Here is a 56,198-nt window from a genome sequence, read left to right on the forward strand (position 1 = left end):
CCCTGGTTCGTCTTCTTCGACGGCGACGCCGCCACGTACGCGAACGGCACCATCGACACCGCCTGGTACGCCCAGCGGAACTACTTCCTGCTGATGACCGACGCGCACAACGTGGCGCCCGCCATCGACGCCACCAGCCCCACCGAGCAGCAGGCCCGCGACCGGCTGGCACTGCTGGCGCAGCGCAACGCGAGCCTGATCTCGGCGGACTGGCACACGCTGCCCACCGTCCTCGCCTCGGTGGTCCCGCGCGGCACGACGGCCCCGTAGGCACACCGCTCCCGGAGCGGCGGGGCCTCTCAGCCCGGCCGCTCCGGGTCCCGGCCGTGGGCCGCCAGCACCGCGCCGATCGTGTCCGCCTCCTGGGCCGTCTTGTCCTCGCGGTAGCGCACCACCCGCGCGAAGCGCAGCGTCACCCCCGCCGGATAGCGGGACGACCGCTGAAGCCCGTCGTACGCGATCTCGACGACCAGTTCGGGACGTACGGTCACGGTGAACCCGTCGTCCCGCAGCGCCAGTTCCCGCAGCTTGCCCGTCTGCCACTCCAGCATCGCGTCCGTCAGCCCCTTGAACGTCTTGCCGAGCATCACGAACGAGCCGTCGTCCCGCCGCGCGCCCAGATGCAGGTTGGAGAGCCGGCCGGTCCGTCTGCCATGGCCCCACTCGGCGGCCAGCACCACGAGATCCAGGGTGTGCACCGGCTTCACCTTCAGCCAGCCCGCGCCCCTGCGGCCCGCGCTGTACGGCGTGTCGAGCGCCTTCACCACCACCCCCTCGTGCCCCCGGTCCAGGCACTCCCGGAGGAACGCCTCCCCGGCGTCGGCGGGGGCCCCGGAACCGCCCGGGACGACGAGGCGCCGTACCCGCATCGGCTCGGGCACCAGCCGCGCCAGCACCTCGTGCCGGTCCGCGCACGGCAGATCGAGCAGATCCTCGCCGTCGGCAGCGAGGACGTCGAAGAAGACCGGCGACAGCGGCACCGCCGTCGCGGCCGACGTGACGTCCGTACGCGACCCGACCCGGCCCGCGACCTCCTGGAACGGCCTCGGTCCGCCCCGCTCGTCCAGCGCGATCACCTCCCCGTCCAGCACGAACCGGTCCCCGTCCAGCCCCAGTGCCGCCGCGCTCACCTCCGGCAGCCGGTCGGTGATCTCGTCGAGCGTGCGCGTGAAGATCCGTACCGCGGACCCGCTCCGGTGCACCTGCACCCGGATCCCGTCCAGCTTCTCCTCCACCACGCACTCCCCGAGCCGCTCCACCGCCTCCGCCACACTCGTGGCGCTCTGCGCGAGCATCGGCAGCACGGGATGGCCCACCGTCAGCAGGAACTCCTCCAGCACATGCGGCCCCTCCGCCAGCAGCCGCTCGGCCACCGGCTGCAGCGAGCCCGCCAGCATCACCGCCCGCCGTACCGCCGCGGGCGAGGCGCCCGACGTCTGCGCGAGCGCCTCGACGGCGACCGCGTCCAGCGCGCCCTGCCGTACCTCGCCGGAGATCAGCCCCACCAGGAACCGCTGTTCCTCCGCGGTGGCCGCCCCCAGCAGCTCCCGCACCAGCCGCCGCCGCTCCCCCTGCGCGCCGGCCCCGGAGACCGCCGCGAGCGCGGTGAACACGGCGTCCGTGCCGTGCACGGTCAGCGTGGCCCGGTCCGCGGGCGGCGGCGGGTCCTTCAGCGCATTCCAGCCGACCCCGATCCGCCCCTGCGGCAGCCGCCCCGCCAGATAGGGGATGACGACGGGCACGTCCCGCGGCCCGGCCGTCCGGAAGACACCGGCCAGCAGGGAGATCTTCCGGGTCCGCGCCGCGCTCTCGGCGACCTCCCGGGAGACACGGGCGAGCGGTGCCAGCAGCATGCTGCCATCGTGCAACGCCCGACGCGGCTCCGCCCGTCAGGAGCGGTCCCGGCCCCGGCGGCCGTACGGCGTCCCCCCGCCGCCGGGGACGCCGGTGCGGCGTACGCCGGACCCCGGCCCGGCGATAGCCTGGGGCCACCGGCGGTGGACCACCGGGCGGCGGCACGGGCAGGGGAGGCAGGGACCATGAGGGGGACCGGCGCGGGGGCGACGGCGACGACGGATCCGGCAGCGGCGACCGGCCCCGGGCCGCTCGGCCCCGACACGTGTCCCGCCCCGTACACACTCCAGGCCAGGGCCGCCATACTGGACGGGCCGGGGAGGGCGCAGCGAGGGTGACGGGGGGACACGGCACGCGATGGCGGACAGCATGCTGATCCAGGGCCGTTACCGGCTGCTCGATCTCATCGGACGCGGCGGGATGGGCGAGGTCTGGCGGGCACGCGACGAGTCCCTCGGCCGGCAGGTCGCGGTCAAATGCCTCAAGCCGCTCGGCCCGCAGCGCGACGACTCCCTCACCCGGATCATGCGCGAGCGGTTCCGCCGCGAGGCCCGGGTCGCCGCGGCCCTCCAGCACCGCGGCGTCACCGTCGTCCACGACTTCGGCGAGTACGACGGGGTCCTCTACCTCGTCATGGAACTGCTGGAGGGCCGCAACCTCAGCCAGCTCCTGGAGGACCACGGGAACGTCCTGCCGGTGGCCGACGTCGTCGACATCGCCGAGCAGGTCGCCGACGCCCTCGCGTACACCCACGAACAGGGCATCGTCCACCGCGATCTGAAGCCCGCCAACATCATGCGGCTCACCAGCGGCGCGGTGAAGATCTGCGACTTCGGCATCGCGCGCCTCGGCCACGACATCGGCTTCACCTCGCGCCTCACCGGTACGGGCATCGCCATGGGGACCCCGCACTACATGTCGCCCGAACAGATCGGCGGCGGCCCGGTCGACCACCGCAGCGATCTCTACTCGCTCGGCTGCGTGCTGTACGAGATCGCCACCGGCGCCCCGCCCTTCGACCTGGAGGACGCCTGGTCGGTGCTGGTCGGCCACCGCGACACCATCCCCGAGGCGCCCAGCGGCCACCGCTCGGAGCTGCCCGCGTTCTTCGACGGGATCGTCCTCGACCTGCTGGCCAAGACCCCCGAGGAGCGCCCCGCCGACGCGGGCGACCTCCGGCGCCGGATCACCGCCGCCCGCGTCGGTACGGGACTCGGCGCCGGCCTCGGCACGGGCCTCGGCGGGTACGGCTACCCCGCGCTCGGCGGCCCCGGCGCGGGCACGGCCGCGTACTCCCTCGGCGGGTACGGGACGGGGCGCCCCGACGGCGCGCCCCTGCCGTCCTGGACCCGCTCCATGACCACCGGGCACAAGGCGATCGGCCCGGCCGACCTGCGGCCCACCCCGCCCGACCTCACCGCGGGGCTGACCGGCGAGTGGACCGCCCCCGCCGACCCGCGCGCCGGGCACCCCCGGCCGGCCGCCCCGGGGCGGCCCACCCCCTCGCCCGACCAGCTCGCCGTCCTGACCGGCAGACACAACGCCGGTCTCAGCCTTGGCCGGCTCGGCCGGTGGGAGGAGGCGGGCGAGGTGCACCGCGCGGTCGCCGCCGAGCGCGAGCACGCGCTCGGCCCGGACCACCCGGACACCCTCGGCAGCCGCTACGAGGTCGGCTTCACCCTCAGCAGGACCGGCCGTACGGCGGACGCGCTCCGCGAGTTCACCCGGGTCGCGGAGGGCCGCGAGCGGGTCTTCGGCCCGGACCACCCGGAGACGCTCGCCGCGCGCCAGGAGACGGCGTACGTACTCGGCCAGCTCGGTCGGCACTTCGAGGCCCACGAGGTGTTCGCGGCGGTCCTCGCCTCCCGTGAACGCACCATGGGCCCCGACCACGCCGACACCCTGCGCTGCCGCCACAACCTCGCCTACAACCTCGGCAGACTGGGCCGGCTCGACGACGCCCACCGGCTCGCCGGCGACGTGGCCGCCGCGCGCGCCAGGGTGCTCGGCCCCGGCCACCCGGACACCCTGATCAGCCGGTACGAGGTGGCGTACGCGCTGGGTCAGCTCGGCCGCTGGCCCGAGGCGCTGACCGCCTACCGCGAGGTCGCCGCCGGCCGCGCCGAATCCCTCGGCGCCGACCACCCCGACACCCTCGCCGCCCGCTACGAGGTCGGCATCAGCCTCGGCCGGCTCGGCGAGAGCACGGAGGCGCTGGAGCTCTACCGCGCGCTGGCGGAGGACCGTACCCGGATCCAGGGCGCGCACCACCCCGAGACCCTGCGCGCCCGGCACGGCTTCTGCGTCAACCTCGGACGTCTCTCCCGCTGGGAGGAGGCGCTCGCCGAGTCCCGTGACGTCTGCGCGATCCGCGAACGCGTCCTCGGCGCCGACCACCCCGACACCCTCGTCAGCCGCCGGGAGATCGCCGTCGGACTGGGCTGGCTCGGCCGCTGGTCCGACGCCCTCTCCGTCTACCGGCAGGTCGCCGACACCCGCGACCGGGTCCTCGGCGCCACCCACCCCGACGCGCTCGCCAGCCGCAACGACGAGGCCCACTGCCTGGAACAGCTCGGCAGGGGAGCGGAGGCGGTGCAGCTCTACCGGCAGGTGGCGGCGCTGCGCCAGCAGCACGGCGCGCGCGGATACTGACGGCGCGCGCCCCCCCCGTAACTCCCCCTCGGGCCCTTCGCGTACGTCGCCACCCCCGGGGCCCTTCGCGTACGTCGCTTCCGTGCCCGGTCTGGCCCCGAGATCATCCGCGTGTTACCAAGGGCCATGCCCGCACACGCCTCGTACGACGCCGTCATCGTGGGCGGCGGCCACAACGGCCTGGTCGCCGCCGCCTACCTCGCCCGCGCCGGACGCTCCGTCCTCGTCCTCGAACGGCTCGGCGCCACCGGAGGCGCCGCCGTCTCCAGCCGCCCCTTCCCCGGGGTGGACGCCCGGCTCTCCCGCTACTCGTACCTGGTCTCCCTGCTGCCCGACACCATCGTGCGGGACCTGGGGCTGCGCTTCGCCGTACGCAAACGCACCGTCTCCTCGTACACCCCCCTGGGCGACGGCGGACTGCTGGTCGGCGGGGACCGTACGCGGGACTCCTTCGCCGCGCTGACCGGCTCGGACACGGAGTACGCGGCGTGGCGGGAGTTCTACGCGACGACGGCGCGCGTCGCCGAACGGATCTTCCCCACCCTCACCGAACCGCTGCCCACGCGCGCCGCGCTGCGCGAGCGGATCGGCGACGAGACCGCCTGGCGGATGCTGTTCGAGGAGCCGATCGGCGCCGCGATCGAGGAGCGGTTCGACCACGACCTGGTCCGGGGCGTCGTCCTGACCGACGCCCTCATCGGCACCTTCGCCGACGCCCACGACCCGTCCCTCGTACAGAACCGCTGCTTCCTCTACCACGTGATCGGCGGCGGGACCGGCGACTGGGACGTCCCCGTGGGCGGCATGGGCGCGCTCACCGACGCCCTGGCCGACGCGGCGCGGGCGGCGGGCGCGGAGATCGCCACCGGGCACGAGGTGACCGCCGTCGCGACCGACGGGACGCACGCCGAGGTCACCTACCGGACGGGCGACACGGAAGGCGTGGTGGCGGGCCGCCGGATCCTCGTCAACGCCTCGCCCCAGGCCCTCGCCGCCCTCCTCGGCGAGGAGCCGCCCGAGGCGGCGGAGGGCGCCCAGCTCAAGGTCAACATGGTGCTGCGCCGGCTGCCGGAACTGCGCGACCGGTCCGTCGACCCCCGGGAGGCGTTCGCCGGTACGTTCCACATCGCGGAGGGATACGGCCAGTTGGCCACGGCGTACGCACAGGCGGCGGCGGGCGCGCTGCCGAGCGCCCCGCCGTCCGAGATCTACTGCCACACCCTCACCGACCCGTCGATCCTCGGACCGGAACCGGCCGCGCGGGGCTGGCAGACCCTCACCCTGTTCGGACTGCACACGCCCGCACGGCTGTTCGCCCAGGACAACGACGCGGCGCGTGCGGAGCTGCTCGCGGCGACGCTCGCCCAGCTCGACGAGCGGCTGGCGGAACCGATCGCCGACTGTCTCGCCCTGGACGAGGACGGCCGCCCCTGTGTCGAGGCGAAGACACCGCTCGACCTCGAACGCGAACTCCGGCTGCCCGGCGGCCACATCTTCCACCGCGACCTCGCCTTCCCGTACGAGGACGGCTCCACCGGCCGCTGGGGCGTGGCGACGGCGCACCCGAACGTCCTGCTGTGCGGCGCGGGCGCGGTACGCGGCGGCGGGGTCAGCGGGGTGGCGGGCCACAACGCGGCGATGGCGGCCCTGGGCAGGTAGCGGGGTCGGGCGAGGGGTGCTCAGTCCTCCGAGGGCGCCCAGCCGGCCGCCGTGATCCGCGCCGCGTCCTTCCCCCGCGCCTCGTCGAAGAGCGTACGGCCGCCGTCCTCGACCCGCAGGCCGCTCACGTACACGCCCCGCCCCACGTACAGCCGGTCCGTCGTGTACCGCCAGCGCAGCACGGTCTCGCGCCCCCGCCACGCCCCGAGTTCCGCGGTCAGCCGGTGCCAGACCCGCCCCGACCAGCCCGTCACCGAGCCCGCCGGGCGTTCCCGCGGCTCCTGCCCCGCCGTCACGGTGGTGAAGGGCACCGGCTGCCAGCTCGCCCCGCCGTCCCCGGACGCCTCCAGGAACAGGGTGTCGGCCTCCGGTTCGGTGTCCCACCACACGGAGCAGCGCAGCCGTCCGCGCCCGGAGGCCGGTGTGAGCGGGGGCAGGGTGAGCGTGGCCGTCGTCGCGTTCGCCATCCCGCCGAACCAGGCGGTACGGCGCCGGGGCGGCCCGACCGCCACGGCACGCGCCATCCGGTCGGCGGTGGCCACGCGCGGCGCGCTGCCCGAGCGCCAGTTCCGTACCGGATGGACGGAGTTGCCGAGCACGATCAGGAACGAGTCGGTCGTCGGGTCGAGGACGAGGCTGGTGCCGGTGAACCCGGTGTGGCCCGCCGTGGCGGGCGTGGCCATGGCGCCCATGTACCAGTGCTGGTACAGCTCGAAACCCAGCCCGTGGGCGTCGCCGGGGAAGGCCGTGTTGAAGTCGGTGAACATCAGCTCCACCGACTCGGGCCGCAGGATCCTCGCCCGGCCGTACACACCGCCGTCGAGGAGCGTACGGGCGAGGACCGCCAGGTCCCAGGCGTCGGAGAAGACACCGGCGTGCCCCGCGACACCGCCGAGGCTGTACGCGTTCTCGTCGTGCACCTCGCCCCACACCAGCCCGCGGTCCAGCCCCGACCACGGTGGGCGGGCGTCCTCGGTGGCGGCGATGGAGGGCCGCCAGGACGCGGGCGGGTTGTAGCGCGTGCGGTGCATCCCGAGCGGGGCGGTGATCTCGTCCCGGAGCAGTACGTCCAGGGTGCGGCCGGTGATCCGCTCCAGGACGAGCTGGAGCGAGATCAGGTTGAGGTCCGAGTACCGGTAGACCGTGCCGGGCGGGTCCGCGGGGACCTCGTCCCACAGGAGCTGGAGCTTCCCCTCGTGGGTCGGGGCCGTGTAGAGCGGGATCCACGCGCGGAACCCGGAGGTGTGCGTCAGCAACTGGCGCACCGTGATGTCCCGCTTGCCCGCGGCCCGCGCGGCGTCCGTGCCCGCGAACTCCGGGAGGTACGCGACGACGGGCCGCTCCAGCTCCAGCGTGCCGCGCTCGATCTGCTGGACGGCGAGGATCGAGGTGAAGAGCTTGGAGACCGAGGCGAGATCGAAGACCGTGTCCTCGGCCGTCCCGATCCGCCGCTCGGCGGGCAGCTCCACCCCCGTACCGGTCGTCTCGTCGTACGCCGCGTAGCGCACCGCGTGGCCGATCGGCCGGTGCAGGGCCACCGTCGCGCCGCGCCCCGCGAGCAGGACGGCGCCCGCGTACCAGGGATGGACGGGGGAGGGGCCCAGGAACGTCTCGGCGGCGGCGACCAGCGCGTCCAGCTCCCGCTGGATCAGCCCGGCCCGCTCGGCGGAGCCGCGGCGCAGCGTACGTCCGGCCGGTCCGGGGCCGTTCGGGGAGGCATCCCGCGCGCGGGCGCTCTCGGCGAACGGGACCGGCGCCACCGCGAACGCCCCGCCGAGGGCCAGCACCCCGCCGCCCAGCCTGCGCCGGCTGATCCGACCACCGGCCGCTTCCTCCGCCATGGAAAGGCCCTCCCCTGAACGTGTCTTCCGGGATTGAAAGTATCTTCCGAGATCCGGATCGAGTGCTGAAACATTCTTGCGGGACCCCGCCGGTGTCAACCCTCCGGGCCCGGACGGCTCCGGGCGGTCACCGAGCGGACCCACGCCACCTCTGGCAGCGTGAGGCGCATGAGTACGAGCCTCGGCGTCCGGTCCCTGATGTCCCGGTGGACCGTGGTGGTGCCGCTGCTCGCGGTGGTCGCCCTCGTACTGAGCTGGGGGCGCAGCCTGCCGGGGTTCGCGGTCGGCCTGGTCGCCCTCTGCCTCGCCGGTGCGGTGCTCGCGGCCGTGCACCACGCCGAGGTCGTCGCCCACCGGGTGGGGGAGCCGTTCGGATCGCTCGTCCTCGCGGTCGCCGTCACGGTCATCGAAGTGGCGCTCATCGTCACCCTGATGGTCGACGGCGGCGCCAAGAGCGCCACCCTCGCCCGCGACACCGTCTTCGCCGCCGTCATGATCACCTGCAACGGCATCCTCGGCCTGTGCCTGCTCGTCGGCGCGCTGCGCAGCCGGGTCGCCGTCTTCAACGCCGAGGGCACCGGCACCGCGCTGGCCACCGTCGCGACCCTGGCCACCCTCACCCTCGTCTTCCCGACCTTCACCACCAGCAAGCCGGGGCCGCAGTTCTCCCCGGCGCAGCTCGGCTTCGCCGCCGTCGCCTCGCTCGTCCTGTACGGGCTGTTCGTCGCCGTGCAGACCGTGCGTCACCGCGACTACTTCCTCCCCGTCACCCAGGAGGGCGACGTACAGGAGGAGGACGCGCACGCCCCGCTGCCCACCCGCCGCGCGACCACCCTGAGCCTGGTGATGCTGGTGGTGGCGCTGATCGCCGTCGTCGGGGACGCCAAGGCCGTGTCCCCCACCATCGAGTCGGGCGTCGAGTCGGCGGGGCTGCCGCAGGCCGTGGTCGGGGTCGTCATCGCCCTGCTGGTCCTGCTGCCGGAGACCCTCGCCGCGGTACGGGCCGCCCGCCGCGAACGGGTCCAGACCAGCCTCAACCTCGCCCTGGGCTCCGCCATGGCGAGCATCGGGCTGACGATCCCGGCCATCGCGCTCGCCATGATCTGGCTGGACGGCCCGCTCGTCCTCGGACTGAACGCCACCCACATGGTGCTGCTCGCCCTCACCGTGGTGGTGGGCACGCTGACCGTCGCGCCCGGCCGGGCCACCCTGTTGCAGGGCGGCGTCCACCTCGGGATCTTCACCGCGTTCGTGTTCCTCGCCATCAGCCCCTGACGCCCCGCCGGGCGCGCGCCCTCATGTCGCGCGCGGGTCGCGTAGGCCCCTTAGGTCGACAATCCGCTTGATCTTGCCCACCGAGCGCTCCAAGGTCTCCGGTTCGACCACCTCGACCGACACCGACACCCCCACCCCGTCCTTGACGGCCTCCGCGATCGCCCGCGCCGCCTCCGCGCGCTGCTCCGGTGTGGCCTCCGCCCGCGCCTCCGCCCGTACGGTCAGGGTGTCCAGCCGCCCCTCGCGGGCCAGCCGGAGCTGGAAGTGCGGGGCGACCCCCGGGGTGCGCAGCACGATCTCCTCGATCTGGGTGGGAAAGAGGTTCACCCCGCGCAGGATCACCATGTCGTCGGTCCTGCCGGTCACCTTCTCCATCCGGCGGAAGACCCGGGCCGTGCCGGGCAGCAGCCGGGTGAGGTCCCGGGTCCGGTAGCGGATCACCGGCATCGCCTCCTTGGTCAGCGAGGTGAAGACCAGTTCGCCCTCCGCGCCGTCCGGCAGCGCCTCACCGGTGAACGGGTCGACGATCTCCGGATAGAAGTGGTCCTCCCAGACGGTGAGCCCGTCCTTGGTCTCCAGGCACTCCTGCGACACCCCCGGGCCCATCACCTCCGACAGCCCGTATATGTCGACCGCGTCGATCGCGAACCGCTCCTCGATCTCCCGCCGCATCTCCTCGGTCCACGGCTCGGCGCCGAAGATCCCCACCTTCAGGGAGGTGGCGCGCGGATCGACGCCCTGGCGCTCGAACTCGTCCAGCAGCGTGAGCATGTACGACGGGGTCACCATGATGATCTCGGGCCGGAAGTCCTGGATCAGCCGGACCTGACGCGCGGTCATGCCCCCGGAGGCGGGGACCACCGTACAGCCGAGCCGCTCCGCGCCGTAGTGCGCGCCGAGCCCGCCGGTGAACAGGCCGTACCCGTACGCCACATGGACCGTGTGCCCGGGGCGCCCGCCGGCCGCCCGGATCGAGCGGGCCACCACATCGGCCCAGGTGTCCAGATCCCGCTGGGTGTACCCGACGACGGTCGGCAGCCCCGTCGTACCGCTGGACGCGTGCAGCCGCCGTACCTCCGACCGGTCCACGGCGAACATCCCGAACGGATAGTTGTCCCGCAGATCGGACTTGGTGGTGAAGGGGAAGCGGGCCAGATCCGCGAGCGAGCGGCAGTCCTCCGGGCGCAGCCCCGCCCGGTCGAAGGACCGCCGGTAGAAGTCCACGTTGTCGTACGCGTGGCGCAGCGTGGACCGCAGCCGCTCCAGTTGCAGTACGGCCAGCTCCTCGCGGCTGAGCCGTTCCGCCGCGTCCAGCAGAGGGGTCATGGCGCTCTCCCTGGTCCGTCCGGCCGCGCCGGCGGCCCCGGCAGCCTGGCGACCGATCATTCGGTTGATCGTCCGAAGTCAGTAACGCAGGAGCGTCCCGCGAGCGTCAAGGGACGCGGCGCCGCTGCGCCCTGACGGGTGGGACGGGGTCCGGACGCCCGGCCGGCGGCCCCCTGTCGCGGTCTGTCCCCGCACCGCCGGTGGTGGATAGTCTGGCCCGGGACGACGCAGCGGGAGGAGCAGGACGTGGCTGAGAGCACCACCACCCACAAGCCGCTTTCGGGCTGGGACAAGCCGGAACTCGATCTGAGCGGCGCGGACTGGCAGTCCAGCAGCCAGGGCGCGGGCGACGTGCAGATCGCGTTCGTCGAGGGCTTCATCGCCATGCGCAACAGCGGCCGGCCGGAGAGCCCTTCGCTGATCTTCAGCCCGGCCGAGTGGCGCGCCTTCGTGGTCAACGCGCGCGACGGGGAGTTCGACCTCACGTGAGGTGACGCGACGGCCGGCCGGTCCGCCCGGACCCGGTCCGCCGGGCCCGCGTCCCCGGCCCTCACCCGGCTCCTCCGGAGTGGCGCGAACCCGTACCATGGTGGGATGTCCTTTCTCCGCCGCCGCAGCGCCGCCACACCCGCGGGCCCGGACTTCGACGTCCTGGCCATGGACCCGGGTGACTGGCCCGGCAATCTGGGCGCCGGTCTGCTGCCCGCCCCCGACGGGAGCTGCCAGGGGGTCTTCCTCCGGTACGACCTGTTCGGCGGCCGCGGGCCCGCGATGATCATCGGAAATCTGCCGGAGGGCTCCCCGGCCCGCGAGCTGGGGGAGGGGCAGATCCCCTTCGAGGTGGCCCAGCTCCTGCTCGCGCTGGAGAACGACGAGCCGGTCGAGGTCATCGGCGGCGAGGACATGCCGGTGATGCAGGGGGACAACCTGCTGATCGTGCGCCGGCTCAAGCTCTCCGAAAGCCGGATCTCCTGCGTGCAGTTCGACCGCAGCGACAACGTCCTCGTCACCATCGCGAGCTGGGACCGGCCGATCACCGACGACCTCTACGCGCTGCTCAAGCCCCTGCCCGCCGAACTGTTCCAGCAGGGCTGACCCCAGGAGGACCGTCCACTTCACGCCATGCGTGAGGTGGGCCGTCCGCTCTCTTGCCGGATGAGTCATCGGACTTTTAACGTGACTGGCCATGACTCCTGGGATGAGCCGCAGAACCACGATCGCCTCCGCGCTGGGTGCAACAGGGGCCCTGGTATGGGGAGTTCCGGCGATGGCCGGGACGCCCGCCGGGGCCGACCCATCCGATGAATCAACGCTCTGGTACCGGAGCCCCGCCGCCGACTGGGAGCGCGAGTCCCTGCCCATCGGCGGCGGCGCCCTCGGCGCCGGGGTGCACGGCACCCTCACCACCGAGCGGCTCACCCTCAACGAAAAGACCCTCTGGACCGGCGGTCCGGGCGCCGCGGAGGGCTACCACCACGGCGACTGGACCGAGCCGCGCCCCGGCGCCCTCGCCTCCGTACAGCAGCGCCTGGACAGCGAGGGGCGGCTCGACCCGGACACCGTCGCCGCCGAACTCGGCCAGGCCAGGAGCGGGTACGGCGCCTACCAGGTCCTCGGCGACCTGGAAGTGACCGTGGCAGGGGCGCCGGACGTCCCCGACGCCTCCTACCGCCGCTCGCTCGACATCAGGAACGCCGTCGCCGCCGTCTCCTACACCCACCGGGGCACCGCGTACACCCGGGAGTACTTCGCCTCCTTCCCCGGCCGGGTGATCGCCGGACAGTTCACCGCGCACCGTCCGGGCGGGACCGGCCTCACACTGCGCTACACCTCCCCGCGCACCGACTTCACCACCACCGCGAGCGGCGACCGGCTCACCGTGCGCGGCGCCCTCCAGGACAACGGGCTGCGCTTCGAGGTCCAGATCCGCGTCCGTACCCAGGGCGGCACCGTACGCGCGGGGGAGGACGGCACCCTCACCGTCAGCGGCGCCGACCGCGCCTGGTTCGTCCTCGCCGCGGGCACCGACTACGCCGACACCGGACCCGCCCACCGGGGCGAGGACCCGCACACGGCCGTCACCCGCGCCGTCGACCAGGCAGCGACCCGCCCGTACGAGGCGCTGCGCGCCGCCCATGTACGGGACCACCGCGCGCTCTTCGACCGGGTCTCGCTCGACCTCGGCGGCAACCTCCCCGACCTGCCCACCGACCAGCTCCTCGCCGGATACACCGGCGGGAACGGACCCGCGGACCGGGCGCTCGAAACGCTCTACTTCCAGTACGGCCGCTATCTGCTCATCGCCTCGTCCCGCCCGGGATCGCTGCCCGCCAACCTCCAGGGCGTCTGGAACAACACCACCAACCCGCCCTGGTCGGCGGACTACCACGTCAACATCAACCTCCAGATGAACTACTGGCTCGCCGAGGTCACCAACCTCGCCGAGACCACCGCCCCCTACGACCGGTACGTCGAGTCACTGCGCGCCCCCGGCCGGCGCAGCGCCCGCCGGCTCTTCGGCACGGCCGGCTGGGTCGTCCACAACGAGACCAACCCGTACGGGTTCACCGGCGTCCACGACTGGCCCACCGCCTTCTGGTTCCCCGAGGCCGCCGCCTGGCTCACCCAGCAGCTCTACGACCACTACCGCTTCAGCGGCTCCACCCACTACCTGCGCGCCACCGCCTACCCGGTGATGAAGGAGGCCGCCGAGTTCTGGCTCGCCAACCTCAGGACCGACCCGCGCGACGGCACCCTCGTCGTCACCCCCAGCTACTCGCCGGAGCACGGGGACTTCACGGCGGGCGCCGCCATGTCCCAGCAGATCGTCCACGACCTGCTCACCAACACCCTGGAGGCCGCCACCACCCTCGGGGACGCCCCGGCCTTCCGCACCCGGCTCCAGGACACCCTCGAACGGCTCGACCCCGGGCTGCGCGTCGGCTCCTGGGGACAGCTCCAGGAGTGGAAGGCCGACCTGGACAGCCCCACCGACGACCACCGCCACGCCTCCCACCTCTTCGCCCTCCACCCCGGCCGGCAGATCGAGGCGGGCAGCGCCTGGGCCCGGGCCGCCAAGGTCTCGCTGACCGCGCGCGGCGACGGCGGGACCGGCTGGAGCAAGGCATGGAAGATCAACTTCTGGGCGCGGCTGCGGGACGGCGACCACGCCCGCACCATGCTCGCCGAACAGCTCGTCCACTCCACCCTCGCCAACCTCTGGGACACCCACCCGCCGTTCCAGATCGACGGCAACTTCGGCGCCACCTCCGGCATCGCCGAGATGCTGATCCAGAGCCACCACGGCCCGATCGAGATCCTGCCCGCCCTTCCCGCGACCTGGCCCGAAGGGCGGGTGACCGGGCTGCGGGCGCGCGGCGGCGCCACCCTCGACATCACCTGGTCGGGCGGGCGCGCCACCAGGATCGTGCTGCGCGCGAGCCGGACGGGAGAGCTGACGCTGCGCAGCACCCTGCTCCCCGGCGGGGAGCGGACCTTCCGCGCCACCGCGGGCCGGACCTACACCTTCCCCGCGCCACCGGACCTGCCCTGACCGTGTGACACGCCGTCCGGTGGCGACGCACCCCCTGCGGAACCCGCCGGTATCCCGCAGGATGGACGCACGTACGGGGGCCGGTGAGCGAAGGGACAGCATGGACAGCAACGCTCTGACGCCCGAGGTCCTGCGGGAACTGCGCGCGCCGCGCCCGTACCCGGCCGTGTCCCTGACGATGCCCACGCACCGCCGCGACCGCCACAACGAGCAGGACACGGTACGGCTGCGCAACCTCCTCGCGGCGGCCGGCCACCGGCTGGACGCCGACCCCGGCCTGGACCGCAGGACCCGGACGGCCGTCATGGAGCGGCTCACCGCGGCCGTCGCCGAGGTCGATCTGCGCCACGCGCTCGACGGACTGCTCGTCCTCGCCGACGCCCGCGAACACCGGATCTGGTACCTCCCGCGCGAGGTGCCCGAGCGTGTCGTGCTCAGCGACACGTACCTCACCCGGAACCTCGTGGCCGCCACCGCGCAGTCCCGGCCGTACTGGGTGCTCGGGATCGCCGCCGACCGGGCCACGCTCTGGAGCGGCTCCGGCGAGTCGGTGCACGAGCACCGTACGGACGGCTTCCCGATGGTGCCGCCGGAGGAGAGCTGGGACGTCGAGCGCGAGGAGCGGGTCGGGAACATCCCCAGCACGTTCAGCGACGAGGAGACCCGCCGCTTCCTGCGCACCGTCGACCACGCCATGGGCGCGGTCCTGGGGCGCCGTCCCCGCCCGCTGCACCTGGTCGGTCTCGCCCCCGCGCTCGCCCTGCTGGCGGAGGCGGGCAACGCCACCCACAAGGCCGTCGGACGGCTGGTCAAGGGCGGCCTCACGGACGGCCCCGCGCGCGTCCTGCTGAAGGAGATCGGCCCCGTCGTCGAGGACCACGCGCGCCGCGAGAAGACCGAGGTGCTGCGCCGTCTCGACGAGGCGAAGGGGCGGCGCACCTTCGCCGCCGGGCTGGACGAGGTCTGGGAGTCGGTACGGGAGAAGCGGGCCGATCTGATCGCCCTCGAAGAGCACTACCGGCGTACGGTCCGGGTCCAGGACGGCCATCTCGTCCCCGTCGACGAGGCGTCCGCCGCGTCCGCCGCCGATCCCGGCGTACGCGACGACATCGTGGACGAACTGGTGGAGGGGGCGCTCGACGGCGGCGCCCAGGTGGTCTTCCTCCCGGACGGCACCCTCGCCGGGCACGACCGGATCGCCGCCGTCCTGCGCTACTGACCGGAAGGTACGGGCGTCACCGGCTCCCCCGTGGCCCGCGACGCCCGTACGCCTCCCGTCCCCCCGTTCCGGCCGCGGTCAGCGACCCGCCGGACGCACCTCGACATCGGCCGCCTTCACGAACGCGACCCGGTGCCCGAACTGGATTTCGTAGTACTGCTCCGTGCCCCGCACCACCCGGTGGGAGGCCGGGTCGAAGGTGGCCGAGTAGTAGTACTCGCCGGGCCCCTTGCCCCCGGTCACGTACCGCTGGCCGGCGAGCAGCTTGTACGGCAGCGGGGAGACCGCCTGGACCGGCACCCCCGCCGGGTACGCCGACGCCTCCGGGTAGGCCCGCCCGTACACCGGCACCTCCGCGAGCCCGGCCCTCGGCGTCAGCACCGGCGCCTTCGCGCCCACCGCCGCCGGCATCGCACGGGGATCGAGGAACCACGCCTTCTGGCCGAGGTACCAGATCGCCGTCCAGTCGCCCTGCCGCCCGGCCACCGCGTACCGCTGGCCCGTCGAAGCGCGGGCGCCCGTGTCGTTGACGTCCGCCGTCGAGTCCTGGCCACCGGGGCGCAGCCCGGCGTCCTTCACCAGCGGGGCGTTCTCGTCCGGCGCCGTACGCAGCCGCACGGCGCCGGAGCCGTGCGGGGCGCACGCCGTGCCCGCGCTCCCGCACCCGGTGTACGGCGGCGTGCTGGCCGCGTAGTCGGGCCGGATCGTCACCACGGAGGGACGGGCGCCCCCGCTCGCCCGCAGCGGCTCGCCCAGCAGCTCGAAGTAGTGCGCCCAGTCCCAGTAGGGGCCCGGGTCGGTGTGCATCCCGGGGATCGTCGACGCGGTCGTGCCGGGCACGTTGTCATGGCCCAGGATGTGCTGCCGGTCCAGCGGCACCCCGTACCTCTTCGACAGATAGCCCACCAGCCGGGCCGAGGCGCGGTACATCGACTCCGTGTACCAGGCGTCCGGCGCCGCCAGGAAGCCCTCGTGTTCGAGCCCCACCGACTTGGCGTTGACGTACCAGTTGCCCGCGTGCCAGGCGACGTCCTTGGTCGGAACGTGCTGGGCGATCAGCCCGTCGGACGAGCGCAGCGTGTAGTGCCACGACACATACTCCGGGTCCTTGATCAGCTTGAGCGTGGTGTCCCAGGAGCCCTCGGTGTCATGGATGACGATGAACTCGATCCGCTGGGACTCCGGGCGGTCCGCCAGGTCGTGGTTGCCGTAGTCCCCCTCGCCGAACTCCTCGTACGGAGCCGGCACCCAGGTGCAGGAGACCGTGCGCGGGCACTCCGTGCGCGCCGGGTCGCCCGCCCGCAGCCCGAGCCGGGAGAGCTGCCCGGTGTCGGGGGAGACCTCGGGGCGTGCGCGCAGCGCCACTTGCTGGCCGCTGTCCGTGGTGCGCCGTTCGCCCGCGCGGATCACGTCGTACACGTCACGGGCGTAGGCGGCGGCGGTCGCGGAGTCGTCCGCCCCGGAGAACCGGGCGACCGCGCCGTACCAGTCCGCCGGGTCCGCGCTGAGCGGCTCGCCCAACTCCCGCTGGGCGGCGGCCAGCAGCGCGGCGCCGCCCCGGACATTGGCGGCGGCGCTCGTCCGCAACTCCTCGGCGGACAGCCCGGTCAGCCGCGCCGCGCGGTCCAGGGTGCGCAGCCGCGCGGGCAGTTCGGCGGTGGCCGGCAGCGCCACGCGGGCGGGCGCCGTCAGCGGGCGGGAGGTGTCGCCGCGCGCGTCCTCCGTCCCGTCCGAGTGGTGCGGGGCCTCGGCGAGCGCGGTCCTCGCGTCGGTGAGGTGCATCGGGCCGTAACCGCCGGTCACGCTCGGCGCGCCGCTGTGCGTGTCCCAGCGCGACTGGAGGTACGAGACCCCGAGCAGCACGCTCGGCGGTACCTGGTACCGGTCGGCCGCCGCCGTGAACTCGCGCTGAAGGGAGGCGGGTTCCGGCCGCTCCGCGGTGGCGGAGGGACCGGCGGAGACGAGCGGCAGCAGCAGCGCGGCGGACGCCACGACACCGCCGGCCCGCAGCGCGCGCCCGCGGTTCGGTCTCGGCCGTGGGGGGAGAGAACCTTGCAATGCAGCCTCCAGTGACGAGTGGTGCGTTACGTCGTGCCGGTCCGATGCGTCTCCCAGAGGTATCGGCTCCCGGACGATCCGTCAATCGGGCTCCGCGGCAACGATTTCGCACGTCAGCGCGCGTTTCGCGGGGTTTCCCCGCTGCGGTGCCCCGGCCTGCGACGCGTCAGTGGAATGTACCAATGAATGTATACAGCGGCCCTGCGGGCGGAGCGGGGGAGGACCGGCCGCGGACCCGCGGCCGTGGACGACCTCGGGTGTGGCGGCCCCGGAACGGCGGGGCCCGGTCGGCGGGTGCCGGCCACCGCGGTCAGCGCGTACCGACCGCCGCCCGCACCGCACGCCGCGCCATCGCGCAGTCGTCGTGCAGCCGCCGCAGCAACAGCCGCTGCTCCTCACCGGTCGGCGCGCCGCCCTGCTGCGCCGCCGCGGGCCCGCCGGGACCCGCCGGGGGTGCCTCCCGCATCGCGCGCTGCACCGCCGTCTCGTACATCCGGATCTCCCGGGTCAGCACAAGCATCAGGTTGACGAGGAACGCGTCCCGTGCCACCGGCCCGCTGGCCGCGGCGAGCTGGCTGATCTGACGGCGCGCCACCGGCGCGTCCCCGAGCACCGACCAGAGCGTCGCCAGGTCGTACCCGGGCAGGTACCAGCCCGCGTGCTCCCAGTCGACGAGCACCGGACCCGCCGGTGACAGCAGGATGTTGGAGAGCAGCGCGTCACCGTGGCAGAACTGGCGCATGTTCTGCCGGGCGCCCGCCAGACCGTGCAGCAGCTTCTGGAGGTCGCCCAGGTCCCGGTCGGTGAACAGCCCCAGCTCGTGGTAACGGGCGATCCGCGACGCGTAGTCGAGCGGCGCGCCGAACAGATCGGCCTGCGGACGCCAGGTGTTGAGCCGGGCGATCGCGCCGAGCGCGGCCCGCAGGTCCGCACGCGGCGGCGCCTCCGTCGGGTGGCGGGTCAGTGCCGCGGCGCGGCCGGGCATCCGCTCGATGATCAGCGCGCAGTTCTCCGGGTCCGCCGCGATGAGCCGGGGCACCCGGACCGGCGGACGGTTCCGGACGAACGAGCGATATGCCGCTATTTCATGACGGAACCGCTCGGTCCAGACGGGTGAGTGGTCCAGCAGACACTTGGCGACCGCGCTGGTCCGCCCCGTGGTCCCGACGAGCAGGACGGACCGGCCGCTGCGGCGCAGTACCTGAACGGGCTTGAACTCGGGGCAGATCCGGTGCACCGCCGTGATCGCCATGCGCAACCGCGCGCCCTGGGGGCCGGACAAGTCGAGTCTCCCGCTGAGCGTCTGGGTGACCGTCCCCGCCCTCAGCCGGGTCCGCCCCGCGTGGGTGGGGTCGAGATACGGTCCGCTGCCCGGGGTGACCGGACGCCCGGACCGGGACGGGGCGGACACGGAGGACGATGCTGTGTACATGGGCGATACAGATCCCTTCGTGTGCCGACGAGTTACGGCGCCTTCCCGCCCCGGCAGCCGTGAGGCACCCTGGGGAGTACGTCCGGTTGCCGGGCCGGGGTGGCGCGTTCCTACTCGACACCGGCGAACGGGTGGCACACCATCTGGCGCACCCTGGCGAACCCTGGCGAATAGTCGCCAGGTATCTGACTGAGCGTTACTGTCAAGTCAGCCGAGAACCTGGGGGCTTGACGTGAGCGGTGAACCCAACACCCGTCTGTCGGATCTGTTCGGCCTGGCCGGCTGGTCCAAGGGCGAACTCGCACGGCTGGTGAACCGGCAGGCGGCGGCCATGGGCCACCCCCAACTGGCCACCGACACCTCGCGGGTGAGGCGCTGGATCGACATGGGGGAGACCCCGCGCGATCCGGTACCGAGAGTGCTGGTCACGCTGTTCACCGAGCGGCTCGGTCGTGTCGTGACCATCGAGGACCTCGGGTTCGTACGGAACGGACGCGCGGGGAAACGACGGGACTCCGGGAACGCGGACAACCCCGACGCCCTGCCCTGGGCGCCCGACCGGACGGCAGCGGTCCTCACCGAATTCACGGGAATGGACCTCATGCTCAACCGTCGCGGCTTGGTGGGCGCGGGTGCAGCGCTCACCGCAGGAACCGTACTCACCAGTGCCATGAACGACTGGCTGCACTCCGACCCCGCACCCTCCGCCGGCCCGTCCCACGCCGACGATCACCTGAACGCAGAGCCCGCCGGGTTCGACCGTTACGAGGCCGCCCCCATCGGGTCCCAGGAGATCGAGGCGCTGGAGCGGTCCGTCGAGGTGTTCCGTGCCTGGGACGCCGCCCGTGGCGGCGGACTCCAGCGCAAGGCCGTCGTGGGCCAGCTCAACGAGGTGGGCGGCATGCTCGCCTACCGTCACCCCGACCATCTCCAGCGGCGCCTGTGGGGCGTCGCCGCCAACCTCGCCGTCCTCGCGGGCTGGATGTCCCACGACGTCGGCCTCGAACCCACCGCCCAGAAGTACTTCGTCATCGCCACCCACGCGGCGCGCGAGGGCGGCGACCGTCCCCGGGCCGGTGAGGCGCTGTCCAGGGCGGCCCGTCAGATGATCCATCTCGGCCGGCCCGACGAGGCCCTCGATCTGATGAAGCTCGCCAAGTCGGGCTCCGGGGAGGAGAATCTGCCCCGTACCCAGGCCATGCTCCGTACGATCGAGGCATGGGCCCAGGCATCGATGGGGCGCGGCCAGGCCATGCGCAGAACCCTCGGCGAGGCGGAGGACCTCTTCGTCTCGGACAAGGGGGACGTGCCGCCGCCCTGCTGGATGCAGATGTTCGACGAGGCGGATCTCCACGGTATGGAGGCGCTGGCCTTCCGTACCCTCGCCGAACACGACCCGAAGGCGGCGGCCATCGCGCAGGGCCACGCCAAGAAGGCGCTGGAGCTGCGCGGCGGCGGACGGCAGCGCTCCAAGATCTTCGACTACATCTCGATGGCGTCCGCCTGCTTCATCGCGGACGATCCCGAACAGGCCGACCGCTACGCGCGGCTCGCGCTGGTGTCGATGGGGGAGACCTCCTCGCACCGCACCTGGGACCGGCTGCGGGAGATGTACCGGCTCACCGGCCAGTACGCGGGGTACGAGAAGATCGAGGAGCTGCGCGAGGAGATCAAACTCGTGATGCCGAGGAGGGCGGGACTCGGCAAGGCCGACATCTGAGGCCCTGAGCCCCTGGCCACTCCCCGATCCCCCCGACCTGACCGTCACGGATCCACACGTCACGGCTTCACACGTCACGGCTCCACGGAAGGAATCCACGAAGGCCGGAACCGGCGCTGATCAGCGCGTTCTCCCGCCGATCCTGGCGGCCATCACACAGGCGTCGTCCGAGCGTCCGGCCATGCCGAACTCCTCGTCGATCGCCCGTACCCACTCCTGCGCGGTACGGTTCCCCGCCATCCGGGGCGCCAGCGCCAGGAGACGTTCCCGCTGCGTCCCGGTGCCGTCACCGTCGCGGGTCAGCCCGTCGGTGTGCAGCACCAGCACGTCACCGGGGAGCAGCCGGACCTCGGCCTGCTCGTACCCGGCCCCCGAGGTCGCGCCGAGCAGCACGCCGTCCGGCGGGGTGAGCGCGCGCCCCGTCCCGTCGCGGAACAGCAGCGGGGCGGGGTGCGCCGCCTGCGCCCAGGAGAGTGCCCCGGTCGCCGGCTGGTAGCGGGCACAGAGCACGCTGCCCAGCACGGGCTGTTCCGTGATGTTCAGAAGCTGGTTGAGATGGCCCAGCAGGGGCCCCGGCTCGATGCCCGCCACGGCCATCCCGCGCAGCGCGCCCAGCAGCATCGCCGTGGAGGAGGCCGCCGCGACGCCGTGCCCGGTCAGATCGCCCAGCGTCAGCAGGGTGTCGCCGCCGGGGAGTTCGAGCGCGTCGTACCAGTCCCCGCCGTTCAACGGGTTGGCCTCGGACGGCAGATGGCGCGCGGCCAGCTCCAGCGCCCCCGGGCCGTGCTGCGACAGCCGCAGCGCGCCGCGCCACGACGGGACCACGGCCTCCTGCAACTCGGTCACGAGCCGGTGCTCGGTCTGGGCGATGTGCTGTGCGCGCTGGACCGACCGGCCGCTCTCGCGCACCGCGCGCTCGCTCCTGCGCAGGGCGCTGACATCGCGCAGCACCGCCCACAGGGAGGCGGTGCAGCCGTCGGCGTCCACCACCGGCTCGCCCGTCAGATGCACCGTACGGACCTGGCCGTCGGCTCTGACGACGCGCAGTTCGCCGTCGATGGGCTTCCCGTCGATCAGACAGTCCGTCACCATGCCGGTGAGCAGGGCCTGGTCGTCGGGGAAGACCAGCGAGGGAACCTCGTCCAGCGTCATCGGACCGCGCTCCCGCGCCCGGCCGAGGATCTCGTACATCTCTGCCGACCAGTTCACCTCGTCGGTCAGGAGGTTCCACTCGGCGCTGCCGACCCGGCCCGGCGCCGGGGCCGTGCCCTCCGGCCGGTCCTGGTGGAGGCCCGCGCCGGTGGTCGCCGTGCCCGTGGCACATGCCGGGGGTGTGTGCCACTGTCCCCGCGGGGGATCGTCCGGGGAGGGACGGCCGTCCGGAGCGGCACCGTCCTCCGCGGGGCAGTTCTCGGTGCGGCCGTCCGCCGGGAGACTCTCCGGCCGGCCGGCCCTGAGCTGGTCCAGATGCACGCCCAGATCGTCCAGTTGGTGCACCGCGAGATCGCAGAGCGCCCGCTGCCAGCGCCGCAGGGCCTCGTCGTCGTCCACCGCGCTGTCCTGGCGCACCGCCGCCATGTCCCCGCGCAGCGCGCGGGTCCTGGCGATGAGCGCGTCCACCGTCTCCCGCTCGACAGGCTGCGGGACGGGGTGGTCCGCGAACAGGGGGGACGGCATCTCGTACTCCGATACGGGCGCGGTACGGCCTGGTCTGGATGGTGGACCGTTATGACTGTTGCACAAGCGCCCGGTGCCCGTAAGGCATTTGGCAACACTCGATCCGGTGGTGCTTCTGGCATATGCCGCAGGCTGGTCGATACCCGTCGCGGCATACGCGGCGGCGGCCCGGGGCCGTCAACGCGCCGCCGGCGGTTCCTCGACGGCCCGCTTGAGGTTGCGCAGCGTGGTGGCGATGTTGCGCCGCTGGAACGCGGCGAAGGTGTGGCCCCGGGTGGCGATCCGATCGAAGGTGTTCGCCACGAGGTCCGGCCAGGAGCGCCGGTCGTCCGTCCAGGTCTCGGTGACCCGAGTGCCCTCCGGTACGGCCTCGAAGCGGTACTCCCAGGTGGCGATGGGGCCCCGCAGCCGCGGCGTCCGTACACCGATGGCGTGGACGCGGAAGGCGAACCGCTCGCCGGGGTCGGCGGCGGTCACCGTGCACCGCGTGGTCCAGCGGGCGGGACCGCGCTTGTTGTGGCCGTCGAAGACCGTTCCGACCCGGGTCTCCCCGTCGCCGCCGCGCACGGTGGCCCCGAGGTTCTCCGGACTCCACCGGCCCATCAGCGCCGGTCTGCTGACCTGGGCGTAGACCGCCGAGGGAGGGGCGGCGACGACGACGGAGCCGGAAACGGTGAGGGTGCGCGGCATGGGAACTCCGATCCTGGACCCCGACAGTAACGCGGACGCGGGACGCCGGATGCCGGGCGCGGGATGTCGGACGCCGGGCGCCGGGAGCACCGGGCGCCCGGCGGTTCAGACGACGGGGATCCGGTGCAGGCCGACCAGGACGCGCCAGATCCGGGTGGCGATGGTCTCCGGGGTCTCCTCGATCAGCCCGTGCAGCCAGTCGGCCAGCACCCCGGCGAAGGACGCGGCCACCGCCGAGGCGATCAGATCGGGCTCGGGCGCCCCGGCCAGGGCGCGTTCGGTACGGCTGCGCTCGCGCAGCTCGCGGTGGAGCAGCTCACCCAGCGGGCCGCCGCCCCCCGGCCGCAGCAGCGTCCGGTAGAGCGCGGCGTGCGGCACGAGGCCGGTGAAGAACGAGGTCAGCGCGGGCGGCGGCACCCGCGGGTCAGGCGTGCCCCGCCAGGCGTGCAGGGCGTCCACCGCGTCACGAACCACCTCCGCGCAGGCGTCGACCGCCAGCGCCTGGAGATCGGGGTAGTGCAGATAGAACGTGGCCCGGCCCATCCCGGCCCGGCGCGCCAGGGCCGCGACACCGAGCTCTTCGAGCGGCCCCTCCGCACAGGCGTCGAGCAGTGCCTGCCGCAGCCTGGCCCGGGTCCTGGCCGTACGGGGATCGCCCGCCGGGTCCCCGGTCATCCCGCCGCCAGGACGACGGCCAGCGCGATCGCGCCCGGCAGCGCCTGGGCGAGCAGGATGCGCCGGTTCGCCGTGATCCCGCCGTACACCCCGGCGACGACCACACAGCTCAGGAAGAAGATCTGCGCCCGGTACCCGGTGGGGTCGGCGGCGATCAGGCCCCAGACCAGGCCGGCGGCGAGAAAGCCGTTGTACAGGCCCTGGTTGGCGGCGAGGGGCGCCGTCGCGCGCGCCATCTCGGCGTCGAAACCGGAGAGTCCGCGCCCCGGCGCCCGCTCCCAGAGGAACATCTCCAGCACCAGGATGTACGCGTGGAGCGCGGCCACCAGGCCGACCAGGACGTGCGCGGCTGTCTGCATGATCGGGAACTCCCGTGGTGGCGACGACTGTTGGACATGTGTCCAGGAATTATAGACACATGTCCAACAGTGGGCCGTCCGGCGGTGGGCCAACAGCGGGCCGTCCAGCGGAGGATCGTCCGGCAGTGGCTCACGCCGGCCGTGCGGCGGTCACCAGATCGACTCGACCCACTCCGGGTGGTCGATGAACGGGTTCCGGTTGTGCTGGTACTGGTTGTATATGACGTCGTTGCGGCGCTTCTCGAAGGTGTCCGGCGGGTCCTCGTCACTCCACTGCTTCAGCACCGACAGCTTCCCCATCGCGGGGCTGGAGCCGTTGTTGACCTTCTCGTTGGGTTCGAGGTCGGGCCAGGAGTCGTCGCCCTCGTACCGGACGGCCATGTAGAGGAGCATCCGGGCGACATCGCCCTTGACCGCGTCGCGCGGCTCGAAGGAGTCCGAGTCGGTGTAGTTGCCCGGCGCGCCCGAGACGGCGCTGCCGCCGTTGTCGAAGTCCTTGTTCCCGCGGATGGAGTTGACCGAGACATCCTCCGGGCGCAGGTGGTGGATGTCGGTGCCGGGGCCGGTCGCCTCGCCGAAGTCGCCGTGGGACTTGGCCCAGACGTGCTCACGGTTCCAGTTGCCCGTGTTGCCGCCGTTGCTCGACTTCGAGATCGACTTGCCCGTGTACAGCTCGATCACGTTCGAGGAGTTCGCGGGGTCCTGGTCGGTGTTCTTGAGCGCCTCCCAGACCGCCGAGTAGGAGATCTTCGACTGGTCCTTGATGATCGTGTGCAGGGCGGACTTGAGCGCGGTGCCGGTCTTGCCGATCGCGTTCTGGTAGTACGTGTCGTCCAGCGCGGCCGTGGCCGCGCTGGACGACGCCGCCGCGGTCGCGGCCGTCGTGGCGGCGCCGGACCGGGACGGGGTGGCCGCCGGTGCGGCGGCGGCCGTGGTGGCGAGTACCGCGGTGGCGGCGCCGAGCGCCAACAGCGCGCGCCGGGTGGGGAGATGGCGACGGGACATGGGGGAGCTGTCCTCTCCGGGGGGCCGTCGCGGCACGCGGCCGACAGGGTGGGGGCGGGTGCCGCGTTGGGCGTGAGGAAACGGTTCAGCGGGAGTTTTCCACAGCTCCTGTGCGGGTGTGTGAACACACCGTGTCAGTCATGTGCAGGTCAAGTTGCCGAATGGATCAATGGACGTCGGCGGTGGGGGAGTTGGTGATCGCGCGGCCCTCTTGCTGCTGGTTCGGCAGGATTTGCCGGGCGGGTGTCACGCGCCTGCGAACTTTGGTCCATACCAACTCCTTGACGCCTGCCTGCTCCCTGCTTTAAATCAGTGACGGACAGAACCCCCGGGGTGGCCCTTCCCGTACGCCCGCGCGTACGCCATTCGGTGGTGATTTGTCATGCTCATGCCCCCACATGAAGTGATGTGATGCCCTGTGCGAATCTCCCTGGCACGCCGAGCGGCGCAGTGCGCCCTCGCTCTTCTCTGCTGTACCGGTGTGCTGACGGCGGTGCCCGCCTCCGCCGCCGCGCCCGACGCCGGCGCGGCCCCCGCCGCCGCGGCGGCCGTGACCTTCAACGACGACTTCAACGGTCCCGCGGGATCGGCGGTCGACGGCGGCAAGTGGCAGATCGAGACCGGCGACAACGTCAACAACCACGAACGGCAGTACTACACGGCGGGCAACAACAACGCCGCCCTCGACGGCCAGGGCAATCTGGTCATCACCGCGCGCAGGGAGAACCCCGGCAACTACCAGTGCTGGTACGGCCGGTGCGAGTACACCTCGGCCCGGCTCAACACCTCGGGGAAGTTCACCTCGACCTACGGGCATGTCGAGGCGCGCATGAAGGTCCCGCGCGGCCAGGGCATGTGGCCCGCCTTCTGGATGCTCGGCAACGACATCGGCAGCGTCGGCTGGCCCAACAGCGGCGAGATCGACGTCATGGAGAACGTCGGCTCCGAACCCGGCACCGTCCACGGCACGCTGCACGGCCCCGGCTACTCCGGCTCGGGCGGCATCGGGGCCGGCTACACCCTCCCGGGCGGCCAGGCGTTCGCCGACGCCTTCCACACCTTCGCCGTGGACTGGGCCCCCGACTCCATCACCTGGAGCGTCGACGGAAACGTCTACCAGCGCAGGACCCCCGCCGACCTCGGCGGTCGCGCCTGGGCCTTCAACAAGCCGTTCTTCCTCATCCTGAACCTCGCGGTCGGCGGCTACTGGCCCGGCGACCCCAACGGCAGCACCCCCTTCCCGGGCCAACTCGTCGTGGACTACGTACGCGTGACCACGGGCGACAGCGGCCCCGGCGGTACGACGGGGACCATCACCGGGCTGGGCGGCATGTGCGTCGACGTGGCCGGGGCGAGCACGGCGAACGGCACGCCCATCCAGCTCCACAACTGCAACGGCGCCGCCGCTCAGCAGTGGACCGTCGCCTCGGACGGTACGATCCGGGCCCTCGGCAAGTGTCTGACGGTGAAGGGCAACAGCACCGCCGACGGTGCGCAGTTGGAGCTCTGGGACTGCAACGGCGGTGGGAACCAGCGCTGGGGGATCTCCGGCGCGCAGGACATCGTGAACGTCCAGGCCGACAAGTGCATGGACGCCACCGGCAACAGCTCGGCCGACGGCACCCGGCTCCAGATCTGGACGTGCGCGGGCACCCCGAACCAGAAGTGGACCGTCAACCGCTGAGCTCCACGGCCACAACCGTTCCTGAGCTCCCCAGTCAGCAACCGCTGGTGAGCTCCCCAGCCAAGAGGGCCCGGCGGCCCGCCCGAAGAGGCGGGTCGCCGGGCCCTCGCGCGTCCGCCCGGAACCGTACGGACCGCCCGGGTCGGGGTGAGGGGGCCCGGGGTCAGGAGGCCGGCTCCACCTCCAGGAAGCGGCGGCGCCGCGGGCCCCGGTAGAGCAGGGCCTCCCAGCCCAGCGGTGTCAGCGCGGCGGCGCACTCCGTCAGGGCGCGCTCCTCCTGTCGCGCGGCCCCGCCGCCGTGCGGACCGAGCCACTCCACCCGTACGGTGCCCTCCCGCTCGCCCGGCGTCACGCGGTACCCCGTGGCGGTCCGCTCGCCGGAGGCGTCCACGGCAGACGCGGCGAAGGGGGCCGCCTCCAGCGCGAGCGCGACCGCCCGGACCGGGCGGCTCCGTTCCCAGGGCGCGGGGGTGGCCGCGGGATCGCCGGGCCCGGTGTGGGTCAGGCGCCTGATCTGGAGCAGCCCCTCGAACGCGGTCCGCACCTCGGCCGCCCGCTCCTGGGGTGCCGTGGTGACCGGTGGGCCGTCGCCCGTGGCCGCCTCGAACCCGCCGCCTGGCCGTTGCGCTCCGCCGTCGACCGTCATCGCCGCTGCCCCTGCCGTTCCTCGCGTCGCGTCCGTGGTCCGCCCCGGCTTCCGGGAGGACCGTCCGGCCGATGTTCTCAGCCGGACGGGTCCGTGCGGGAGGGGCGTCGGCCCGGCGGACGCGGGCGGGCATGGCGAGACCCCGACCGGACGGGGGGACGCCGGTCGGGGTCGTTCGAGGAAGGGTGCGGATGGCGGTCGCCTCGCGGCGGTGGGCTCCGTGGGGCTTCAGCCGAACGATCTTCCCCACGGGCTGTTCTCAGGTGGGCCCGGGGACTCAGTTCCACCCACACCCTCACCCCTTTCAACGGAGGGCTCGCACGGAATGTTCCCCCGGGCCTCTTCCCCGGGGGTGACGGGGTCTCCGGGGATCGCGCCGGGCCCCGTACTCCACTATGCACTGCGTGTATACGCCGTATGTATAGTGCGAGGCGGTTCATTCGCCACCACCGGTGCCCCTCAGGTGCGCCGGCTCTTCGCCGTGCCGTGAGCGGGTCCGGTGCTGCCCGCGCACGCCCTGTCATGGGGTCGGCCCGCCCCGAGAAAGAGGATTTGTCATGTCTTGGTACACATCGGTGTTCGGGAAGCGCGCCTGTGCCGCGGTCGTGACGGCCGCGTCACTGACGCTGATGCTGGGCGGCTGCACGTCGTACGACCGCTACTCCGCCGAGGACGCGAGGAAGGGCGCGAAGGAGGGGGCGGCCCTGACACCGGGCGCCGTCGACTGTGCGAAGGCCCGCTGCATAGCCCTGACCTTCGACGCGGGCCCCTCCACGTACACACCCCAACTGCTGGACACACTCAAGAAGGAGAAGGTCCGCGCGACCTTCTTCCTGCTCGGCAGGGACCATGTCGTCGAACACCCCGATCTCGTACGCAGGATCGCGGACGAGGGTCATGAGGTCGCCAACCACACCTGGTCGCACAAGATCCTCACGGAGCTGGACGCCGACGGTGTACGCGAGGAACTCACCCGCACCCAGGAAGCCGTCGAGAAGGTCACCGGCCACCGCCCCACACTGATGCGCCCGCCGCAGGGCCGGACCGACGACCGGGTCTCCGAGGTGAGCCGCGAACTCGGGCTCGCGCAGATCATGTGGAGCGCCACCGCCAAGGACTACTCCACGAACGACTCCGCGCTCATCGAGAAGCGCATCCTCGACCAGGCGGACAAGGACGGCATCATCCTGCTGCACGACATCTACCGGGGCACCGTGCCCGCCGTTCCCGGCATCATCGAGACACTGAAGGAGCGCGGCTACACGTTCGTCACGGTCCCCGAGCTGCTGGCCCCCGGTGTCGCCGAGCCGGGCAAGGTCTACAAGCCCTGACGGGACCCGCTCTGCTGGCGGGGGCGGGGGACCGGCCGTACGGTGAAAAAAGTAAGGGATCTCCAGGAGACCTGTGCGGTCGGACAGGCGGCGTGATGGCGAACAGTGAAGCGGGTTCCGGCAGCCTGATCTGCAGCCATCTCGCGGACGTCGAGGAGGTGGCCCCGGACAGCGAGGACAGTTGCCCGGAGTGCGTCGCCCTCGGGGACGTGTGGGTGCATCTGCGGGAGTGCCAGACCTGCGGTCACATCGGCTGCTGCGACTCCTCCAAGAACAAGCACGCCACCGCCCACTACACCGCGTCGGGACATCCGCTCATCCGTTCGTACGAACCGGGTGAGGGCTGGTGGTGGTGTTACGAGGACGAGGTCGTCTTCGAGGTCGAGGGAGTGGGTCCGGAGCGCCCGGCCTGACGGAAAAGCCTGGCCTGACTAAAACGCCCGGCCTGACGAAAACGCCCGCCGACTCTCACCCTCAGGTCCAGGGTGAGAGTCGCCGGGCGTACCGCCTCCGGTCAGCCTGAGGTGACGGTGAAGAGCGCACCGTCCGGATCGCGCAGGGTCGCCTCCCGTAGCGACGTGTCCCGCAGGTCCGGCGACACGTTCCCGGGCGCGACCAGCGCGCCCCCGCCGTTCACGGCCGCCGCGACGGACCCGGACACCTCGGGAACCCGGAAGTAGACATGCCAGCGCGGCCGCATCTGCGGATCCGGTGTGGCCTGCACGGCGCCACCGCGGATCTTGGCGACGATCTGCCCGTCCTGGCGCAGCACCGCGTGGTCCTCCTCGTGGACGAGTGTGAAGCCGTCCTCCTTCTCCGGCGCCCAGCCGAGGACCTGACCGTAGAAACGGGCGGCGTCCACGGTGTCGCGCGTCCGCAGCTCCAGCCAGGCGGGCGCACTGCCCCGGCCCACCGTCCAGTCGGAGCGCACCGCGCCCTCCCAGATCCCGAAGGCCGCGCCGTCGGGGTCCGTGGCGAGCGCCGCACGGCCGGAGTGGAAGGCCAGCGGCCCCACCGCGACCGTGGCGCCGCGCTCCCTGATCCTGGCCGCCGCCTCGTCCACGTCGCTCACCGCGAAGTACGGCGTCCACTCCACGGCGACCTGGAGCGACGAGGCGAGCGCGCCGATCCCCGCGACGGCCATCCCGTCCGAGAGCGCGACGGTGAAGTCCTCGCCCAGCCCCGCCGGCCGGTACGTCCAGCCCAGCACGTCACCGTAGAACGTCTGAGCGGCGGGCAGCTCCCGCGCGAGCAGACTCACCCAGCATGGAGCGCCGGCCACCGTCTGTGAGTCCATTTTGTCCCGCTCCACACCGCTCACTCCGCCCTCGTCAGACACGTCTTGCTCATACGTATTGCCGCTGTTCGGTGTCTCTACTCTGCCAGGCCGCGCGCAACTTGAACGCCGCGCGCGGTCCCGGCCGGGAGCAGGCGTACGAGGTCAGGCCGGTGACGTCAGGTAGGTGACGTCACCGGGTGGCGGTGGCGAGGGCCGCGTCGGCCTTCGCCGCGGTGGACTGCCACAGCGTGGTGACCGGCTCCCAGACCCGGACGGTGCCGGAGGTGCCCACGGAGGCCGCGTCGAAGCGTGTGCCGTGGTGCGAGGGATCGCCCGCGACGGTGAGGAACGCGACGGTGCGCGACTCCTCGGCGGCCGGGTCGAGCGTCCGTACCGCGGCGAACGCGGAGCCACCGGCGGCCAGTCGGTACGGGGCGCTCGACGCCGGCGGCACGGGCTGCGCGGCCCCGTCCAGGTCGCCGAAGGTGACGGTGGGGATCCGGTCCACGGTGCAGGCGGAGCCGCCCTTGTTGGTGACGCTGATCCGGACCACGTGCGGGGTGGCGCCCCTCGCCGCGGTCACCTGGACCGCGCCCTCCCGGCAGACGGCGACGGCCGCCGGGGACGCGGCGGGCGCGGCGACGGCGGCCGAGGCGCCGGTGGCGACCGGGAGCAGGACGAGAGCGGTGGCCGCCGGGGCGACGAGAGCGGGACGGATACGCATGGTGTGTTTCCCCGTTTCGGTCGGTCTGTGGGTCTGTGGATCTGTAGACACCTGAACGGCCACGGTGGTTGTGCCGGTCACCGCTGTCCGGTCACAGGGCCTCCGCGCTCCTGCCGCCCGGATGGCGGTGGCGCCAGAACCAGAACACACCGGTCGAGACGAGCGCCCAGCCGGCCAGCACGGCGAACGGGAAGACGTGCTGCGCGTCCCCGAAGTACACCGCCGTGTGCTGGGCGTTGACGGAGGCGCCCGGCGGCAGCCGGCGCCCGATCTGCCCCAGCGCCGACGGCAGCAGCGGCCAGGACACCGCCCCGCCGGAGGACGGGTTGCCCAGCAGCACCATCAGCCCCCAGGTTGGCAGCATCGCCCACCGCCCCATCAGGGTGTTGAACATGGTGAACACCATCCCGGACGTGAACATGGTGAATGCCAGGATCAGCCACGACTCGACGAACGGCAGATGGAGCGCGCCCAGCCACCAGTCCACCACCGAGGCGATGGCGAAGGCGCCGAGCAGCGCGTACACCACGGTGAAGGCGATGCGTTCGCCCGGGTCGAGCCCCCGCGCGTGGACGCTCAGTTGGATGGCGCCGACAAAACCGATGATCACGGCGGCGAGCGAGATGTAGAAGAGCGCGAGCCCGCGCGGATCCCCCTTCTGGAGCGGCTTGACGTCACTGATCCGTACGGGCACACGGACGGCCCGGCCCACCGCGGGCGCCGTCTCGGCGAGCACCTGCGCCACGGACGCCCCGGCGGCGCCTGCCACGGCGAAGTCGACTCCGGTGCCCCGGAACGTCAGGACCGCGAACACCTCCTGCTGCTCCACCGCGTGTTGGGCGGCGGTGTCCGTGGGATAGGGGTGGAGTTCGAGCGACGCGTTGAGCGCCTTCTCCATGCCGTCCACGAAGGCGCGGGCGTGCGCCGTACCGGTGGGGCCCACCACGGCGGCGGGGATACGGTGCGGAGTCGGGTTCGCCATGTTGTACGTGTACGAGCCCGCGAAGAGGCCGGCCGCCGCCGCGAGGATGAACACCAGCACGACGGCGGGGAGGAAGGGGGACGCGGTGAAGGCGCTCCAGCGCTCCGCCGCCGTCCTCCCGCGCCGGGGCGCGTGGTCGGGGTCGGAGTCGTGATCCGCGTCCATGAAAGCACCGTAAACCACGCATATCGGTTGGGCTCAGCGCAGCAGAAGTTGAAGGCCCCCGAGAATCGTCGCCCCGATCACCAGCCGCTCGAAGAGCCGTTGGTCGATCCGGTCCACACATGCCTTGCCTATGAGGGCGCCCGGTATGACGAACAGTACGAGCGCGGCGTCCAGCAGCAGCGACGGCCCGTCGACCAGCCCGAGCCCCACACTGAAGGGCAGCTTGGACACGTTGACGATCAGGAAGAACCAGGCGGAGGTGCCGAGGAAGCCGAGCTTCTGGAAGCCCGCCGAGAGCAGATAGAGCGACATGACCGGGCCGCCCGCGTTGGCGACCATCGTGGTGAAGCCGCCGAGCACACCGTACGAACGTGCCTTGAGCCGTCCGATGGGCGCTCCGGAGGCGTCGCCGCCCGCGCCGTCCCCGTCCGTACCTTCTTCCCCGTCCGTACCTTCGCCGTCCCTACCGTCGGCGCCCGCCGTCTCGGCCTTCGCCGCCTCGGCCTCCGACTCCGCCTTCTTCCGTGTGGCGCGCCGCCGCCACACCGTGACCCCGGCCATCAGCAGCAGGATCGCGCCGATCGAGGTACGGACGGCGGCGTCGTCGGCCCAGACCAGGAAGAGCGTGCCCAGGACCACCCCCGTGGCGACCGCGGGGAACAGCCGCCACAGCGTCGGCCAGTGGGCGTGCCGCCGGTAGGTGAGCACCGCGATCACATCGCCGGCGATCAGGATGGGCAGCAGCACACCTGTCGATTCGCGCGCGGGCAGCACGGCGGCGAACACGGCCAGACTGACCGTGTTCGCGCCGCTCACCGCTGTCTTCGAGAAGCCGACGAGTGTCGCCGCCGCGGCCAGCGCGGCCAGTCCCCACCAAGTGATGTCCATTGCGGCAGCGATGCTATGCCCCGGGCTTCACGGACCGTCGGGCGGGGACGGATCGGTCCCCTGTTGTTCCGCCGGATCGGTCACCTGGTGTTCCGCGCGGAGGCCGCTCGAAGACCCGTCCGAGGGGGTCCGGTGGCGCGCCCGCGTGCGTAGGCTTTCGCGCGGACGGTGACGGAGGGGGCGGGGCCGGTGGTGGAGCCGGTGATGGAGGACGGCATCGGATGGCTCCTGGAGCCGTACCTCGTCGACTGCGTGACCTTCGCGCGCGGCATCGGCCCCGGCGAACTGGTCGCCCGCCTCGGCGCCCGCCCGGCCGGACCGGTCGGGCCCGCCTCCGTGGCGGAGGCCCTGGACGCGCTCGCGGCGCCGGGCGTCGACGGCGTCGCCCGGGTCGGCCGGGCGGCGGGCTGGTCCTTCGCCGTCGAGTACGGCGCCGCCGTCGGCCCCACCCCGGCCGGTCTGGCCGCCGTCTCGCGCGGGGGCGTCGAGGCCGTCAGCTTCCTGTTGACGCCCTCGCATCCGCCGTCGGTCTTCCGGCACTACGAGGACGGACGGCACATCTGCTCGTTCGGGATCGGGGCCGAGACCCACCGCGTGGGCAGCGACCCCGACCTGCTGGTGCCCGCCCTGACGGAGCTGGCGGTCCTGCCGGTGGTCCGGGGGCTCGACGGCGCCCGGCGCGAGCGCTCCCACCGGCGGACCATGCGGGCCGTCCAGGACCACTTCGGACTGCGGCTGCCCCGGCACGACGTCGTCGAGGGACGGCTTCCGCTCCATGTCGTACGGGAGCGCTGAGCCGGAGGACGCGGAAAAACCCGGAGGACACCGGCCGCCGGATTCCGTAACCTCGCCACGGTCACGGCACCCGGCCGCGCGAACCCCGCGCGCGGTACGCGGCGACCGGCGCGGGGCCAGGGAGAGGCGCATGCGGACAGCAGGACGGCGGATCGACGAGGTGCTGGACGGATACCGGCCCCACGACGCGGTCGAGGCCGCCGATGTCGCCCGCGTAAGGGAACTCGCGCGCGACACCGAGAACCCCTGGTTGCGCTCCGTCCCGCTGCATGTGACGGCCTCGGCCCTGATCGTGCACCCCGCCGGCGGACGCGTCCTGATGCGCCGGCACCCCCGGATGGACACCTGGCTCCAGGTCGGCGGCCACGGCGACCCGGGGGAGACCGAGCCCCTGGACGTCGCCCTGCGCGAGGCCCGCGAGGAGACCGGACTCGGCGACCTGACACCCTGGCGGGACGCCTCCCTCGTCCAGGTGGTCATCGTGCCCGTACCCGCGGGCGGCGACGAGCCCGCTCACGAACACGCCGACCTCCGGTACGTCCTGACCACGGCGGAACCGGACACGATCCGCCCGGAGAGGCCCGACGCGCCCCTGCGCTGGATGACCCCGGCCGAGGCGTCGGAGGCGACCTCCGAGGAGAACGTACGCGAGGCGCTGCGGCGCGTCGGGAAGCTGCTGGCGGCGACGGGCTGACCAGCCCGGGACACCCGCCCTCAGGCCGGCGCACCCGCCGGCAGCGGCGCCCGCGCGAACACCCAGGACACACCCGCGACCAGCACGGCGGCCAGCGCCACGACCCCCGCCAGGGTCACCTGGAGCAGCAGCGCCCCACAGGCCGCCCCGGCGAACATGGCGAGCACCGACCCCACCCTGCGGTGCGGCCGGGCACCCGTCCCGGCGCCGAGCACGCTCTCCGCGGTGAGCGCCGTGAGGGTCTGGGTGAGCACCGTCGTGGTGAGATCCCGGGGCCCCAGCAGCCGTACCGTCGCGTTCTGCAGCCCGCAGCAGAGACCGAGCAGCGCGACGATCGCCAGCAGCGCCCGGCCCTCGGCGCGCAGCACCCCCGTACCGACCAGCAGCGCCGTCAGCGCCAGCCCGGCCGCCTGACCGGCGAACGCGCCGCCGAGCCAGAGCCGCGGCCGGCCGCCGAGGAGCCTGCTGAGCTGACCGCCGAGGAACGCCCCGAGCACGAAGGCCGTCATCGCCACGATCGGCGCGACGACCGGCAGCCGGTCGCTCCGCACCACGGAGAACCCGAGGAAGACCACATTGCCGGTCATGTTGGCGACGAAGACATGGCCGAGCCGCAGAAAACTCACCGCGTCCACCAGACCGGTCGCGAACGTCATCACCAGCAGCGCCCCCACGGCCCACCGCCGCGCCACGAAAAGGTCCTCCGCCACCGCGCCCCACCTGCTCTCCGCCGTGCTTCTTCCGCTCCGCCGTCACCTGCCGGTCCGGCGCGTCACAGACCCTAACCAAGCAGGTGGGAGTCCTGATAAGAAGAACCCCGAGCGGGCATGGCCCCCGCGCCCCGACGCAGCGAAGGAGACTCCGTGCCCCACACGCCCGGACGCACCGAAGAACCGCGCGACTCCTCCGTACCGCCGCAGGTGCGGAACTGGGCGGGCAACATCACCTTCCAGGCGGCGCGTCTGCACACCCCCGCGTCGGTGGAGCGGCTGCGGGAGATCGTCGCGGGCGGCGACGCCGTACGGGCCCTCGGCAGCGGCCACTCGTTCAACACGATCGCCGACACGCCCGGCGACCTGGTCTCGGTGGCCGGACTGCCCAGGACGGTGGAGGTCGACACGGCGGCGGCCACGGTCACGGTCGGCGCGGGGCTGCGGTTCGCCGAGTTCACCGGCGCCGTCCACGCGGCCGGCCTGGCCCTGCACAACCTCGGCTCGCTCCCGCACATCTCCGTCGCGGGCGCCTGCTCCACCGGTACCCACGGCTCCGGGGCCGGCAACGGCACCCTGGCGTCGGCCGTACGCGCGCTGGAGATCGTCACGGCCGACGGCGAACTGCTGCGGCTCGCCCGGGGCGACGCGGACTTCCCCGGCGCCGTCGTCGCCCTGGGCGCCCTCGGGATCGTCACCCGGATGACGCTCGGCCTCGTACCCGCCTACGAGATACGGCAGCGGGTGTACGACGGGCTGCCCTACGAGCGGCTGCGCGAGCACTTCGACGAGATCCTGTCCGCCGCGTACAGCGTGAGCGTCTTCACCGACTGGCGCCCGGACGGCGCGGGGCAGGTCTGGCTGAAGCAGCGGACCGGCGACCCCGGCACCGATGCCGCGCCGGACACCTGGCACGGCGCCCGCCCTGCGGACGGCCCCCGCCACCCGGTGCCCGGCATGGACGCGTCGACCTGCACCGAGCAGGGCGGCGTCCCGGGGCCGTGGCACGAACGGCTGCCCCACTTCCGCGCCGGTTACGTCCCGAGCAGCGGCGACGAACTCCAGAGCGAGTACTTCGTGGCCAGGGAGGACGGCCCCGCGGCCTTCGAGGCGCTGGCCCGTATCGGGGAGCGGATCGCGTCCGTGCTCCAGATCGGCGAGATACGCACCGTCGCCGCCGACGACCTGTGGCTCAGCCCGGCGTACGGGCGGGACACGGTGGCCTTCCACTTCACCTGGTTCCCGGACACCGACGCGGTGACCCCGGTGCTGGAGGCGATCGAGGAGGCACTCGCACCGTTCGGCACCCGGCCGCACTGGGGCAAGCTCTTCGTGATGGGGCCCGAGCACGTCAGGGAGGTGTACGCGCGCTACGCCGACTTCGAGGCGCTGGCGGCGAAGATCGACCCGCGCGGTGTGTTCCGCAACACCCTGCTGGACCGGTACTTCCCTGGCGCAAGGTGACGTACGTCACTGATTCGATGGTGTGTCAGAAAATAAGTCATAGAAGTTTAACCTGCGACACAGACAAGCCTCAGTCGGTGTTCCTAGCCTCTCCCGCATGCCCCACCACCGTTCCGCCCCCTCCGCCCGCCTCTCCCTGCCGCGCCGGGCCGCCTTCCCCGCGGCTGCCGCAGCGGCCGCCTGCCTGACCGTATGGACGGCGACGGGATTCCCGTCGCCGTCCATCGGCGACTCCGGCGCGGCGCCGGGGGCGGACGGACTCTCCCGGTCGGCCTCCGCCGCCCTGTCCTCACGGGCGTCCGAACCCGACCAGATCCTGAAGCGGCGGCTCGCCGCCCTGCCGAAGCCCGCCAGGGCCTCGGTCTCGGTGGCGGTGATCGACCTCAAGGACGGCCGCGAGGCGGACTACGGCGTCGGCGCGGGCAAGCCCGGCGCGGGCGGGACCTACGACACGGCGAGCATCGTGAAGGTCGACATCCTGGCGGCGCTGCTGCTGCGGGCACAGGACGAGCACCGGACGCTCACCACGGTGGAGAGGTCCCACGCGACCAAGATGATCAAGGTCAGCGACAACGCCTCGGCGACCGCGCTGTGGCGCGCGATCGGCAAGGGCGACGGCCTGGACGCGGCGAACCGGCGGCTGGGCCTGACCGGCACGACCGCGGGCAGCGGCGCGCTGTGGGGGCTGACACAGTCGACCGCGGCCGACCAGATCGCCCTGCTGTCGTCGGTCTTCGGAAACGGCGCCGACTCCCCGCTGACCGCCGCCTCCCGCGCGTACGTACGGGGGCTGATGGGCGGGATAGCCGCCGACCAGGACTGGGGCGTCTCGGCGGCCGGCACGGCGACCGGGCTGAAGAACGGCTGGCTCTCGCGGAGCGCGACCGGCCTGTGGGACGTGAACAGCATCGGACGGATCGAGGAGAACGGGCACAGCTATCTGCTCGCCGTGCTCTCCCGGGGCAGCGTCAGCATGAAGGCGGGGATCTCCCTGGTGGAGAGGGCGGCCACCACCGCCGTCTCGGCCTCCCGCGAGTGGGCGTAGCGCCCCGGGACCAGCTTCTCCCCGGATCCCCGGGGCAGCCTCTGACGGCCACCACTCAGCTCCTGGTGGCCACCGCCAGGACACAGCGGGGGCTGCCGTCCGGCCGGGCGCCGAGGTCCGCCAGGGGCAGGAGACCGGTGGTGAAGCCCGCAGCGGCCAGGTCGTCCAGCACGTCCGGCAGCCGGAAGGTGCGGTAGTACATGACGAACGGCGGGTGCCGGAGCAGATTGCGCAGCCGCATCGCCCCGTCGAACCCCCACATCGCCCAGTACGCCGCCGAGCCGATCCGGGGCGGCGCGGGCACCGGGAAGACGAATCTGCCGCCCGGCCGCAGCGCCGTGTACGCCTGGGCGAAGAGCCCGGGGCGCTCAGCGGGCAGGAAGTGACCGAACGCCCCGAAGCTCACCGCCAGATCGAAGGCGGCCCGGAACGGAAGGGCGCGGGCGTCGGCCCGTACCCAGTCCACCGCCGGCGAGCCGGACCGGCCCGCGGGGCCGGGGGAGTGCCGCAGGTTGGCGCGGGCGGTGGCGAGCATCCCCGCGCTGAAGTCGACACCGGTGGCGCGTTCCGCGCAGAGCCGCCGCAGCACCTCCATCCCGGCGCCGGTCCCGCAGCAGATGTCGAGCCCGGTACGGAAGGGACCGAGCGGCGCGGCCGTACGGACCACCGCGTCCAGCAGCGGACCGGGCGTACGGAACGGCGTCCGGTCGAACTTCGGGGCCAGCAGGTCGTAGCCGTCCTCGACGGACGACAGCGCCTGCACGGCGAGTTCGCGAAGGGTAGGGCCCTGAGGGGTGAACATCACGCTCAGGGTAGCCACCGCGCGGGGCGTGTCCTCACGGGGCCGTCAGTCCGGCGCGGGCGGCGGCGATCCGGCGCACCGCGTCCCGCAGCCGGTCGGGCGGCTGGGTGAAGGGCAGCCGGAGCCACCGCTCCAGCCGGTCCTGCACGCCGAAGCGCTCCCCGGGGGTGAGCAGTACGCCGTACTGCGGCGCGGCGGCGGCCAGCCGTGAACCGATCGGTTCCGGCAGCCGGCACCAGAGGTTCACCCCGCCGTCCGGTGTGCGGAAGGACCAGTCGGGGCAGTCGGCGCGCACCGCGGCGACCAGCGCGTCCCGCTGGGCGCGCAGCTCACGGCGGCGCGGCCCGAGGCTCGGCTCGGGGTCGCTGAGCAGCCCGGAGAGCCAGAGCTGTTCGAAGAGCGGTGAGCCCAGGTCCAGCGAGGCCCGGACGGCGCCGAGCCGGCCGATCAGCTCCTCGGAGGCCCTGATCCAGCCGATGCGCAGGCCGCCCCAGTGGGTCTTGGCCGGCGAGCCCACCGTGATCGTCCAGCGCGGCGCGAACGCGGCCAGCGGCGGCGGCGCGCTCCCCGGCCCGCCTCCGTCCCCGTCCGGGTCCCCGTCGCCGAGGCCGAGATCCACCGCCGACTCGTCGACGACCGTATGGGTCCGGGTGGCGGCCAGTACGGCGCCCAGCCGCTCGCGGTCCCCAGCGCCCATGCGCCGCCCGGTGGGGTTGTGGAAGTCGACCATCAGATACGCCAGCCGGGGCGAGGTCTGGCGCAGCGTCGCCGCGATCCCGTCGATGTCCCAGCCGGACGCGGCGGACGGATCGACCGGCACCGGGACGAGATGGCACCGCGCCGCCGTCACCGCGTCGAAGGCGTGCGGATAGCCGGGCTCCTCGACCAGGACCCGGTCGCCGGGCCCGGCCAGCAGCCGCAGCGCCAGCGCGAAACCGTGGTGCGCCCCATTGGTGATCATGATCTCGGACGGTGCGGTGGGCAGACCGCGCGCCGTGTAACGGGCGGCGATCCGCTCGCGCAGCGGCGCGATGCCCAGATCGTCGTACGTCTCGTCGCGCAGCGCCTCCCGCAGGGCCCGCTGCGCCGCCTCGAAGGCGGGCAGCAGACCGTCCGCGGCGCCGGGGGAGGCCCGGGTGAGATTGATCGGCCCGGCGCCGTCCCGCAGCCCGGCGTCCGGGTGCCGTACCCCGGAGGGCGCCGCCGTCCAGGACCCGGAGCCCTGCCGGGACGCGACCAGACCCGCGTCCCGCAGCCGCTCCAGCGCCGCGCCGATCATGGTCCTGCTGACGCCCAGCGCGACGGCCAGCTCCCGCTCGGACGGCAGCCGCGTGCCCGGGGGCAGTCTGCCGTCCCGGATCCGGGTGGCGAGGGCGTCGGCCAGATCGTGCCCGCCGCTGCGCGGGCCGCCCCGGTGCCACTGCCCGAGCGTGCTCGCCAGCCGGGTGGCGGAGATACGGCCCGTGGTGTGACTGCTGAGAGGCGGCAATCCATTCATCGGGCCACTGTAATGAGATTGGTCATGGAGTGGTATGCGGAATCCGGCCAATCAGGCGTCACGAAGGGAAACGGAGAGAAGTAGGAGGGAAGTGGAGGGAAGTGGAGGGAAGTGGAGGGGACTGGAGAGAAGTGGAGTCAGACGCCGGATGACCGGTGCAGCCGCCGCGCCATGAGCGCGAGTTGGAGCCGCAGCCGTCCGTACGGATCCTGCACCGGCCAGCCGAGCCACTGCTCCGCCTGCGCCAGCCGGTCCTGGAGCGTCGAGTGGTGCAGGGTCAGCTCCGCCGCCGCGGCGCGCAGACTCGGCGCGAACGCCACCGCGTGCAGGGTGAGCGCCGCCCAGGGCGCCGCGCCGGCCGCCCGCTCCAGCGCCCGTACATCGGGGACCGGTTCGCCACCGGCACCGACCGCGTCCGCCAGCAGGACCAGGGTGCCCAGGTCGTCCGCGTACACCGTCCTCGGCCCGGGGTCCCACGCGTCGCCCTCCGCCGTGAACCGCAGCGCGACCCGTGCGGCGGCCCAGGAGGCAGGGAGGCCGAGCAGCGGCACGGCCGGGCCGATCCCGGCCCGTCGGCCCCCGGTCACGGAAGGCTCCCGCTCGGCGGGCACCCGCGCCCCCGGCGCGGGCACCGGTGTGATGACGGGCGGCGCCCCGGCCGGCGCCACCGCGCGGGCCAGGACCGTGTCCCGCAGGCCGAGCCGTCCGGCCGCCTGCCGCCGCGCGTGCTCCGGGGCGGACGCGTCCAGCAGCACCTCCACGGAGGCCGGGTCCTCGCCCGGCCTCTGCACCGGGGCCCGGCCCCGGGTCCGGTCGAGGACCACCCGCGCCGCGGCCGCGGCCCGCTCCAGCACCATCGCGTGGACCCCGCCGGGCGGCCCGGCCAGCTCCAGCCACACCGCGGGGACGCCGCCCGGCTCCAGCGGGGCCGACATCCAGCGGGGATCGGGCGGAGCGCCACCGCCCAGCCGTACGCCGTCGGCGCCGACCCGGATCCGTACACACCGCTCCGCGTCCACCAGCCGGGCCGTGCCGCCGGAGAGCACCGCCGCGCCGCGCACCAGCGCCTCCAGGCCCGCCCGGCCCTCGACCAGCCGGTCGAAGTACGCGATCACCTGGAGCGCCGCCCCCGCGTCGGGGTCGAGCGCGGCGAGCCTGCCCGCGAGTTCCTTCACCCCCTCATCCTGCGGCGCGGGGAGCCCGGCGCCAAGAGAGTTCCGGCCGACCTCGGGGTCAGTTACCGAGCAGCCGGGTGAGCCAGCGGAGCTGGGCGGCCCTGGCGTCCTGGGCGAGCGCGGTCTGCGGCGCCAGCGTCTCGAAACCGTGGAAGCCGCCGGGCCACACATGCAGTTCCGCCCGGCCGCCCGCCTGCCACAGCCGCGACGCGTACGTCACGTCCTCGTCCCGGAAGGTCTCGGCGGAGCCGACGTCGATGAACGCGGGCGGCAGCCCCGACAGATCCGTGGCCCGCGCGGGAGCGGCGTACGGGGAGACGTCCGGGCCGCCGCGCGCCTCGCCCAGCAGCGAGGTCCAGCCGATGTGGTTCGCGGCCCGGTCCCACACGCCCAGGCCCGCCATCTGGAGACTCGACGGGGTGTCGTTGCGGTCGTCGAGCATCGGGCACATGAGCATCTGCCCGGCCAGCGCGGGACCGTTCCTGTCGCGGGCCAGCAGCGCGACGGCCGCGGCCAGTCCACCGCCCGCGCTGCCGCCGGCGACAATGATCCTGGCGGGGTCGATGCCCAGCTCGGCGGCGTGCTCCGCCGTCCAGACCAGCCCCGCGTACGCGTCCTCCACCGGCGCCGGATGCGGATGCTCGGGGGCCAGCCGGTACTCCACCGACACCACGACCAGGTTCAGCTCCAGCGCCCAGTCGAGGGCGTTCTCCAGCCCGGTCCTGTTGTTCCCGAGGATCATGCCGCCGCCGTGGATCTGGTACAGCGCGGGCAGCCCCGTGGCCGAGGCGGACGGACCGGTTCCGGCGGGCCGGCAGATGAGCAGGGAGATGTCCGGCTCACCCGCGGGCCCCGGCACCGTACGCTCCTCCAACTCGACGGCGCCGTCCCGGCGCAGATCCTCGTCGGACGGCCCGAGCCCCCGCCCGCTCCGTACGGCGGGGAGGTCCGTGAAATCCAGCGGGCCGCCCATCCCGGCGACGATGACATCGAGCGCCGCCGCCCCCTCCGGGTCGAACGGAGGGGGCGGCGGACCCGGTCGGTCGGTCCCGGTGGGCTGCGGCTCCGTGGCGGTCATCGGCTCTCCCTCTTCCGTGGTCACGTCCCCGTGACCGGGGATGACCATGGTGCCGCCGGGACGGCCGTCACCGGGAGCGCCGAACGGCGGGGATCCCCCGCCGGGCGGCGGGTGCCGGGCCCGGGGCCGCCCGCCCCGCTCACCCGCCGCCCGCCCGGTCACCCGCCGCTCAGCCGGTCACTCCCCGCCCGTCCGGTCACTCCCCGGCGCGGACCGGGATCCGCGCCGGGGAGAACTCCACCGGCAGGGATTTCGGCACCCGGGTCCACGGGGAGGGGTGCCAGGCCACCTCCTCGGAGGGGATCGCGAGCTTCATGTCGGGCAGCAGATGCAGCACGGTGTTGACCGCGGTACGGGTGATCAGCCGCGCCGGCACCTGTGCGGGGCAGACGTGCGGCCCCGCCGAGAACGCGAGATGGGCGCGGTTGCCCGGCTCGCTCGCGGAGTCGTCGGGACGGATCACCGGATCGTCGTTGGCGGCGGCGATCCCCAGGATCAGCACGTCCCCGCGCCGGATGAGCTGGCCCCCCAGCTCCGTGTCGGCGAGCGCGTAGCGGGCGGGCTGGTTGTTCATCGGCGGGTCGCGCCACAGCGCCTCGTCGAGCGCGTCGTCCACGCCGAGCCGCCCCCCGTGCATCCGGGCGGCGAAGCGCGGATCGGTGAGCAGCAGCCGCAGCGCCAGCGAGGTCCACGCGTTGACCCCCTCCGTACCGGCGGAGATCATCACCGCCATCGACTGCAGACGCTCCTCGTCGTTGCGGAGGTTCGGATGGTTGATGAACGACGTCGTCAGATCGTCCGCCGGGTTGCTGTGCCGCTGGCGCAGCGCGTCGGCGAGGATCTCCTCGAAGTGCCGGTTGCCGTCCTGGGAGTCGTCGGCGCTGCCGAACACGGCGACCAGCGTGCCCAGCAGCTCCTGGCCCTCGTCGCTGTTCAGCCCGAAGAGCGACGCGATGGAGAGCATCGGCACGATCGTGGCGTACTGGGTCACCAGGTCCGCCCGGCCGCGCTGGGAGAACCCCGCGATCAGCTCCGTACACACCGACTCGACCTGACGGCGCGCCCTGCGCTGGTCGATCCTGGCCACCCCCTCGTCGAGGGGCTGGCGCAGCCTGCGGTGCTCCGCGCCGTCGGCGCCGAGGACGTTGGCGCGCCAGCCCATCATCGGGAGCAGCCTCGACTTCGGGGACACCACCCCGTCGTTGAGGTCGCGCCAGTTCCTGGCGTCACGGGAGTAGATCTGCTCCTGCCGGGTGATGGTCAGCAGCTCCCGGTAGCCGAGGACGAGCCAGGCGTGCACGCCCGGCGCCAGTTCGACCTTGGCGACATTGCCCCACCGGGCGCGCAGCGCGCGGTAGACCTCCCGGGGGTCGGGCGCGCCCGTGGCCGCGGCGAGCGGCAGGGGCGCCTCCCCGTCGACCGGTGTGACGGACGCGTGGCGCGCGGGACACTCCGGCGGCGAGAGCGGGGTGAGTGCGGGGGGACGGGTCATGAGGCGGTCTCCTTGGCGGGCTCGGCGCCGACGTGCGCGACGTTCGACACGTACTCGACCAGGCTGATCAGGGCGTCCACCGACGGCATGCGCTCCCGCGCGTCACACACCACCACGGGGGTGTCCGGCAGCAGATCGAGCGCCCCGCGCAGCTCCGTCGTCCCGTGCACCTCGCTGTCGGGGAACTGGTTGACGGCGACGGCGAACGGCAGCCCGCGCAGCTCCAGTTGTTCGAGGACGTCGAAGCTGTCCTCCAGCCTCCTGGTGTCGACGATGACGAGGACGCCCAGCGCGCCCTCCGCGAGTCCGTCCCAGAGATCCCAGAACCGGCGCTGCCCCGGGGTGCCGAACAGGTAGAGCACCAGCCGGGAGTTGAGGGTGATCCGGCCGAAGTCCATGGCGACGGTGGTGGTCGTCTTCGTGCTCATCCCGGCCAGATCGTCCACACCGACGCTCGCCTCGGTCATCACCTCCTCCGTGCGCAGCGGTTCGATCTCGCTGACCGAGCCGACCAGTGTCGTCTTCCCGACGCCGAACGCGCCCACCACCAGGATCTTGACGGCCTGTTGGATCGTGTCGGGTAAATAGCGGTCAGCGGAGCCGACGGAGACCATCCAGTACCTCCTGAAGGAGTTGGGAATCGGGAAGAACGGCCTGGGGGACGCCGGAGCGCGCGCAGAGATGACCGTCGTCGATGAGATCGGACGCGAGGACCTTCACCAGGCTCACCGGCAGTTCGAGATGGGCGGCGGCCTCCACGAGGGAGAGCAGCCGCTCGCACATCCGCACCAGGGCACGCTCCTCCCGGGTCGCGGAGACCGGCAGGTCGCGCGGGGAGTCGGCGGCGATGAGAAGGCTCTCGACACCGACGGTGTTACGGCTGGGCCTGCACCGGCCCTTGGTGATCACGTACGGGCGGAGGGCGTTCGCCGCATACTCGCCGTACTCGCCGTCCGGGCCACTCACCGCACGGATTCCTGCCGGGGCGGACTGCTCAGGTTGCCCGCACCCATCCGCAGCACCTGCGCCTGCATCTGCCGGGCGACCAGCTTCGGGTCCACCACGGGGCCCGTCACCACCGCGAGATGGGCGCCTCTGGCGCTGCGCATGAACAGGTAGCCCCCGTTGAACTCCACCATCTGCTGGTGGACCGCCCCGCCTTCCTCACCGAACTCCCTGCCGAGACTGCGGGCGAGGGACTGGAGCCCCGAACAGTTGGCCGCCAGCCGGTCGGCGGAGTCCCGGTCCATCCCCTCGGAGCTGGCCAGCAGCAGCCCGTCGGCGCTGAAGACGATCACTTCGCGCACCCCCGGCACGGCGGCCACCTCGGCGATCATCCAGCCGCGTTGCTCCGGGTTCTCCGTGTAACTCATGCTCACGTCAGTCCTTCCGGTGAATCGGGGGTGGGGTACGAGGGGCCTCGCTGGCCCTGATGGGGTACGGAGTGGCCCTGGTGCGGTACGGGATCGGGAACCGGCACGGACCGGCCGCCCTCGATGAACTGCTCCATCCAGTCGCCCGCCTGTTCGGGGGTGCCCGGCGGGGTGGTCGCGACGGGGCCCGCCTCCACCGGCGCGTACTCGTCGCGCCGCGAGCGCCGCTGCGGCAGCCGCTGCACGAGGGCGGCGCGCTCCGGCGCGGGCCGTCGCACGGACTCCTGGACGTACGGGGTCACGGCGTCCGCCGTCGCCTCGGCCACCGGCGGTACGGGCGGGGGCGGTTCGGCGGAGGCGGACGCCGCGGAGAGCGTCGCCGGTTCGGGCGCCCCGGCGGGCTCGCGCCCCTCACGTGCGTCCCGCCCCTCCCACACCGAAGGCGCCGGCTCCGCCGTGACCGTGACCGACCCGGGCGCGGCCTCGGACCCCTCCTCGGCGGAGACCGCGGGCCTCCTGCGGACGAGCGGGACGGCGGCCGTACCGGCGGGGGGAAGCGTCTCCAGTACGTCCCGGGGGACCAGCACGACCGCGCGGACCCCGCCGTACGGGGAGGGCCCGAGGTCGACGTGGAAGCCGTGCCGGTCGGCGAAGCGGCCCACGACCGCGAAACCGGTCTGCGGGATCTCGCCGACCTCGCCCACCCCGAGGAGCCGGCGGCCGGAGACGATCTCGCGCGCCTCGGCCAGCCGGTACTCGTCCATGCCGAGACCGCCGTCGTCCACCTCGACCACCGCGCCGCGCTGCACCGTCCGCACGGTCACCGGCACCGCCGTCCGGGGCGGCGAGTACTCGGTGGCGTTGGCGAGCAGCTCCGCCAGCAGGTGGATCAGCGGCTCCACGATCGACGGGGTGACCCCGAGGTCCGGGTCGCCGGTCACCTGCACCCGCTGGTACGCCACGATCCGGCCCGAGGCGGCACGCACCACGTCCACCATCGCCAACGGCTTCTGCCACTGCTGTCCCGGCCATTCGCCGCAGAGCACCTTGAGGCTCTGCGCGTGCCGGGCCTGCTGGGTCGCCGCGTGGTCCACCCGCATGGTGGTCTCCAGCAGGTCGGCGTCGCCGGGGAAGCGGTCGGCGAGACCGGTGACGGCGGCCTGGATCCGGTGCGCCGAGGTCTGCACCCGGCTCGCCAGCTCCACCAGGGCCAGCCGCTGGGACTCCTCGCGGTGCTGCACCGAACCGGTGACCGAGGAGAGCAGCAGGTCGAACCCGTCGCCCACCGCGCGCCCGAGCTGTTCGCCGCCGTGCAGCGGCGCGGGAATCTCCGAACGGGTGAGGGCCGCGGGCAGCCGTTGGTTGACGAGGTGCTCGACCTCCTCCCTCACCAGCTCGGCCTGGTGCTCGGAGCGTTGCTCGACATGGGTGCGCCAGCCGGTCTCACGGCGCACCGCCTCGGCCTCGCGCTCCCTGGCCTCGTCCAGGAACCGGGCGGCGTCGTGGTCGGCGCGCCGATGCCGGCCGCGCAGCACGGCCAGGGCGGCGAACAGCAGCGCGGCGACCACGCCGTACGCCGCCGCCGCTCCGGCGCTCAGGCGGGCGAGCGGCACCAGCGGTATGGCGAAGGCCACGAGCGCGACCACGAGGGTGGCCGGCCAGAGCCACGGTGAGCTGCCCCGGGGCAGAGAAGGGGGCGCGGGGGAACGTGCCATGGAAAACCTTTGAGTTCGCTGAGAAACGTGGTCCGGCCGAGGTCACCCGGTGGAGGTCACGGGAGGTGAAGAAGGCGGCGCGTGGCCGGTATGACCTGGCGCGGGCCCAGCGGGCGGCGGACGCCGTCGGCCTCACCGTGGTCATGCCAGTTGATCATGAGATGAACTACCTCTTCACCAGACGTTGTTGGGGATCGTATCCCCGTCGGACCGGTTCCGAAGTAACTTAACGAATACGGAGGGTCACGAAAATAAATCGACCGTTACCGACTGATGCCGACAGAAAACGACTGCCGCTGACTGCCACTGCCTCTCTGCGAAGAACCAGGGACGATCGGTTCGGCCATGTGGGTGGCGTCAGCGCTTCATGCGCTCGATCAGCCGCATCTTGTTCGTCACGTCGAGGGCGGCGACCTTGTACGACTCCGCGAGCGTCGGATAGTTGAACACCGCGTCCACCAGGTAGTCGACGGTGCCGCCGCACCCCATCACGGCCTGACCGATGTGGATCAGCTCCGTGGCGCCCGCGCCGAAGCAGTGGACCCCGAGCAGCCGGCGGTCCTCCGGGGACACCAGCAGCTTGAGCATGCCGTGCGCGTCGCCGACTATCTGGCCGCGGGCCAGCTCGCGGTAGCGCGCCACACCGACCTCGAACGGCACGCGCTCCTCGGTCAGTTGATCCTCGGTACGGCCGATGAAGCTGATCTCGGGGATCGTGTAGATGCCGATCGGCTGGAGGTGGTGCATCGGGTTCACGGGCTCCTCGCACGCGTGGTACGCGGCGGCCCTGCCCTGCTCCATCGAGGTCGCGGCCAGCGCCGGGAAGCCGATGACGTCACCGACCGCGTAGATGTGCGGAACGGCCGTACGGTAGTGCTCGTCCACCGGTATCCGGCCGCGCCCGTCGGCGGAGAGCCCCGCCGCGCCGAGATCCAGCGCCTCGGTCAGCCCCTGCCGTCCCGCGGAGTACATCACCGCGTCGGCGGCGATCTTCTTGCCGCTCTCCAGAAGCGTGAGCGTGCCCTCCTCGTGCCGCTCGACCGCCGCGACCGTCTCCCCGAAGCGGAACGTCACGGCGAGATCGCGCAGCCGGTACTTGAGCGCCTCCACCACCTCCGCGTCGCAGAAGTCCAGCATGCCGGCGCGCTGTTCGACCACCGTGATCCTGCTGCCGAGCGCCGCGAACATCGAGCAGTACTCCATGCCGATCACACCGGCACCGACGATCACCATGGACCGGGGAATCCGTTCCAGGTTGAGGACGCTGTCGGAGTCCATGACCGTACGGTCGTCGAACTCCACGCTCGCGGGGCGCGCCGGACGCGTTCCGGTGGCGATCACGAGGTGATCCGCCGTCAGCAGCCGCTCCTGGCCCTCCTCGTCCCGTACGGCGACGGTGTGGTCGTCCACGAACCGGCCGGTGCCGGAGACCAGGGTGACCTGGTTCCTGGCGAGCTGGCTGCGGACGACGTCGACCTCCAGGCCGACGACATGCTGGGTGCGCGCGGTCAGGTCGGCGACGGTGATCTCGTCCTTGAGCCGGTAGCTCTGGCCGTAGAGATCGCGCTGCGTCAGCCCGCTGAGATAGAGCACCGCCTCGCGCAGCGTCTTGGAGGGCACGGTCCCGGTGTGCAGGGACACCCCGCCGACCATGTGGGGCCGGTCCACGACGGCGACCCGGCGACCGAGCTTCGCGGCGGCGATGGCGGCCTTCTGGCCACCCGGACCCGATCCGATGACGAGCATGTCGAAGTCACGCACGGGAGGAGTCTGTCAGCCGGCGGCGCGTCCCGGAAGGGCGTCCCCCGGGCGATCGCTCCGAGGACGCCGCGTCCCGCGGCCACGGGACGCCCGCCTCACGCGACGACGGTGAACAGGCCCCCGTCGGGGTCGCGGAGCGTGGCCTCGTGGCCCGAGTCGGAGACGGCCGGGGGAGCGACGACGCCGCCCCCGGCCGCCGCGGCCGCCGCCGCGGCGTCGGCCACGTCGGCCACCCGGAAGTAGACGTGCCAGCGGGGCCGGATCTGCGGGTCGGGCGCGCTCTCGACGGCCCCGCCGCGCAGCGCGGCGACCGTGTGCGTACCGTCGCGCACCAGCACCTGGTCGTTCTCGTAGTGCACCTCGCAGCTCGGCCGCTCGTCGGAGCCCCAGGTGAGCACCTGCGCGTAGAAGATGGCCGCGGCGAAGGCGTCCCGGGTACGCAGCTCCAGCCGCGCCGGCCCGGCGCCCCGGCCCACGGACCAGCCCACGACCGTCCTGCCCTCCCAGAAGCCGAACACGGCGCCGTCCGGGTCGGCGGCGAGCGTCGCGCGCCCCGTGCTCATGGCGAGAGGACCGACGGCGACGGTCGCACCCCGTTCCCGGATGCGCGCGGCGGCCGTGTCCGCGTCGTCCACGGCGAAGTACGGGGTCCAGGCGACCGCGGCCTGCAGACTCGGGGCCAGCGCCCCGATCCCCCCGACGGCCCGGCCGCCGGACAGCGCCACGGAGAACGCGTCGCCCAGATCCGTGTGGTGGAAGGTCCAGCCGAGGACCGCGCCGTAGAACTCCTGGGCCGCGCGGAGGTCGCGGGCCATCAGACTCACCCAGCAGGGGGCCCCTGTCACGGCACGTGGTGACGCCTGCATGGCTCTGGTCCACTCCGTTCTGGCGGCCTGCGGGAGCGGTCCTCGACGCTCCCGTAGCCATGCTTCACCCGGCCACGGCGCCGCGCATGTCGGCGCCTCAGGAGCGGGAGCGACAGACGCGGAGAAAATCGACCTGGTACGAGAGGGCGGACGTGACCGGGTCGGGCGCCGGGTGGTACCGGCCGGAGGAGACCGACAGATTCACGATCAGCGAGGCCGACCAGTCCCGGCCGACCCCCGTGCCGTCCGCGAAGGCCCGGATCCCGTTGACCCACCAGACCACGGTCCTGGCCCGGAACTCGACCTTCAGCGCCACCCACGCGCCCGGCCGGACCGAGGGATGGGCATAGGCGAGCCCGCCGCCCCTGACATGGTTCGACAGCTCCAGCACCCCCGGGTTGTCGGGGTGGTACTCGAAGACGTCGATCTCGTTCCCGCCGTCCCGCCAGGTCCAGATCGCGGGCCACGCCCCGAGCCCGGTGGGCAGCTTCACCCGGGTCTCCAGGACGTCACCCGTGCGCAGCGTGAATCCGTCGGCGCTGCCCTCCGTGGTGAGCAGACCGGTGTCCCAGTCGCCGTCGGGGCGGCGGGTCGCCCGGAAGACACCGTCGCGGCTGTACTCCGGATCGGTGACGAGATGGTCCAGCTTGTTGTCGCCCGGGTTGGTCGGCCCACCGCCCGGATACGCCCAGGACCGGCCGGCGACCCACTGCCGCGTGGAGGAGAAGTCGGCGGTGAAGCAGGGCGCCCCGGCAGGCCCTGGCGGAGGGCCGGGAGCCGGTACGGTCGGGCGCGGCCAGGGCCTGAGCCGGCCGGCCAGCCACTCCAGAACTGCGGAACCGCGCTGCCCCATGGCGTGCCTCTTCCCCGGACGGGATCGCGCTCACGGACACGGAACGGCCCACGACCGCGCTGACCCGCCATGCTAGGAAGACAGGGGCAGGGCCCGCGGGGAACCTGCCACGCGGGCCCGGGCGACCTTCAGTTCGGACACTGCCCCCAACGGGGAGGACCGTCCCTCCATCGCCGGACGGTCCCCGGCGGCGTCCCGTTCAGGCCGACGCCGGGGGCGGCACGGCGGCCTGGACGGCTGGCTGGACCCCCGGCGGCACGGAGCGCTGCGCCGCCCCCGGGTCCCCGGCGGAGCCGTTGATCTTCTCGATCGCCTGCCGGGCGTGCTCACCGGGGGTACGGGCCGTCAGCGACGACACCGTGGAGGCCGGTCCGGCGACCGGCCAGTCCTGCGCGGGCTTCGCGTGACCCGCGGCGGCCCGGGTGCGCAGCCGGTGGCTCGCGGCCTCGTCCAGGCTGACGGGACGCTTCATCTGGGCGGCCAGCCGACTGGCCTCCTGCCCCAGCGAGGCGACGTCCTCCCACCCCAGCCGGACCACCAGACGGAGTTCGGCCTCTCCGTCGGGCAGTGCGCGGAGGGAGGTGTTGACGGGGTCATTCATGGACTGAATCCTCTGGGTCTCGGAACGGAACCCTGGCGGAGAGGGCCGCACGCGCGGGCGCGGGTGCTGCAGAGTCATACGGGCCGCCGCCACGGGGTGTTCACCCCGGTGGCCGATTCCGGCCGTTCGCCGGATCCACCGCCGCGGTCGGCGCCCTTCCCCGTACGAGCAGCAGCACGGAGGCCACCGCGGCGAGGGCGCACCACGTGGAGACGTACTCCAGGCGCCACAGCGCCGCGCAGACGGCCGCGCCGAGCGCCACCACCACACCCAGCAGCCGCACCCACCGGTCTCCGCCGAGCAGCAGGGCGCCGACCGTGGCGACCAGATAGCCCACGACGAGCGGCACGGCGTACGGCAGGTCGATCACGTACCCGACCGTGTGGCCGCGGATCTCGGCGGTCACCGTACGGCGCGTGAGGACGAGGCCGAGGACCCCCGCCGTGGTGAGCCCGACGGCCAGCGGAACCGCCAGCCGGCGCCGGGCCCCGGGCGGGGCGGCGAGCAGCACGGCGAGCGGCACCCACACGGCCAGCAGGGGCAGGGCGACGACGGCCCAGGCCAGCGTCGCGGGGCCGGAGCCCCCGCCGGCCCGCCACACGGCCGCCTCGACGACCTGGTGCGCCCCCAGGATCAGCGGCAGCGCGGCGAGCGGCAGCTCACGGGCCGCGCGCACGCGGGCCACACAGGCCACCCCGATCGCGGTGATCGCGGTGCCCGCCACGAGGTCGGCCGTCGCGCTCCAGCACATGACGCTTTCCAAAATAGGTGCGGATGTACGGAAGGGCTCCCGACCGCCGGATACGCCGCCACCGCTGTCCGGGCGAATTTCTGCCGCACCTGCGCGAGGAAATCTGTGCCAGCGAAAGTAGACATGGGTTCCGGACTCGGTCTAGGGTTCCGTCGGAGCCGAGCGACGGAAGACGAGGTACGCGTGAGCCCGGGACCCCCACCGAGTGCCACCGACCGCTTCGAAGACGACGACTACCCCGCCTACACGATGGGCCGCGCCGCGGCGATGATCGGCGCCACTCCCGCGTTCCTCCGGGCCATCGGCGAGGCGGACCTGATCACCCCCCTGCGCTCCGAGGGCGGGCACCGCCGCTACTCGCGCGGTCAGCTCCGTATCGCCGCCCGGGTCAGGGAGCTGGTCGACCAGGGCACCCCGATCGACGCCGCCTGCCGGATCGTCACCCTGGAGGACCGGCTCGACGAGGCGCTGCGGATCAACGAGGAGCTGCGCGGGCGCCCCGCCGACCGGGGCGGTGCGGACGATTCCTGAATATCTGTGGCCGCCGCTGCAGAAATAATCCTGATGCCCGGTGAATATTTGTGGTGCGACCGGCGGAGTGATAAATGCCGCCGGTGCCGGACGCTCACTCCGTGCTAGTGTTGATCTCAGTTGCGGTTGTGGTTCCCAAAGACTTCAAGTGCTCTTACCGGCTTTATGTGCCGGTGGGTGCGCTTTTGTATTTCCGGAGATTTTCCGGACGGGGTAATCATCGCGGCGACGTGGGGTGCGCACAGTGCGAACCCCCGGGCATTGCCCCGAAGGAGATCAAACATGGCCAGTGGCACCGTCAAGTGGTTCAACGCGGAAAAGGGTTTCGGATTCATCGAGCAGGACGGTGGCGGCGCTGACGTCTTCGCCCACTACTCGAACATCGCCACCCAGGGCTTCCGCGAGCTGCAGGAGGGCCAGAAGGTGAACTTCGACGTCACGCAGGGCCAGAAGGGCCCGCAGGCCGAGAACATCGTTCCCGCCTGACGTTGAACGCCTGACGTAGCTGGGGCCCGCATCCAAGGGTGCGGGCCCCAGCTACGTTTCATTTATCCGGCTCGTTCTTGCGATTCTCCGCGCGGTTTTCCTGCCGGGAATTCTCGATAACGTGCCCATCGAGAAAGGTTCTGAATGAACCGCGCACCGCGCACGAACGACCGTTACTCCCGTACCCGTTCGGGTGGCCCCGCCGCCGGGCGGGGCGGCCGCTTCGGGGGCCAGCCCGCAGGCCGCTCCGGATCCCAGGGCCGCTCCGGCGCCCCCGGCCGCTCCGGTGGCTACGGACGGCGCCCCTCGGCGCCGAAGGGGGAGTTCGCGCTCCCCGTGACCATCACCCCGGCGCTGCCCCCGGTGACCGCCTTCGGCGAGCTGGACCTGCCCGCCGAGGTACTGAAGACGCTCACCGGACAGGGCGTCACCGAGCCGTTCCCGATCCAGGCGGCCACCCTGCCCAACTCGCTGGCGGGCCGCGACGTACTGGGCCGGGGCCGCACCGGATCCGGCAAGACCCTCGCCTTCGGCCTCGCCCTGCTCGCCCGTACCGCCGGACAGCGGGCCCAGCCGCGCGAGCCGCTGGCCCTGATCCTCGTCCCCACCCGGGAACTGGCCCAGCAGGTCACCGACGCGCTCACCCCGTACGCCCGGTCGCTGCGGCTGCGGACGGCGACCGTCGTCGGCGGCATGTCGATCGGCCGGCAGGCCAGCGCGCTGCGCGGCGGCGCCGAGATCGTCGTGGCCACGCCCGGACGGCTCAAGGACCTCATCGAGCGCGGCGACTGCCGGCTCGGCCGGGTCGCGATCACCGTGCTGGACGAGGCCGACCAGATGGCCGACATGGGCTTCATGCCGCAGGTCACGGAGTTGCTGGACCAGGTGCGCACCGAGGGCCAGCGGATGCTGTTCTCGGCCACCCTGGACCGTAACGTCGACCTGCTGGTCCGCCGCTACCTGCACGACCCGGTCGTCCACTCGGTCGACCCGTCCGCCGGCGCCGTCACCACGATGGAACACCACGTGCTGCACGTGCACGGCGCCGACAAGTACGCCACCACCACGGAGATCGCCGCCCGCGAGGGCCGGGTGCTGATGTTCCTGGACACCAAGCACGCCGTCGACCGGCTGACCGAGCACCTGCTGAACAGCGGTGTACGCGCCGCCGCGCTGCACGGCGGCAAGTCCCAGCCCCAGCGCACCCGCACCCTCGCGCAGTTCAAGGCCGGCCATGTCACGGTGCTGGTGGCCACCAACGTCGCCGCCCGCGGTATCCATGTCGACAACCTCGACCTCGTCGTCAACGTCGACCCGCCCAGCGACCACAAGGACTACCTGCACCGCGGCGGCCGTACGGCCCGCGCGGGGGAGTCCGGCAGCGTCGTCACCCTGGTGCTGCCGGGGCAGCGCCGTGAGATGACCCGGCTGATGGCCGACGCGGGCATCACCCCGCAGACCACCCAGGTCCGCTCCGGCGAGGCCGAGCTGCACCGGATCACCGGCGCCCAGGCACCCTCGGGCGTCCCCGTCACCATCAGCGCGCCGGCCTCCGACCGTCCGCAGCGCGGCGGCTCCGCGTCGCGCGCCCGGGCCCGGGGCCGTTCGCCGCAGTCGCGCCGTAACGCCGAGCAGTCCGCGGCCCGCGCCGCCGCCGCGCAGCGCCGGGCCCCCCGGGACAACGCCGCCTGACGGAGCGCGGAGCGCGGCCGCTCCGGCACGGGAAGGGCCCCGGTACCCATCAGGTACCGGGGCCCTTCCCCTGTGTCATGGTCGGACGGAGGCTCGGTGGGGCACCGCGCTGGCGGCTCAGCCGTCGGAGTAGCTGACGTCCCCCACCGTCCAGGCGCTGACGTCCTTGATGGAGATGCGGTACATGCCACCGGTCTCCGGGATGCCCAGGGTTCCCTGGAGGATCCGGGCCACATGGAAGTGCAGATGGGTGGGCGGCTCGCTGCGCGTACGCGGGCGGGCACCCCGGCCGGGGGAGACGAAGATGGCGGCGAACGGTCCCAGACGCTCGGAGTCCTCCAGGACCTCCGCCACGCGCTCCCGCCATACGGCTTCGGGTGCCAGGCGGCCCGTGAGGACGGCGCCCTGGACGACCACGGTGAGGGACATCTGATTGCTTTGCTCGGACTCCACGGTGGTGGCGATGTCAACAAGCAGATGATCAGGCTTCGACATGGGCGCCGACTCTACTACGCGGACGGCCGCCCACGGGGGCGCTCCGGTCAGTCCTGGGCGGCCGGTCCCAGCAGCGCCGACGCCGTCTCCAGCGGGCTGAGGGGCGCCGGCGCCACGGGCGCGGGAACGGCCTGGCAGGTGAAGCCGAGCCGGGTCAGCGCGCGCGTCACCTCGAAGGCGGTGAAGTCACGGCGGTCCTGCCGGGTGATCACCTCGCCCACCTGCTTGACGGGGTAGCTGCGACGGCCGATGACCACGGATTCGCCGGTGATCGGCTCGGGCTTGATGCCCTTCATCGCCTGCTGCACCTCGCTCTTGGTCAGTTCGAAGGGAAAGCGGGCGATGACGCAGCGCATAATGCCTCAGGGGGGAAGAAGGAGAAATGCGGGAAAGCTCAGCATCCCACACGTCCTCACGGCCGGGAACCGGGATATCCACGCCGGGCCGGGACGAAAGCCCTTGCCCGTTCGCCGTGCGGACGCGCCCGCGTCACGGCAGCCTCCCCGGCGCGAAGGTGACCCGCGACAGGTGGTAGTACGCCGCGACACACCGGGCCGGCCAGGGCTTGTGCCGGCGGCCGCCAAAAGGTTCGCCCATCCCGCTGATCGACACGGGGTGGTACGGCAGGACCCGCGCGCCCCGCGCCACGTGCTCCCGCAGCCACCGGTCCTGGTGGTCCCACCGCTCCGCCCGTACGCGCAGGTCCTGGCCCAGATCACCGACGGGGACGGCCAGTCCGGCACAGCACGCGGCGCAGACCGCCGCGCCGGCCGCGGCCACCGCGCCCGTACGCCACCCGGCGCGCCGCAGCGCGCGCCCCAGGAGGGCGCCGGCGCCCGTCAACACCAGGACGTACAGCAGGAGATAGTCGTTCCAGGTCCGCGCGGCGCGTGCCACGGCCTCGCCGAAGAGCGGATAGGTGAGGACTGTGCAGAGGTAGCCGGAGACGACGACCGCCAGGGCGCCGACGGCCAGCAGGAAGGCGGGACGGCAGGGCAGCAGCACCGAAGGGTGCCCGGACCGGTTGCGCAGGAGCAGCCCGAGGAGCAGACCGGCCGCGACGGCCCCCACGTACTGCCATGTCGTCAGGACCGTGCCCAGGATGTCCAGGAAGCCGTGGAACGACTCCGCCAGCGCCGTGGGCGAGAACAGGTCGCCGGTCCTGGCCCCGTACCGCTCACGCCGCTGCCGTGACCCCGGGGAGGTGACCAGCACGAGCAGGCCGGTCGCCACGCCCGCGAGCCCGGTCAGGCACCAGGCGCGCGCATAGGACCGTACGCGCGGGACGAAGAGCCTCCGGTGCACCAGCAGTCCGGCGGCGAGCGCCACCAGGGTGACCGCCGAGGTCTCCTCGGAGAGCGTGCCGAGGAAAGCGCCGGTGGCGAACACGGCGGCCAGGGCGGCGCGCCGGCCCCTGCGCGAGCGGGCCCACGCGAGCGGGATCACCGCGGCGCAGGCCAGCACCGGCGCCACGGTGTGCGAGACGGAGGAGGCGGGCCAGTAGAACGTCTTGTAGATGTTGAGCGTCGGGAAGAGGAAGACCACGGCCGTCATGGCCGCCACGAGCAGCGGGACACCGCGCGGCGCCGTACACCCGGCCAGACGCAGCACCGTACGGAGCGCGCCC

52 protein-coding genes (2 of these 52 running past the window's edge) are annotated in these 56,198 nt (G+C 73.0%); 19 read left to right on the top strand and 33 right to left on the bottom strand.

All coding sequences use genetic code 11. The annotated features are described in order from the left end of the window. Positions 1-270 carry the 3' end of a phosphatidylinositol-specific phospholipase C domain-containing protein gene (locus ACIO3P_RS26655; protein ID WP_401790601.1) on the top strand. Its footprint begins 771 nt before the window's first position, so only the last 270 of its 1,041 coding nucleotides appear in the window; its start codon lies off the left edge, out of view; it ends in the stop codon at positions 268-270. 29 nt (positions 271-299) lie between these two features. Here ACIO3P_RS26655 and ACIO3P_RS26660 read toward each other — a convergent pair whose 3' ends face one another. Further along, positions 300-1,853 (bottom strand): ATP-dependent DNA ligase, encoded by a 1,554-nt coding sequence (locus tag ACIO3P_RS26660; RefSeq protein ID WP_401853745.1) that lies wholly within the window; start codon positions 1,851-1,853, stop codon positions 300-302. Between the two features lie 358 nt (positions 1,854-2,211). Between ACIO3P_RS26660 and ACIO3P_RS26665 the strand changes: the two genes are divergently transcribed. After that, on the top strand, positions 2,212-4,506 hold the full coding sequence (locus ACIO3P_RS26665; RefSeq protein ID WP_401790604.1) for a tetratricopeptide repeat protein: 2,295 nt from the start codon (positions 2,212-2,214) through the stop codon (positions 4,504-4,506). Between the two features lie 126 nt (positions 4,507-4,632). After that, positions 4,633-6,165 (top strand): phytoene desaturase family protein, encoded by a 1,533-nt coding sequence (locus ACIO3P_RS26670; protein WP_401853744.1) that lies wholly within the window; start codon positions 4,633-4,635, stop codon positions 6,163-6,165. 20 nt (positions 6,166-6,185) lie between these two features. Here ACIO3P_RS26670 and ACIO3P_RS26675 read toward each other — a convergent pair whose 3' ends face one another. Then, positions 6,186-8,006, bottom strand: a complete 1,821-nt coding sequence (locus ACIO3P_RS26675; RefSeq protein ID WP_401853741.1) for a serine hydrolase — start codon at positions 8,004-8,006, stop codon at positions 6,186-6,188. Positions 8,007-8,174: 168 nt separating this feature from the next. Here ACIO3P_RS26675 and ACIO3P_RS26680 point away from each other — a divergent pair, with 168 nt between their 5' ends. Next, on the top strand, positions 8,175-9,281 hold the full coding sequence (locus ACIO3P_RS26680; protein ID WP_329825268.1) for an ionic transporter y4hA: 1,107 nt from the start codon (positions 8,175-8,177) through the stop codon (positions 9,279-9,281). 21 nt (positions 9,282-9,302) lie between these two features. Here the strand turns inward: ACIO3P_RS26680 and paaK are convergent, their stop codons facing one another. Then, positions 9,303-10,607: a phenylacetate--CoA ligase PaaK gene (paaK, locus tag ACIO3P_RS26685; protein WP_401853739.1), complete on the bottom strand. Its 1,305-nt coding sequence runs from the start codon at positions 10,605-10,607 to the stop codon at positions 9,303-9,305. A 246-nt stretch (positions 10,608-10,853) separates the two neighbouring features. Between paaK and ACIO3P_RS26690 the strand changes: the two genes are divergently transcribed. The 4 genes from ACIO3P_RS26690 to ACIO3P_RS26705 all read left to right on the top strand — a co-directional run bounded on the left by ACIO3P_RS26690 (position 10,854) and on the right by ACIO3P_RS26705 (position 15,379). Continuing rightward, a complete protein-coding gene (locus tag ACIO3P_RS26690) occupies positions 10,854-11,096 on the top strand; it encodes a DUF397 domain-containing protein (protein WP_329825270.1) in 243 nt (80 codons plus the stop codon). Positions 11,097-11,201: 105 nt separating this feature from the next. Further along, complete coding sequence (locus ACIO3P_RS26695) at positions 11,202-11,702, top strand: hypothetical protein (protein ID WP_329825271.1); 501 nt, start codon at positions 11,202-11,204, stop codon at positions 11,700-11,702. Positions 11,703-11,874: 172 nt separating this feature from the next. Next, positions 11,875-14,160: a glycosyl hydrolase family 95 catalytic domain-containing protein gene (locus tag ACIO3P_RS26700; protein ID WP_401853737.1), complete on the top strand. Its 2,286-nt coding sequence runs from the start codon at positions 11,875-11,877 to the stop codon at positions 14,158-14,160. A 100-nt stretch (positions 14,161-14,260) separates the two neighbouring features. After that, entirely contained in the window at positions 14,261-15,379 is a 1,119-nt protein-coding gene (locus ACIO3P_RS26705; protein ID WP_329825273.1) for a chemotaxis protein, read from the top strand. 78 nt (positions 15,380-15,457) lie between these two features. Here ACIO3P_RS26705 and ACIO3P_RS26710 read toward each other — a convergent pair whose 3' ends face one another. Then, a complete protein-coding gene (locus ACIO3P_RS26710) occupies positions 15,458-17,437 on the bottom strand; it encodes an N-acetylmuramoyl-L-alanine amidase (RefSeq protein ID WP_401853736.1) in 1,980 nt (659 codons plus the stop codon). A 310-nt stretch (positions 17,438-17,747) separates the two neighbouring features. Beyond that, positions 17,748-18,869, bottom strand: coding sequence for an aminoglycoside phosphotransferase family protein (locus ACIO3P_RS26715; protein WP_329825275.1), 1,122 nt, complete (start codon positions 18,867-18,869; stop codon positions 17,748-17,750). Positions 18,870-19,101: 232 nt separating this feature from the next. Here ACIO3P_RS26715 and ACIO3P_RS26720 point away from each other — a divergent pair, with 232 nt between their 5' ends. Further along, the gene (locus ACIO3P_RS26720; protein WP_329825276.1) at positions 19,102-20,589 is read left to right on the top strand and encodes a hypothetical protein; all 1,488 of its coding nucleotides are present in this window, start codon (positions 19,102-19,104) and stop codon (positions 20,587-20,589) included. A gap of 120 nt (positions 20,590-20,709) precedes the next feature. Here ACIO3P_RS26720 and ACIO3P_RS26725 read toward each other — a convergent pair whose 3' ends face one another. From ACIO3P_RS26725 to ACIO3P_RS26745, 5 genes are all read right to left on the bottom strand, one after another. Next, on the bottom strand, positions 20,710-22,266 hold the full coding sequence (locus ACIO3P_RS26725; protein WP_401853734.1) for a PP2C family protein-serine/threonine phosphatase: 1,557 nt from the start codon (positions 22,264-22,266) through the stop codon (positions 20,710-20,712). Between the two features lie 177 nt (positions 22,267-22,443). Continuing rightward, complete coding sequence (locus ACIO3P_RS26730) at positions 22,444-22,956, bottom strand: SRPBCC family protein (protein WP_329825278.1); 513 nt, start codon at positions 22,954-22,956, stop codon at positions 22,444-22,446. Positions 22,957-23,061: 105 nt separating this feature from the next. Continuing rightward, entirely contained in the window at positions 23,062-23,631 is a 570-nt protein-coding gene (locus ACIO3P_RS26735) for a TetR/AcrR family transcriptional regulator (protein ID WP_401853731.1), read from the bottom strand. Then, positions 23,628-23,990, bottom strand: a complete 363-nt coding sequence (locus tag ACIO3P_RS26740) for a DUF1304 domain-containing protein (RefSeq protein WP_329825280.1) — start codon at positions 23,988-23,990, stop codon at positions 23,628-23,630. The genes ACIO3P_RS26735 and ACIO3P_RS26740 overlap by 4 nt, the downstream gene beginning before the upstream one ends. Positions 23,991-24,140: 150 nt before the next feature. Next, positions 24,141-24,995, bottom strand: a complete 855-nt coding sequence (locus tag ACIO3P_RS26745; RefSeq protein ID WP_329825281.1) for an endonuclease — start codon at positions 24,993-24,995, stop codon at positions 24,141-24,143. A 481-nt stretch (positions 24,996-25,476) separates the two neighbouring features. On the opposite strand from ACIO3P_RS26745, the gene ACIO3P_RS26750 reads away from it, so the two are divergent. Continuing rightward, positions 25,477-26,679, top strand: a complete 1,203-nt coding sequence (locus ACIO3P_RS26750; RefSeq protein WP_401978202.1) for a family 16 glycosylhydrolase — start codon at positions 25,477-25,479, stop codon at positions 26,677-26,679. A 163-nt stretch (positions 26,680-26,842) separates the two neighbouring features. On the opposite strand, the gene ACIO3P_RS26755 is transcribed toward ACIO3P_RS26750, so the two are convergent. Further along, positions 26,843-27,325 (bottom strand): hypothetical protein, encoded by a 483-nt coding sequence (locus ACIO3P_RS26755; RefSeq protein ID WP_329825283.1) that lies wholly within the window; start codon positions 27,323-27,325, stop codon positions 26,843-26,845. Between the two features lie 557 nt (positions 27,326-27,882). Between ACIO3P_RS26755 and ACIO3P_RS26760 the strand changes: the two genes are divergently transcribed. Further along, entirely contained in the window at positions 27,883-28,656 is a 774-nt protein-coding gene (locus tag ACIO3P_RS26760; RefSeq protein ID WP_329825284.1) for a polysaccharide deacetylase family protein, read from the top strand. A gap of 95 nt (positions 28,657-28,751) precedes the next feature. Continuing rightward, positions 28,752-29,069: a UBP-type zinc finger domain-containing protein gene (locus ACIO3P_RS26765; protein ID WP_329825285.1), complete on the top strand. Its 318-nt coding sequence runs from the start codon at positions 28,752-28,754 to the stop codon at positions 29,067-29,069. A 101-nt stretch (positions 29,070-29,170) separates the two neighbouring features. On the opposite strand, the gene ACIO3P_RS26770 is transcribed toward ACIO3P_RS26765, so the two are convergent. The 4 genes from ACIO3P_RS26770 to ACIO3P_RS26785 form a co-directional block, all read right to left on the bottom strand. Then, complete coding sequence (locus ACIO3P_RS26770; protein ID WP_401853727.1) at positions 29,171-29,953, bottom strand: VOC family protein; 783 nt, start codon at positions 29,951-29,953, stop codon at positions 29,171-29,173. A gap of 172 nt (positions 29,954-30,125) precedes the next feature. Beyond that, on the bottom strand, positions 30,126-30,659 hold the full coding sequence (locus ACIO3P_RS26775; RefSeq protein WP_401853725.1) for a DUF4232 domain-containing protein: 534 nt from the start codon (positions 30,657-30,659) through the stop codon (positions 30,126-30,128). 91 nt (positions 30,660-30,750) lie between these two features. Next, positions 30,751-31,806: an ABC transporter permease gene (locus ACIO3P_RS26780; RefSeq protein WP_401853723.1), complete on the bottom strand. Its 1,056-nt coding sequence runs from the start codon at positions 31,804-31,806 to the stop codon at positions 30,751-30,753. 33 nt (positions 31,807-31,839) lie between these two features. Beyond that, positions 31,840-32,694 carry a sulfite exporter TauE/SafE family protein gene (locus ACIO3P_RS26785; protein WP_401853720.1) on the bottom strand — a complete coding sequence of 285 codons (855 nt, stop codon included), beginning with the start codon at positions 32,692-32,694 and terminating at the stop codon, positions 31,840-31,842. 204 nt (positions 32,695-32,898) lie between these two features. Between ACIO3P_RS26785 and ACIO3P_RS26790 the strand changes: the two genes are divergently transcribed. Continuing rightward, a complete protein-coding gene (locus ACIO3P_RS26790; protein WP_401978204.1) occupies positions 32,899-33,489 on the top strand; it encodes a DUF6461 domain-containing protein in 591 nt (196 codons plus the stop codon). A gap of 130 nt (positions 33,490-33,619) precedes the next feature. Next, positions 33,620-34,183, top strand: a complete 564-nt coding sequence (locus tag ACIO3P_RS26795; RefSeq protein ID WP_329825291.1) for an NUDIX domain-containing protein — start codon at positions 33,620-33,622, stop codon at positions 34,181-34,183. A gap of 20 nt (positions 34,184-34,203) precedes the next feature. On the opposite strand, the gene ACIO3P_RS26800 is transcribed toward ACIO3P_RS26795, so the two are convergent. Further along, the gene (locus tag ACIO3P_RS26800) at positions 34,204-34,893 is read right to left on the bottom strand and encodes a YoaK family protein (RefSeq protein ID WP_329825292.1); all 690 of its coding nucleotides are present in this window, start codon (positions 34,891-34,893) and stop codon (positions 34,204-34,206) included. Between the two features lie 153 nt (positions 34,894-35,046). On the opposite strand from ACIO3P_RS26800, the gene ACIO3P_RS26805 reads away from it, so the two are divergent. After that, on the top strand, positions 35,047-36,357 hold the full coding sequence (locus tag ACIO3P_RS26805) for a D-arabinono-1,4-lactone oxidase (RefSeq protein ID WP_329825293.1): 1,311 nt from the start codon (positions 35,047-35,049) through the stop codon (positions 36,355-36,357). A 97-nt stretch (positions 36,358-36,454) separates the two neighbouring features. Then, entirely contained in the window at positions 36,455-37,402 is a 948-nt protein-coding gene (locus tag ACIO3P_RS26810; RefSeq protein ID WP_329825294.1) for a serine hydrolase, read from the top strand. Positions 37,403-37,457: 55 nt separating this feature from the next. On the opposite strand, the gene ACIO3P_RS26815 is transcribed toward ACIO3P_RS26810, so the two are convergent. From ACIO3P_RS26815 to ACIO3P_RS26880, 14 genes are all read right to left on the bottom strand, one after another. After that, on the bottom strand, positions 37,458-38,204 hold the full coding sequence (locus tag ACIO3P_RS26815) for a class I SAM-dependent methyltransferase (protein ID WP_401853715.1): 747 nt from the start codon (positions 38,202-38,204) through the stop codon (positions 37,458-37,460). A 34-nt stretch (positions 38,205-38,238) separates the two neighbouring features. Next, positions 38,239-39,702: a PLP-dependent aminotransferase family protein gene (locus ACIO3P_RS26820; protein ID WP_401853713.1), complete on the bottom strand. Its 1,464-nt coding sequence runs from the start codon at positions 39,700-39,702 to the stop codon at positions 38,239-38,241. 137 nt (positions 39,703-39,839) lie between these two features. Then, complete coding sequence (locus ACIO3P_RS26825; RefSeq protein WP_329825297.1) at positions 39,840-40,877, bottom strand: helix-turn-helix domain-containing protein; 1,038 nt, start codon at positions 40,875-40,877, stop codon at positions 39,840-39,842. 58 nt (positions 40,878-40,935) lie between these two features. Next, positions 40,936-41,955 carry an alpha/beta hydrolase gene (locus ACIO3P_RS26830; RefSeq protein ID WP_401790642.1) on the bottom strand — a complete coding sequence of 340 codons (1,020 nt, stop codon included), beginning with the start codon at positions 41,953-41,955 and terminating at the stop codon, positions 40,936-40,938. Between the two features lie 196 nt (positions 41,956-42,151). Beyond that, the gene (locus ACIO3P_RS26835) at positions 42,152-43,447 is read right to left on the bottom strand and encodes a cytochrome P450 (protein WP_401853711.1); all 1,296 of its coding nucleotides are present in this window, start codon (positions 43,445-43,447) and stop codon (positions 42,152-42,154) included. Further along, on the bottom strand, positions 43,444-44,061 hold the full coding sequence (locus ACIO3P_RS26840; RefSeq protein ID WP_329825300.1) for an ATP/GTP-binding protein: 618 nt from the start codon (positions 44,059-44,061) through the stop codon (positions 43,444-43,446). Before ACIO3P_RS26840 ends, ACIO3P_RS26835 begins: the two co-directional genes overlap by 4 nt. Further along, a complete protein-coding gene (locus tag ACIO3P_RS26845; RefSeq protein WP_329825301.1) occupies positions 44,039-44,413 on the bottom strand; it encodes a DUF742 domain-containing protein in 375 nt (124 codons plus the stop codon). Before ACIO3P_RS26845 ends, ACIO3P_RS26840 begins: the two co-directional genes overlap by 23 nt. Continuing rightward, a complete protein-coding gene (locus ACIO3P_RS26850) occupies positions 44,410-44,820 on the bottom strand; it encodes a roadblock/LC7 domain-containing protein (protein WP_329825302.1) in 411 nt (136 codons plus the stop codon). Before ACIO3P_RS26850 ends, ACIO3P_RS26845 begins: the two co-directional genes overlap by 4 nt. A gap of 2 nt (positions 44,821-44,822) precedes the next feature. Continuing rightward, positions 44,823-46,535, bottom strand: a complete 1,713-nt coding sequence (locus tag ACIO3P_RS26855) for an ATP-binding protein (protein ID WP_329825303.1) — start codon at positions 46,533-46,535, stop codon at positions 44,823-44,825. Positions 46,536-46,892: 357 nt separating this feature from the next. Further along, positions 46,893-48,281 carry a Si-specific NAD(P)(+) transhydrogenase gene (gene sthA, locus ACIO3P_RS26860; RefSeq protein ID WP_401854027.1) on the bottom strand — a complete coding sequence of 463 codons (1,389 nt, stop codon included), beginning with the start codon at positions 48,279-48,281 and terminating at the stop codon, positions 46,893-46,895. 110 nt (positions 48,282-48,391) lie between these two features. After that, positions 48,392-49,111 carry a VOC family protein gene (locus ACIO3P_RS26865; protein WP_329825305.1) on the bottom strand — a complete coding sequence of 240 codons (720 nt, stop codon included), beginning with the start codon at positions 49,109-49,111 and terminating at the stop codon, positions 48,392-48,394. Positions 49,112-49,259: 148 nt separating this feature from the next. Beyond that, on the bottom strand, positions 49,260-50,015 hold the full coding sequence (locus ACIO3P_RS26870; protein ID WP_329825306.1) for a beta-glucanase: 756 nt from the start codon (positions 50,013-50,015) through the stop codon (positions 49,260-49,262). A gap of 199 nt (positions 50,016-50,214) precedes the next feature. Next, positions 50,215-50,616 (bottom strand): hypothetical protein, encoded by a 402-nt coding sequence (locus ACIO3P_RS26875; RefSeq protein ID WP_401853708.1) that lies wholly within the window; start codon positions 50,614-50,616, stop codon positions 50,215-50,217. Positions 50,617-50,716: 100 nt separating this feature from the next. Beyond that, positions 50,717-51,367 carry a DUF6629 family protein gene (locus tag ACIO3P_RS26880; protein ID WP_329825308.1) on the bottom strand — a complete coding sequence of 217 codons (651 nt, stop codon included), beginning with the start codon at positions 51,365-51,367 and terminating at the stop codon, positions 50,717-50,719. A 183-nt stretch (positions 51,368-51,550) separates the two neighbouring features. On the opposite strand from ACIO3P_RS26880, the gene ACIO3P_RS26885 reads away from it, so the two are divergent. The 3 genes from ACIO3P_RS26885 to ACIO3P_RS26895 all read left to right on the top strand — a co-directional run bounded on the left by ACIO3P_RS26885 (position 51,551) and on the right by ACIO3P_RS26895 (position 54,076). After that, positions 51,551-51,898, top strand: a complete 348-nt coding sequence (locus ACIO3P_RS26885; RefSeq protein WP_329825309.1) for a MerR family transcriptional regulator — start codon at positions 51,551-51,553, stop codon at positions 51,896-51,898. 282 nt (positions 51,899-52,180) lie between these two features. Continuing rightward, positions 52,181-52,384 carry a cold-shock protein gene (locus ACIO3P_RS26890; RefSeq protein WP_030228921.1) on the top strand — a complete coding sequence of 68 codons (204 nt, stop codon included), beginning with the start codon at positions 52,181-52,183 and terminating at the stop codon, positions 52,382-52,384. Positions 52,385-52,528: 144 nt separating this feature from the next. Beyond that, complete coding sequence (locus ACIO3P_RS26895) at positions 52,529-54,076, top strand: DEAD/DEAH box helicase (protein WP_401853705.1); 1,548 nt, start codon at positions 52,529-52,531, stop codon at positions 54,074-54,076. A gap of 117 nt (positions 54,077-54,193) precedes the next feature. Here the strand turns inward: ACIO3P_RS26895 and ACIO3P_RS26900 are convergent, their stop codons facing one another. The 3 genes from ACIO3P_RS26900 to ACIO3P_RS26910 form a co-directional block, all read right to left on the bottom strand. Further along, positions 54,194-54,571, bottom strand: a complete 378-nt coding sequence (locus ACIO3P_RS26900; RefSeq protein WP_329825311.1) for a hypothetical protein — start codon at positions 54,569-54,571, stop codon at positions 54,194-54,196. A gap of 47 nt (positions 54,572-54,618) precedes the next feature. Beyond that, positions 54,619-54,927 (bottom strand): SCO5918 family protein, encoded by a 309-nt coding sequence (locus ACIO3P_RS26905; protein WP_329825312.1) that lies wholly within the window; start codon positions 54,925-54,927, stop codon positions 54,619-54,621. Between the two features lie 133 nt (positions 54,928-55,060). Next, a protein-coding gene (locus ACIO3P_RS26910) for a DUF6056 family protein (RefSeq protein ID WP_401853703.1) crosses the window boundary here: on the bottom strand, positions 55,061-56,198 show its 3' portion. It continues 374 nt past the right edge of the window; 1,138 of the gene's 1,512 nt are visible here — the last part of the coding sequence; its start codon lies off the right edge, out of view; the stop codon is at positions 55,061-55,063.

The organism is Streptomyces sp. NPDC087310, assembly GCF_044744405.1.
Taxonomy (GTDB): domain Bacteria; phylum Actinomycetota; class Actinomycetes; order Streptomycetales; family Streptomycetaceae; genus Streptomyces.

Bases quoted from the DNA above. Each gene is read 5' to 3' on its own strand.
- ACIO3P_RS26900 (WP_329825311.1), bottom strand. From the start codon at position 54,571: ATGTCGAAGCCTGATCATCTGCTTGTTGACATCGCCACCACCGTGGAG.
- ACIO3P_RS26870 (WP_329825306.1), bottom strand. From the start codon at position 50,015: ATGGGGCAGCGCGGTTCCGCAGTTCTGGAGTGGCTGGCCGGCCGGCTC.
- ACIO3P_RS26735 (WP_401853731.1), bottom strand. From the start codon at position 23,631: ATGACCGGGGACCCGGCGGGCGATCCCCGTACGGCCAGGACCCGGGCC.
- ACIO3P_RS26725 (WP_401853734.1), bottom strand. From the start codon at position 22,266: ATGCCGTCCCCCCTGTTCGCGGACCACCCCGTCCCGCAGCCTGTCGAG.
- ACIO3P_RS26695 (WP_329825271.1), top strand. From the start codon at position 11,202: ATGTCCTTTCTCCGCCGCCGCAGCGCCGCCACACCCGCGGGCCCGGAC.
- ACIO3P_RS26700 (WP_401853737.1), top strand. From the start codon at position 11,875: ATGGCCGGGACGCCCGCCGGGGCCGACCCATCCGATGAATCAACGCTC.
- ACIO3P_RS26820 (WP_401853713.1), bottom strand. From the start codon at position 39,702: ATGAATGGATTGCCGCCTCTCAGCAGTCACACCACGGGCCGTATCTCC.
- ACIO3P_RS26745 (WP_329825281.1), bottom strand. From the start codon at position 24,995: ATGTCCCGTCGCCATCTCCCCACCCGGCGCGCGCTGTTGGCGCTCGGC.
- ACIO3P_RS26755 (WP_329825283.1), bottom strand. From the start codon at position 27,325: ATGACGGTCGACGGCGGAGCGCAACGGCCAGGCGGCGGGTTCGAGGCG.
- ACIO3P_RS26765 (WP_329825285.1), top strand. From the start codon at position 28,752: ATGGCGAACAGTGAAGCGGGTTCCGGCAGCCTGATCTGCAGCCATCTC.
- ACIO3P_RS26740 (WP_329825280.1), bottom strand. From the start codon at position 23,990: ATGCAGACAGCCGCGCACGTCCTGGTCGGCCTGGTGGCCGCGCTCCAC.
- ACIO3P_RS26855 (WP_329825303.1), bottom strand. From the start codon at position 46,535: ATGGCACGTTCCCCCGCGCCCCCTTCTCTGCCCCGGGGCAGCTCACCG.
- ACIO3P_RS26680 (WP_329825268.1), top strand. From the start codon at position 8,175: ATGAGTACGAGCCTCGGCGTCCGGTCCCTGATGTCCCGGTGGACCGTG.
- ACIO3P_RS26905 (WP_329825312.1), bottom strand. From the start codon at position 54,927: ATGCGCTGCGTCATCGCCCGCTTTCCCTTCGAACTGACCAAGAGCGAG.
- ACIO3P_RS26660 (WP_401853745.1), bottom strand. From the start codon at position 1,853: ATGCTGCTGGCACCGCTCGCCCGTGTCTCCCGGGAGGTCGCCGAGAGC.
- ACIO3P_RS26670 (WP_401853744.1), top strand. From the start codon at position 4,633: ATGCCCGCACACGCCTCGTACGACGCCGTCATCGTGGGCGGCGGCCAC.
- ACIO3P_RS26840 (WP_329825300.1), bottom strand. From the start codon at position 44,061: ATGGTCTCCGTCGGCTCCGCTGACCGCTATTTACCCGACACGATCCAA.
- ACIO3P_RS26880 (WP_329825308.1), bottom strand. From the start codon at position 51,367: ATGTGCTGGAGCGCGACGGCCGACCTCGTGGCGGGCACCGCGATCACC.
- ACIO3P_RS26780 (WP_401853723.1), bottom strand. From the start codon at position 31,806: ATGGACGCGGATCACGACTCCGACCCCGACCACGCGCCCCGGCGCGGG.
- ACIO3P_RS26890 (WP_030228921.1), top strand. From the start codon at position 52,181: ATGGCCAGTGGCACCGTCAAGTGGTTCAACGCGGAAAAGGGTTTCGGA.
- ACIO3P_RS26730 (WP_329825278.1), bottom strand. From the start codon at position 22,956: ATGCCGCGCACCCTCACCGTTTCCGGCTCCGTCGTCGTCGCCGCCCCT.
- ACIO3P_RS26895 (WP_401853705.1), top strand. From the start codon at position 52,529: ATGAACCGCGCACCGCGCACGAACGACCGTTACTCCCGTACCCGTTCG.
- ACIO3P_RS26675 (WP_401853741.1), bottom strand. From the start codon at position 8,006: ATGGCGGAGGAAGCGGCCGGTGGTCGGATCAGCCGGCGCAGGCTGGGC.
- paaK (WP_401853739.1), bottom strand. From the start codon at position 10,607: ATGACCCCTCTGCTGGACGCGGCGGAACGGCTCAGCCGCGAGGAGCTG.
- ACIO3P_RS26865 (WP_329825305.1), bottom strand. From the start codon at position 49,111: ATGGCCCGCGACCTCCGCGCGGCCCAGGAGTTCTACGGCGCGGTCCTC.
- ACIO3P_RS26830 (WP_401790642.1), bottom strand. From the start codon at position 41,955: ATGACCGCCACGGAGCCGCAGCCCACCGGGACCGACCGACCGGGTCCG.
- ACIO3P_RS26850 (WP_329825302.1), bottom strand. From the start codon at position 44,820: ATGAGTTACACGGAGAACCCGGAGCAACGCGGCTGGATGATCGCCGAG.
- ACIO3P_RS26785 (WP_401853720.1), bottom strand. From the start codon at position 32,694: ATGGACATCACTTGGTGGGGACTGGCCGCGCTGGCCGCGGCGGCGACA.
- ACIO3P_RS26705 (WP_329825273.1), top strand. From the start codon at position 14,261: ATGGACAGCAACGCTCTGACGCCCGAGGTCCTGCGGGAACTGCGCGCG.
- ACIO3P_RS26775 (WP_401853725.1), bottom strand. From the start codon at position 30,659: ATGCGTATCCGTCCCGCTCTCGTCGCCCCGGCGGCCACCGCTCTCGTC.
- ACIO3P_RS26760 (WP_329825284.1), top strand. From the start codon at position 27,883: ATGTCTTGGTACACATCGGTGTTCGGGAAGCGCGCCTGTGCCGCGGTC.
- ACIO3P_RS26835 (WP_401853711.1), bottom strand. From the start codon at position 43,447: ATGACCCGTCCCCCCGCACTCACCCCGCTCTCGCCGCCGGAGTGTCCC.
- ACIO3P_RS26815 (WP_401853715.1), bottom strand. From the start codon at position 38,204: ATGTTCACCCCTCAGGGCCCTACCCTTCGCGAACTCGCCGTGCAGGCG.
- ACIO3P_RS26790 (WP_401978204.1), top strand. From the start codon at position 32,899: ATGGAGGACGGCATCGGATGGCTCCTGGAGCCGTACCTCGTCGACTGC.
- ACIO3P_RS26875 (WP_401853708.1), bottom strand. From the start codon at position 50,616: ATGAATGACCCCGTCAACACCTCCCTCCGCGCACTGCCCGACGGAGAG.
- ACIO3P_RS26665 (WP_401790604.1), top strand. From the start codon at position 2,212: ATGGCGGACAGCATGCTGATCCAGGGCCGTTACCGGCTGCTCGATCTC.
- ACIO3P_RS26795 (WP_329825291.1), top strand. From the start codon at position 33,620: ATGCGGACAGCAGGACGGCGGATCGACGAGGTGCTGGACGGATACCGG.
- ACIO3P_RS26810 (WP_329825294.1), top strand. From the start codon at position 36,455: ATGCCCCACCACCGTTCCGCCCCCTCCGCCCGCCTCTCCCTGCCGCGC.
- sthA (WP_401854027.1), bottom strand. From the start codon at position 48,281: ATGCTCGTCATCGGATCGGGTCCGGGTGGCCAGAAGGCCGCCATCGCC.
- ACIO3P_RS26715 (WP_329825275.1), bottom strand. From the start codon at position 18,869: ATGTACACAGCATCGTCCTCCGTGTCCGCCCCGTCCCGGTCCGGGCGT.
- ACIO3P_RS26770 (WP_401853727.1), bottom strand. From the start codon at position 29,953: ATGGACTCACAGACGGTGGCCGGCGCTCCATGCTGGGTGAGTCTGCTC.